General features: G+C 56.2%; 38 protein-coding genes and 3 tRNA genes (2 of these 41 running past the window's edge). 11 read left to right on the top strand and 30 right to left on the bottom strand.

Annotated elements, in window-relative coordinates; genetic code table 11:
- The 4 genes from zipA to AS89_RS0111665 all read right to left on the bottom strand — a co-directional run.
- Positions 1-1,282 carry the 5' portion of a cell division protein ZipA gene (gene zipA, locus AS89_RS18220; RefSeq protein WP_010132825.1) on the bottom strand. The gene continues 188 nt to the left of window position 1, outside the view, so only the first 1,282 of its 1,470 coding nucleotides appear in the window; its start codon is at positions 1,280-1,282; its stop codon lies beyond the left edge, outside the window.
- 135 nt (positions 1,283-1,417) lie between these two features.
- Positions 1,418-4,921, bottom strand: coding sequence for a chromosome segregation protein SMC (smc, locus tag AS89_RS0111675; RefSeq protein ID WP_010132824.1), 3,504 nt, complete (start codon positions 4,919-4,921; stop codon positions 1,418-1,420).
- Between the two features lie 261 nt (positions 4,922-5,182).
- Positions 5,183-6,514: a c-type cytochrome biogenesis protein CcmI gene (gene ccmI, locus AS89_RS0111670; protein WP_237709682.1), complete on the bottom strand. Its 1,332-nt coding sequence runs from the start codon at positions 6,512-6,514 to the stop codon at positions 5,183-5,185.
- Positions 6,477-7,019 carry a cytochrome c-type biogenesis protein gene (locus tag AS89_RS0111665; protein ID WP_010132822.1) on the bottom strand — a complete coding sequence of 181 codons (543 nt, stop codon included), beginning with the start codon at positions 7,017-7,019 and terminating at the stop codon, positions 6,477-6,479. Before AS89_RS0111665 ends, ccmI begins: the two co-directional genes overlap by 38 nt.
- A gap of 197 nt (positions 7,020-7,216) precedes the next feature.
- Here AS89_RS0111665 and AS89_RS0111660 point away from each other — a divergent pair.
- Together AS89_RS0111660 and AS89_RS0111655 are read left to right on the top strand one after the other, a co-directional pair.
- A tRNA-Val gene (locus AS89_RS0111660) sits at positions 7,217-7,292 on the top strand.
- A gap of 50 nt (positions 7,293-7,342) precedes the next feature.
- A tRNA-Asp gene (locus tag AS89_RS0111655) sits at positions 7,343-7,419 on the top strand.
- A 141-nt stretch (positions 7,420-7,560) separates the two neighbouring features.
- On the opposite strand, the gene AS89_RS0111650 is transcribed toward AS89_RS0111655, so the two are convergent.
- From AS89_RS0111650 to AS89_RS18690, 11 genes are all read right to left on the bottom strand, one after another.
- Complete coding sequence (locus AS89_RS0111650) at positions 7,561-8,139, bottom strand: IMPACT family protein (RefSeq protein ID WP_010132821.1); 579 nt, start codon at positions 8,137-8,139, stop codon at positions 7,561-7,563.
- Positions 8,123-8,704 carry a DsbE family thiol:disulfide interchange protein gene (locus tag AS89_RS0111645; protein ID WP_010132819.1) on the bottom strand — a complete coding sequence of 194 codons (582 nt, stop codon included), beginning with the start codon at positions 8,702-8,704 and terminating at the stop codon, positions 8,123-8,125. The genes AS89_RS0111650 and AS89_RS0111645 overlap by 17 nt, the downstream gene beginning before the upstream one ends.
- Before the next feature lie 70 nt (positions 8,705-8,774).
- Positions 8,775-10,775, bottom strand: a complete 2,001-nt coding sequence (locus AS89_RS0111640; RefSeq protein ID WP_010132818.1) for a heme lyase CcmF/NrfE family subunit — start codon at positions 10,773-10,775, stop codon at positions 8,775-8,777.
- Positions 10,772-11,221, bottom strand: a complete 450-nt coding sequence (locus AS89_RS0111635; protein ID WP_010132817.1) for a cytochrome c maturation protein CcmE — start codon at positions 11,219-11,221, stop codon at positions 10,772-10,774. Before AS89_RS0111635 ends, AS89_RS0111640 begins: the two co-directional genes overlap by 4 nt.
- Positions 11,222-11,289: 68 nt before the next feature.
- Positions 11,290-11,526 (bottom strand): heme exporter protein CcmD, encoded by a 237-nt coding sequence (gene ccmD, locus AS89_RS0111630; protein WP_010132816.1) that lies wholly within the window; start codon positions 11,524-11,526, stop codon positions 11,290-11,292.
- A 22-nt stretch (positions 11,527-11,548) separates the two neighbouring features.
- Entirely contained in the window at positions 11,549-12,304 is a 756-nt protein-coding gene (locus tag AS89_RS0111625) for a heme ABC transporter permease (RefSeq protein ID WP_029249972.1), read from the bottom strand.
- A gap of 63 nt (positions 12,305-12,367) precedes the next feature.
- A complete protein-coding gene (gene ccmB / locus AS89_RS0111620; RefSeq protein ID WP_010132814.1) occupies positions 12,368-13,120 on the bottom strand; it encodes a heme exporter protein CcmB in 753 nt (250 codons plus the stop codon).
- On the bottom strand, positions 13,110-13,823 hold the full coding sequence (gene ccmA, locus AS89_RS17445; protein WP_100169362.1) for a cytochrome c biogenesis heme-transporting ATPase CcmA: 714 nt from the start codon (positions 13,821-13,823) through the stop codon (positions 13,110-13,112). Before ccmA ends, ccmB begins: the two co-directional genes overlap by 11 nt.
- Positions 13,824-13,856: 33 nt before the next feature.
- Complete coding sequence (locus AS89_RS17440) at positions 13,857-15,641, bottom strand: SpoIIE family protein phosphatase (RefSeq protein ID WP_010132811.1); 1,785 nt, start codon at positions 15,639-15,641, stop codon at positions 13,857-13,859.
- Positions 15,642-15,655: 14 nt separating this feature from the next.
- On the bottom strand, positions 15,656-16,000 hold the full coding sequence (locus AS89_RS0111605; protein ID WP_010132810.1) for an STAS domain-containing protein: 345 nt from the start codon (positions 15,998-16,000) through the stop codon (positions 15,656-15,658).
- Between the two features lie 362 nt (positions 16,001-16,362).
- Positions 16,363-16,665, bottom strand: a complete 303-nt coding sequence (locus tag AS89_RS18690) for a PA3496 family putative envelope integrity protein (protein WP_138976397.1) — start codon at positions 16,663-16,665, stop codon at positions 16,363-16,365.
- Between the two features lie 366 nt (positions 16,666-17,031).
- Here AS89_RS18690 and AS89_RS0111595 point away from each other — a divergent pair.
- The 5 genes from AS89_RS0111595 to AS89_RS0111575 all read left to right on the top strand — a co-directional run bounded on the left by AS89_RS0111595 (position 17,032) and on the right by AS89_RS0111575 (position 24,369).
- Positions 17,032-17,107: transfer RNA gene (locus tag AS89_RS0111595), tRNA-Arg, on the top strand.
- Positions 17,108-17,160: 53 nt separating this feature from the next.
- Positions 17,161-17,769, top strand: a complete 609-nt coding sequence (gene rrtA, locus AS89_RS17430) for a rhombosortase (RefSeq protein WP_010132807.1) — start codon at positions 17,161-17,163, stop codon at positions 17,767-17,769.
- 285 nt (positions 17,770-18,054) lie between these two features.
- Positions 18,055-19,230 (top strand): efflux RND transporter periplasmic adaptor subunit, encoded by a 1,176-nt coding sequence (locus AS89_RS0111585; protein ID WP_010132806.1) that lies wholly within the window; start codon positions 18,055-18,057, stop codon positions 19,228-19,230.
- 12 nt (positions 19,231-19,242) lie between these two features.
- A complete protein-coding gene (locus AS89_RS0111580; protein ID WP_010132805.1) occupies positions 19,243-22,374 on the top strand; it encodes an efflux RND transporter permease subunit in 3,132 nt (1,043 codons plus the stop codon).
- Positions 22,375-22,644: 270 nt separating this feature from the next.
- The gene (locus AS89_RS0111575) at positions 22,645-24,369 is read left to right on the top strand and encodes a sulfatase-like hydrolase/transferase (RefSeq protein WP_237709681.1); all 1,725 of its coding nucleotides are present in this window, start codon (positions 22,645-22,647) and stop codon (positions 24,367-24,369) included.
- Positions 24,370-24,469: 100 nt separating this feature from the next.
- On the opposite strand, the gene AS89_RS0111570 is transcribed toward AS89_RS0111575, so the two are convergent.
- Together AS89_RS0111570 and AS89_RS0111565 are read right to left on the bottom strand one after the other, a co-directional pair.
- Positions 24,470-25,747: a Xaa-Pro dipeptidase gene (locus AS89_RS0111570; protein WP_010132803.1), complete on the bottom strand. Its 1,278-nt coding sequence runs from the start codon at positions 25,745-25,747 to the stop codon at positions 24,470-24,472.
- A gap of 52 nt (positions 25,748-25,799) precedes the next feature.
- Positions 25,800-26,879: a PQQ-dependent sugar dehydrogenase gene (locus AS89_RS0111565; RefSeq protein ID WP_050901688.1), complete on the bottom strand. Its 1,080-nt coding sequence runs from the start codon at positions 26,877-26,879 to the stop codon at positions 25,800-25,802.
- A 183-nt stretch (positions 26,880-27,062) separates the two neighbouring features.
- Between AS89_RS0111565 and AS89_RS0111560 the strand changes: the two genes are divergently transcribed.
- The 4 genes from AS89_RS0111560 (at position 27,063) to AS89_RS0111545 (ending at position 35,634) form a co-directional block, all read left to right on the top strand.
- Entirely contained in the window at positions 27,063-27,539 is a 477-nt protein-coding gene (locus AS89_RS0111560) for a hypothetical protein (protein ID WP_010132801.1), read from the top strand.
- 100 nt (positions 27,540-27,639) lie between these two features.
- The gene (locus AS89_RS0111555; protein WP_010132799.1) at positions 27,640-28,839 is read left to right on the top strand and encodes a helix-turn-helix domain-containing protein; all 1,200 of its coding nucleotides are present in this window, start codon (positions 27,640-27,642) and stop codon (positions 28,837-28,839) included.
- Between the two features lie 294 nt (positions 28,840-29,133).
- Positions 29,134-34,098, top strand: coding sequence for a fibronectin type III domain-containing protein (locus AS89_RS0111550; RefSeq protein WP_193374573.1), 4,965 nt, complete (start codon positions 29,134-29,136; stop codon positions 34,096-34,098).
- 57 nt (positions 34,099-34,155) lie between these two features.
- On the top strand, positions 34,156-35,634 hold the full coding sequence (locus AS89_RS0111545) for a glycoside hydrolase family 125 protein (protein ID WP_010132797.1): 1,479 nt from the start codon (positions 34,156-34,158) through the stop codon (positions 35,632-35,634).
- A gap of 146 nt (positions 35,635-35,780) precedes the next feature.
- Here the strand turns inward: AS89_RS0111545 and AS89_RS0111540 are convergent, their stop codons facing one another.
- The 13 genes from AS89_RS0111540 to AS89_RS0111480 form a co-directional block, all read right to left on the bottom strand.
- The gene (locus AS89_RS0111540) at positions 35,781-36,875 is read right to left on the bottom strand and encodes an energy transducer TonB (protein ID WP_010132796.1); all 1,095 of its coding nucleotides are present in this window, start codon (positions 36,873-36,875) and stop codon (positions 35,781-35,783) included.
- 21 nt (positions 36,876-36,896) lie between these two features.
- Complete coding sequence (locus tag AS89_RS0111535; protein WP_237709680.1) at positions 36,897-38,537, bottom strand: sulfatase/phosphatase domain-containing protein; 1,641 nt, start codon at positions 38,535-38,537, stop codon at positions 36,897-36,899.
- 151 nt (positions 38,538-38,688) lie between these two features.
- Entirely contained in the window at positions 38,689-40,098 is a 1,410-nt protein-coding gene (locus tag AS89_RS0111530; protein WP_010132794.1) for a sulfatase family protein, read from the bottom strand.
- A gap of 75 nt (positions 40,099-40,173) precedes the next feature.
- On the bottom strand, positions 40,174-41,076 hold the full coding sequence (locus AS89_RS0111525; protein WP_100169361.1) for a nucleoside hydrolase: 903 nt from the start codon (positions 41,074-41,076) through the stop codon (positions 40,174-40,176).
- A 65-nt stretch (positions 41,077-41,141) separates the two neighbouring features.
- Positions 41,142-42,881 (bottom strand): CRTAC1 family protein, encoded by a 1,740-nt coding sequence (locus AS89_RS0111520; protein WP_010132791.1) that lies wholly within the window; start codon positions 42,879-42,881, stop codon positions 41,142-41,144.
- Entirely contained in the window at positions 42,871-46,518 is a 3,648-nt protein-coding gene (locus tag AS89_RS18980; RefSeq protein WP_010132790.1) for an FG-GAP-like repeat-containing protein, read from the bottom strand. The genes AS89_RS0111520 and AS89_RS18980 overlap by 11 nt, the downstream gene beginning before the upstream one ends.
- Before the next feature lie 152 nt (positions 46,519-46,670).
- Positions 46,671-47,699 carry a cupin-like domain-containing protein gene (locus tag AS89_RS0111510; RefSeq protein WP_158217361.1) on the bottom strand — a complete coding sequence of 343 codons (1,029 nt, stop codon included), beginning with the start codon at positions 47,697-47,699 and terminating at the stop codon, positions 46,671-46,673.
- A gap of 11 nt (positions 47,700-47,710) precedes the next feature.
- Entirely contained in the window at positions 47,711-48,481 is a 771-nt protein-coding gene (locus tag AS89_RS0111505; RefSeq protein ID WP_010132788.1) for a SapC family protein, read from the bottom strand.
- Between the two features lie 318 nt (positions 48,482-48,799).
- Positions 48,800-49,642: a sugar phosphate isomerase/epimerase family protein gene (locus AS89_RS0111500; protein ID WP_010132787.1), complete on the bottom strand. Its 843-nt coding sequence runs from the start codon at positions 49,640-49,642 to the stop codon at positions 48,800-48,802.
- On the bottom strand, positions 49,639-51,996 hold the full coding sequence (locus tag AS89_RS0111495; protein ID WP_010132786.1) for a WD40/YVTN/BNR-like repeat-containing protein: 2,358 nt from the start codon (positions 51,994-51,996) through the stop codon (positions 49,639-49,641). The genes AS89_RS0111500 and AS89_RS0111495 overlap by 4 nt, the downstream gene beginning before the upstream one ends.
- Before the next feature lie 256 nt (positions 51,997-52,252).
- Positions 52,253-55,324, bottom strand: a complete 3,072-nt coding sequence (locus AS89_RS0111490; RefSeq protein WP_100169360.1) for a TonB-dependent receptor — start codon at positions 55,322-55,324, stop codon at positions 52,253-52,255.
- 378 nt (positions 55,325-55,702) lie between these two features.
- On the bottom strand, positions 55,703-57,253 hold the full coding sequence (locus tag AS89_RS0111485) for a hypothetical protein (protein WP_010132784.1): 1,551 nt from the start codon (positions 57,251-57,253) through the stop codon (positions 55,703-55,705).
- Positions 57,254-57,394: 141 nt separating this feature from the next.
- Positions 57,395-57,671, bottom strand: partial view of an MFS transporter gene (locus AS89_RS0111480; protein ID WP_010132782.1) — the 3' portion only. Its footprint extends 1,217 nt past the window's final position; 277 of the gene's 1,494 nt are visible here — the last part of the coding sequence; the start codon falls outside the window, past its right edge — the gene reads right to left on this strand; the stop codon is at positions 57,395-57,397.

Below are 57,671 nucleotides of genomic sequence, written 5' to 3'. Positions count from 1 at the left end.
GCAGTGCCAGGAACAGACTGACCCCCGGGGTGGTGAACTCTTCCATATCCGACATATCGAAGGTGCCGGGCACCACGATATTAGCGAGACTAAACAGCGCCGGCCCCTCTCCCGCCTCGCCGCAGTGATAGTGGAAGATATTCATATCGCCAAAGCGCAGGCCACTGGATAGCAGCACACGCAGCAGGTCATTGCCTTCAAAGCAATCCCCGGAAGGTGCCATGATGTTCAGGATCAGCACTTCCTCTACCGCACGCTCGGTACGCGCGCTTGCGCTGCGCTTGCCCGAACGTTTCGAGCGATCGCTCTCTGCCCGGCGGCTAGCCGAGTCACTGGACGAGGGCTCTGAGGAATCGCGACTGGCTGCCGCGGACTTCTTCAGATCCGGGAATTTCAATTCCGGCAGCTTGAGATCAGGCGCAGCCCAGGATTTCTTCGCCGGACTCTCCTCTTCTGATTCTGCAGCGCCTTCCGGCACCGTCTGCAAGGACTCCAGGCTCACCGACTCATCCAGCGACGGCTCGCGACGCTCAGGAAGCAGCGGTTCTTCATCATCGGCCGACAGCGCTGCAAGCGGGTCGGCCGCAGTCACTTGTGCACCGGCTTCTGCGTCTTCTGAAGGATAGGGTACTGCAGGATCGAGAACTGCAGGATCAAGCGGTGACGGGGCCCGCGCGGCCTCACCCTCTGCCATTTCGTTAAACGACACGTCCGGCTCGGTACGCGGCACAACAACCGACTCTACCGAGTCCATCAGGGTGGGCACCTGCTCTTCGAGATTCAGCGATGCCTGTTGCGGCACGTCCGGCACCGGCGCCGTGACGGGGCCCGGCGCCGGCTCGGGAGCAACCGCATCTGCGCCCTCCCCACGGTCGGGCTTGCTGCCCGCGAGGGGTTTGCGCGATGAGTGGAAATTCTTTTGTACCTGCCGGTTCACCTGACTGGCATCCTCCGGCTTGCGCCGCTGTACCACACGCACACTACCGGGGAGCTCCGCAGCGATTTGGCGGCGTTTTTCTGCCTCTTCCGGATCGATGTATTCCAGCTCCGATGCGTCGGGCGCTGCAGGTGCTTCCTGAACAGGCGGCTGCCAATCAGGCTCTTCTTTTCGCTGGCGCGGCGGCGACAACACATCGTCATCTACCATTTCCTGACGCATGGAGCGCGCCAGGTTGCGCGAAACTTTCACCGAGTCTTTGTGCTTCAGATAGGCGCGACGCGCACCATCGAGCACCACACCGAGAATGACCAGTGCGAGCAGGTTAATCAGCCAGTTATCCATTTTCTTGCCCCTCTCCCTGTGCCACTGTGCGAGGACATTCTTGTCCCTGAATCGACCGACACTGAATCTGGCAATTCAGATTCCAAACGTTGTAGTCCATCGGGATCTTCCGACTCAAACAACATGCTTCCTTCATCACGCAGACGCCAGCTCCGCTGCCTCTTCCACATCCACAGATACCAGACGGGATACACCCGGCTCGTGCATGGTTACACCCAACAGCTGGTTGGCCATCTCCATGGCAATCTTGTTATGGGTAATGTAGATGAACTGCACGTGCTCAGACATTTCTTTTACCATCCGCGCGTAACGCCCTACGTTGGCGTCATCCAACGGTGCGTCTACCTCATCCAGCATACAGAAGGGTGCCGGGTTCAGACGGAAGATGGAAAATACCAAAGCAATGGCCGTCAGCGCCTTTTCACCACCGGACAGCAGGTGAATGGTGCTGTTTCGCTTGCCCGGTGGGCGCGCCATGATGGCGATACCGGTATCGAGCAAGTCGTCGCCGGTCAGCTCCAGATAGGCATGGCCACCGCCAAACACCTTCGGGAACAACTCCTGCAGGCCGCCATTCACCTGATCAAACGTCTCTTTAAAGCGCGTACGGGTTTCCTTGTCGATACGACGAATGGCATTTTCCAGGGTTTCCAGCGCGTCGGTCAGGTCATTGTACTGACTGTCCAGATAGAACTTGCGCTCGGATTCCTGCTTGTATTCGTCGATGGCCGCCAGGTTGATCGGCCCCAGGCGCGAGATGCGTGCGGCCACCAGCTCGATATCCTGCTGTACGGCCTCCATGGTTAACTCTTCTGGCAGCTCTTGCAGAAGCGCGTCGAGTTCGTGCCCCGCTTCCTCGAGCTGCTCGACCAGGCCATTGCGCTGGGTTTCAAGGGTTTGCGCGGCCAAACGCTGCTGCTCAAGCTGTGCGCGCACGCCCTGCAATGCCGATTCAACCTTGTGGCGCTCCTGCTCGTGGTTGCGCAGGGTGGACTCCACCTCTTCCATTTTCTTGCGCGCTTCACCGAGCTCGGCCTCAACCTCAATACGCTGGCCGAGCTTGTCTTCGAGTTCGGCCTGGAAATCCTGAGACGGATCCTGCGCATCTTCCATCTGGCGCTGCAGCTGTTCACGACGCTCCTGCAGGCGCTCGACCTGTTCACGCAGAACTTGCAGGGTACGCTCCAGTGACACTTTCTGGGTGCGCACGGACTGCTCACGCATTGCCAGCTCGTGAGCACGGTCTTTATCTTCACGGGCGCGCTGACGCGCAGCGTCCAACGCCTCGCGCAATTCCTCACGCTTGGCCAACAGGGTTTCGCGACGATCGGTGTCGTCACTCATAGCCTCTACCGCTTCCTGCAACACGATACGGGCTTCCGAAATGGATTCGGATTCCAGCTCTTTTTGCTCTTTAACTTCCGCGATTTCTGCTTCAATGCGGCGGCGACGCTCGTCCATCTGCTCCTGGCGCGCGCGTTGCGCAGACAACTGGCTGCGCAGATCGCCGACGCGGCGACTCAGCTGTTCGGCGTTATTACGCCCCTGCTCAATCGCCGACTCCAGCTGCGAAGTGCTCGCGCGCTGCTGCTCGCGCTGTTCGGACAGCGCTTCAATTCGTGCTTCGCAGGCTTCCAGTTCCGCTTCCAGGTTTTCCAATTCCTGCTTGCGCGCCAATACACCGGATTCCGCATCACCACCCCGGCTGACTTTCAGCCAGTTTGGACCAACCCAAAGGCCGTCGCGGGTGACAATGGATTCGCTCGCCTTCAGCTGATCGCGCTGCGCCAGCGCACTGTTCAGGTCTTCTGCGGTGTAGATGCCATCGATGAGGCCGGTAAGCGCAGCGGGCCCATCGATCACGTCCGCCAGTTTCGGCAGTGCACTATTCGCCACCGCCGGAGTGCTGTTGCCGTCGACGAATACCGCCTGACCACCGTCAAAGCTGGACAGGGTTTGTTGCAGAGAGTCAATCTGGTCGACGCATACCGCCTGCAGCTGGGAACCGAGTACGGTTTCTACCGCGGTCTCCCAGCCGGCGCTGGCACTGATTTGCTCGGCCAGGCGTGGGCGGCCCTGCAAGTTGTTCTGCTCCAGCCAACTGGCGACATTCTTACCCTGCCCCATCGCGGCCTGCTGCAGCGCTTCAAGGGACGCCTGGCGGCCGCGGCTGGTTTGCAGCTGCAGGCGCTCTTTATCCAGATCTGCGGCGAGTTCGGTTTCCTTGCGGCGCAGGTCGGACAACTCCTCTACTTGCTGGGCAATCGACTCGCGCAGCTCTTCCAGCTGCATCTCCAGCTCGGCGAGCTCTTCGTTCTGCTCTTCCAGTTCGATCTCATCTTCGGAGACCGATAGGCTCTCGCGCTCCAACTGCAGCTTGGTAATACGGTCCTGCAGGCGCTGCGCCGAGGTTTCCAGGTGCTGGATACGAGACTGCTGAACTTCCGCGCGCTGGCGGGAGCCAGATGCGCCCTGGTTGAACTGGTCCCAGGCGTTCTGCCATTCGCGCATTTCGTCTTCGGCGGTCAGCAAGGTTTGTGCAGATTCTTCTTCTGCGGCCTGCACCATTTCCAGGTCCGGGGTAATCACTTCCAGTTCGACATCGAACTCTTCGGCTTTTTCCTGATCCGCAGCGAGAAGTGCCACCGACTCGCTGTGCTCCTGCTCGGTGCGGGCAAAATCAGACTGCAGGGATGCATTGCGCTCGCGGGCATGGGAAATGCTTTGCTCGAGGCGCGCGATGTCGGCGCCGATCGAATAGAAACGCCCCTGCACTTCATTAAACGCATCGGAAAACTCGTGATAGGCCACGCGCTGCTCTTCGATACCGGTGTCGAAACCCACCTGGCGGGTGACCAGCTCTTCCACCGTCAGCTCAAGTTCGCCAATTTGCTGCTGCTTGCCTTTTGCCTGGTCGTCCAGGTCTTTGTATTTCAGGCCCTGCAGATGGGCCTTGTGCGTGCGCTCTTCTTCTTTGAAGCGGCTGTATTTTTCCGCTGCTGCCGACTGGCGCTCCAGACGCGCCAACTGACGATCCAGCTCATCGCGGATATCGGTCAGGCGCTCAAGGTTTTCCTTGGTGCGACGCATGCGGTTTTCGGTATCGCGGCGACGCTCCTTGTACTTGGAGATACCCGCGGCTTCCTCAATAAATACCCGCAGCTCTTCCGGCTTGGCCTCGATCAGCTTGGAGATCATGCCCTGCTCGATAATGGCGTAGCTGCGCGGGCCGAGACCGGTACCCAGGAACAGGTCAGTCACGTCGCGGCGACGACATTTTTCGCCGTTCAGGTAGTAGTTATTCTGCCCATCGCGGGTAACCTTGCGCTTCACGGAAATTTCGCTGAACGCAGCATATTCCCCGGTGAGTTTGCCGGCGGAGTTGTCGAACACCAGTTCGATGGAGGCCTGGCCCACGGGCTTACGACCACTGGAGCCGTTGAAGATTACGTCGGTCATGGAGTCACCACGGAGGTTCTTCGCAGACGACTCACCCATTACCCAGCGCACCGCATCGATGGTATTGGACTTGCCACAACCGTTAGGGCCGACCACGGCGCTCAGGTTGGAAGGGAAGTAGACGGTGGTCGGGTCGACGAACGACTTGAATCCGGCCAACTTAATGCACTTCAAACGCATGGTCTTTTAACTCGGTAATACTCGGCACCCGTGCAGCAACTTTGCTCTGCCGGGCGCTCTTCGTTGTGCTTTGAATAGGTTCAAACGGGGACCGGAAAGGGCCTGACTAGCCAGTCCACGCGAATCACCCGTTTGTCTTTGCAAACCGACGATTGTACATGGCTACGAGCCGGGTTTCAGCGCTATTTTTGGCCGAAAATTTGGCGGGAACGGTCGCACCGAGCGGCGCGACCGGCAGATGTGATATCGATCAGCAAACAATCAGATCTGCTGATCAATCACAATAGATAGGGGCTTGGACCAGTCTTCCCTGGTCAGGGTCTTGACCTCGCCCTGCCAGTCACCAGGCGCCGGGCGGGCATTGCCGCCGACCGCCAGGCGGGCAACCACCTGCACCCGGTCAACGGTCTTGAGGCTGCGCCCGGGCATCATTGCCCGTGACTCATCCAACACTACCCGTGCTGGCAGGTCCGCGGCAGTGAGCCGCACGATCGCCAGGGGCATTGGGCTTTCCGCGGTGCGCGCGTAGACAAACACTGGCGTGGAGGGGGTGTATTTGACCCCGTCGCCGAGTGATACAGAGACCGCAATACTGTTCTCACCCACCGACTGTGCCTGAGGGGAAGCCTGAGAGCTCGCCTGTTCCGCGGACTTGGATGCGACCGAAGTGGACTCCGCCTGCGCCTCACCAACCTTGGCCAATGCCGCCTCGGCGCGCTGCACGCCGGCGGCCAGGGCCTGGGACGCATTGGAGCCCGGAGCCAGCTGATTGAGTGCGCGCTGCCAGTGCGACTTCGCGCCCGCATAATCCTCTCGCTCGAAGGCAGCAATACCCGCCAAACCGAGGGCGGTGGTGTTATTTGGCTGCGTGGCCAACACCTGATCCACCTCGCGAATCACTTCAGCGGTGATTTTCGAACCATTGGCGAAAAACAGCGCCTGGGCCATTTCCGCACGAATATTCACCGCCTCCGGCTCCTCGGCCACGATGTAACGATACTGCGCCAAGGCCCCCTGAATATCGTTGCTCACCAGCAGGCGCTGGGCCAGCATGTAGCGGCTATTGAGGTCTTGCGGATGACTTTCGACACGCTTACGCAACTGCTGGGTAAGACGCGCCTCGACCACCATATCGGATACGCCAGACTGGCTGGCCACAATATCCCGATACAGCGCGACATCATCGTGCGCCCCCCAGTAGAAATATAACCCGAGTGCCGCCAGTGGCACTGTGAAGGCCAGTGCAAACAACAGCCCACGCCCACCATCCCGGCGCTGTGTCAATTGATAACTGCCACCCTGCTCTTCCGCCAACAGCTTGCGAGCCAGCTCGGTCTTCAGCGATGCATACTGCGCATCATCGATTGCGCCGTCTGCGTGAGATTGCTCAATTTCTGCCAGGTGCTCGCGGTACAGGGCCGCCTGCGATGCACCATCCGCACCCTCACCCGATAATTCCGCACGGCGCAATTTGCGCTTTCTGAGCGTCGCCACCATCGGCCAGGCAATAACCAGTGCCAGCGGCAACAACAGCAGCGCCAGTATCATCCACAAATCAATCATTACGCTTACTACCACCTTGTTGCTCGTCATTCAGCAACTGCGCAAGCCGCTGCGATTCTTCCGCGCTCAACTCGGCGCCCTCGTCTTCCTGTCGACTTCCGCGGCCATTGCGCGAGCGCGCGACAATCAGGATCAGAGACAGTAGACCCAGCGCGGCAAACACGCCCGGCGCAATCCACAGCACCATGGTGTTGCGCTGCATCGGCGGCCGATACAGAACAAAGTCACCGTAACGGGCAACCATGTACTGGTTGATTTCCTCGTCGGTGTAACCCTCCTCGAGCAGGCGGCGAACCTCGCGGCGCAAATCGGTCGCGACCATGGAATCTGAGCCGGCCAGATTCTGGTTCTGGCATTTAGGGCAACGCAGCTCCTCAATCAACACCGCATACCGTGCCTGCAATTGCGCATTCGACAGCCTCTCTACCTCGACGGCGGCATAGCTGGGGGCGAGGGGCGCGACCATTATGACAAGTAGAGTCAAACTGGCGGCGATCGCCCGGGTGAGCGGCGCGCTGATACGTTTTTTCTGCACTGATTCTCTCCGGCGGAAATTGGCCCGATTATAGCAGCGCCTTCGCCCTCAGACACCCATGACAACAGGCCCCGAACGACACTGACTCCGGCGACCATAAAGCCGCTAAACAGGCATAACTCATTGAATTGAAAAAAATTTTTCAAAAAGCGTTGACGCCCCAAAAAATATCATTACTATACGCAGCTCCTGACGCGGGGTGGTTAGCTCAGTTGGTAGAGCGGCGCCCTTACAAGGCGTAGGTCACAGGTTCGACCCCTGTACCACCCACCACTTTCCTTTAGGTCTGCCAGGCAGATTTGACAAAGGGATGTCAGGAATGCGGACCGGTAGTTCAGTTGGTTAGAATGCCGGCCTGTCACGCCGGAGGTCGCGGGTTCGAGTCCCGTCCGGTCCGCCATATACAGAAGAGGCTCACACGAAAGTGTGGGCCTTTTTTGTTTGCGTCTCTTTGTTTATGCCCTACGCACATAAACAAAATCGATTTCCAGCTGGTCAGCCAGACAGCCAGACGTCTAGACTGCCACTTAGCACCGCACCCCTAAACCGACACCTGCACGGCAAAGCCCTCACCGACAAGCTTCTCACGCAACGCCGGCCAGCAATCCTCCGGCAGTGACACCAACATCTGTACCCGATCCGCGTAAATTACCTCACCACAATCACCGCGATATTGAGACACCAAAAAACGCAGCCGCGACTCTCCAGCAAAATCACAAACGACTTTCGCTGTAAACACGGGCACATGACTCTCGAGATCTGCAGCCTGTAACGCAGTACCAACCGCGCCACGATAAGCGCGCATCAAGCCACCGACCCCAAGCTTGGTACCGCCAAAATAGCGCGTAACGATAGCACCAACGTTACCAATACCCTGCTTCAGCAGCAGTTCCAGCATTGGCCGGCCGGCACTTCCGCCGGGTTCCCCATCGTCATCGAATTGCATGACTTCTGGGTTGGCCGGATTGCCGATCACCAACGCAGTACAGTGGTGCGAAGCGTCCGGATAACGGGCGCGTACCGTTTCGAGCTGACACAAAAAAGCCGCTTTATCGGTTACCGGCCCGAGCCAGCAGATAAAGCGGCTTTTCTTTTCTTCGGTCTCAGCGACAACGGGCAAGCAAGGAGTCTGATAGCTCACCAGAAAAATCGTCCCATTCTTGATTCTGCAATCGCTGGTACAAAGGCTGCAGCTTGGTCTGCCACACTTTGTCGTCTACAACACCCACATGCTTGCACCGGATAGTGCCACCAGCGTCAACCAGGAAGGTTTCCGGCGCACCGAACACACCCAGGTCCAGAGACAACCGGCCTTCAATATCCGACACGGAAAATACATACGGGTTCTGGAATTTATCCAGCCACTTCTGCGCGGCCTCGTTATCGTCTTTCAAATTGATACCGACAATCGGCACGCCCTGCTCTGCCAGTTGGTTCAGGTATGGGTGCTCAACACGGCAGGAAACGCACCAGGTAGCCCACACATTCAACAGCAACGGGCGACTGGGGAGGTCGGACTTTTTCAGTTCCCGGTTGGATTCAACATCCAGCAGAGCAAATTCCGGCACTGGCTTGTTAACCAGTGCTGAAGGCATGTCCTGCGGGTTCAGGGACAGTCCTCGCCAAAACAGTACCGCCAGTGCGGCGAATACGATGAGCGGTAGAAAAAGCTTGAGTCTCGCCATCAATGATCCAATCCGTAGTTATCCGTTCGCGCGACCCAAAATTCGGTCAGGGACACGCTGCTTCCGCGCCTCAGGCGCCAGCCAATGAACTGGTACCGCCTTCGGCTTTGATATTCGCTGCACGCGCCGCCCGCACCTTGCGATAGCGTTTGTCGGCCACAGCAATTGCACCACCGAGCGCCATCAATACCGAGCCCAGCCAAATCCACACGACGAACGCCTTGTAGTGAAGGCGCACCGCCCAGTCGCCAGCCAAATGGTTTCTATCCATCGGATCGCCCAGCGCCACATACAAATCCCGGAACAGGCCAGTATCAATCGCGGCCTCGGTCATGATATTGCCACCGGATAGATAGCTGCGCTTCTGCGGAAGTAACTCTGCTACCTGGCGACCATCCTGGCGGACGATAATGACTCCTTCAGAGGCGCGGTAGTTGGGCCCGCGGACCTGGCGCACACCTTCAAAGGTAAACTCATAGCCAGACATTTCTGCGCTCTGGCCCGGCGACATACGCAGGTCTTTCTCCACGCTATACACCGTGGTGAGCGCCACCCCCAAAACAGAAATAGCCAGACCGATGTGCCCCAGGTGCATGCCGTAGTAGCTTGCGCGCTGGCGCTTGAGACCTGCAATAAGACTATCCGCGTTGCGCGACTTTGCCAGAATATCGGCACCACTCGCGGTAATCACCCAGAGCCCCGCAAACAACCCAATAACCACACCCCAATGGAAGTCACCTGCCAGCAGCGCCGCCAGAGGCGCACCCAGCGCGGCGATCAGCGCGGGCATCACCCAGGCTTTGACCAACTTCTTACCCTGGGTGTCTTTCCAATTTGCGTGAATCCCCATGCCCAGCAAGATGCACAGCACGATCATCAGAGGTACAAAGAACAGGTTGAAAAATGGGGGGCCCACACTGATCTTGCCCCAGTTGAGCGCGTCCGCCAACAGCGGGTACAGAGTTCCGGTCAACACCATCGCCATAATCAAGATCAGCACAATGTTGTTGCCCAGCAAAAAGGTTTCCCGAGAACGGAATGAGAATACGCTGCCCGCGCTCACCGTTGGCGCACGCAGGGCAAACAGCAACAGCGAAGCGCCCACGACGATAGCCAGGAATGCCAGAATAAAGCCTCCGCGCAATGGGTCGGTGGCAAACGCGTGAACCGAAGTCAGTACCCCGGAGCGCACCAGGAAGGTCCCGAGCAAGCTCAGGCTAAACGCGAAGATGGATAACAGGATGGTCCAGCTGCGGAACAAGCCGCGCTTCTCAGTGACGGCCAGACAATGCAACAACGCGGTACCTACAAGCCACGGCATAAACGAGGCATTTTCCACCGGGTCCCAGAACCACCAGCCGCCCCAGCCGAGTTCGTAATACGCCCACCAGCTGCCCAGTGCGATACCCAGGGTCAGAAACGCCCACGCCACCGCAGTCCAGGGGCGCGCCCAGCGTGCCCAGGCGCTATCCAAACGCCCTTCCAGCAACGCCGCGATGGCAAACGCAAAGGCCACCGAGAAACCCACGTACCCCATATACAGGAGTGGTGGGTGAATAATCATGCCCGGATCCTGAAGCAGCGGATTCAAATCGTTTCCGTCACTGGGAGGGAAAGGCAGGATCCGGTCGAAGGGGTTGGAGGTCATCAGAATAAACAGGAAAAACCCGATCAACAGCATGCCGAGTACCGACAACACGCGCGCTACCAGCACGTCCGGCAACTGCTTGCTAAACATGGCAACCGCAGCAGTCCAGCCCGCCATCATCAGCAACCACAGCAGAATGGAACCCTCGTGACCACCCCATACTGCGGTCACCTTGTACATCATCGGCAGAATGCTATTGGAGTTCTGCGCAACGTAGGCAACGGTAAAGTCGCTATTGATAAAGGCGACCGTCAGGCAGACATACGATAACGCGGTAAACGCCAGCACCCCGAAAGACAGGGGGCGTGCAGTATCCATCCACAAGACACGGCCAGCATAGGTACCAAGCAGTGGAACGACCGCCAGCGCAATGGACAGCAGCAGGCCGACAATTAGCGAAAAATGCCCAAGTTCAGGACTCATATTTTTGCATCTCCCTGACAGCTCGCATCTCCCACCATGGAATCTGCCACTTCCGGCGGTGTATAGGTTTCGTCGTGCTTGGCCAGCACCTGGTCCGCACGCACGTAGCCGTCCTGCTGAAGTTTGCCGGTTACCACCGCAGCCTCACCTTCTGCAAACAGATCCGGCAGTATTTTGTCGAACACCACTTCCAGTTCCGCCTCACCATCGGTAATCGCGAAGCGTACATCCAGCGAATCGCTATCGCGCACAATACTACCTGGCACCACGCAGCCGCCCGCACGAATACGCTTTTCGAACGGCACTTCACCCGCCGCGAAAGCGCGGGGCGCGTAAAAGTAGTCCATATTTGCGCGCATGGCATAGGTCACAAACCCAACGGCGGCACTCGAAAGTATCACCAGAAGTACGACAAGGATCAGGCGTTGTTTACGAGCTGGATGCATGGTCTTCCTACTAAAAATCGAAAACGCTAAAAATTTGAATCGTTAGACAAGTGAAAGCCTGTGCGCAGTTACTCGACTGTTTCTACTGCTCGCTGCGACGCAGCGCGCGCCGCGGCCGCACGCCTGCGGGCCTCTTCCTGGCGCAACTGCTGCTTAAACTCCCGGCGCAATGTGCGCTGGCGCAACACAGGGGCAACTGCCAACGCAACCAACACCAGTACAGCCACCCCGTATGCGGCCCACACATAGGGCCCGTGACCGTTCATCGCGAAAAAGCTGGCCAGGCTATCAAACTGAAATTCCATCAACCGAATCCTCGCTCGCGCTTCAGGCTTTTGTCGGAGCCGGCGCTCCGAGCAATTCACGTACCCACTGCGTGCGCCCTTCCCGCTGCAGAATCATTGCGCGCGTATGCAAAGTGAGTACCCAGGCATAAAACAGGTAGAAGCCGGCGATCATGGTGATCAGCGGGTAGAACATGCTCGGATCGATGGTGCTCGCTTCGGTCAGCTTCAGAGTAGCCGGCTGGTGCAGGGTGAACCACCAGTCAACGGACTTGTAAATGATCGGGATATTGACGGTGCCGACCAATGCCAGCAACGCACTGGCCTTGTCCCCGGACTGTTCACGACTGAAGGCACCGGATAGGGCCATGACGCCCAGATAAAGGAAGAACAGAATCAGCATGGAGGTGATACGGGCATCCCACACCCAGTAGGTACCCCAGGTGGGCTTGCCCCACACGGCACCGGTAAACAGGGCAATAAAGGTAAGCGCCGCACCAATGGGTGCCGCAGCCCGCATCACTACAAAGGACAGCTTCATCTTCCAGATCAGGCCAATGGCCCCGGAAATCGCCATGATGTAGTAGCCGGCCAGCGCGAGGAAAGCGGCCGGCACATGGATATAGATAATCCGGTAGCTGTTACCCTGCTTGAAGTCTTCCGGCGCAAAACCGAGGCCCCAGACAATACCCACGGCCAGCAGCAACAGCGCCGCGCCGCCAAGCCAGGGAAGCCAGGCGCTGGATTTCTGGTAAAACCAGCGAGGTGAGCCCAATCTGTGAAACCATTGCCAGGACAAAATACATACTCCTACGCCCTTCTCTCGGCCGGTCGCGACAATACGCGGCACGCCGGGAAAGGGTCAGTTTTCGAGACTGATTCGGATAGCTCCCGCAGACGCCAGGGGCGCAAGCGCCGCGGCTACGGCCAGTATCGCGCCGAGCACCGCCAATTGAGGGCCAAAACTATAGCCATCCAGTGCTGCCTGCACCGTTCCGGTGCCGAAGATTAACACGGGCACATACAACGGCATAATGATCAGCGCCAACAGCAGGCCGGGCCGTCGCAGCGCCACGGTCAGCGCGGCACCCACGGCACCGATCAGACTGAGACTGGCGGTGCCCAACACGAGCGAGATAAACAGCGGCCAATAGCCCGCCGCGCCCAGGTTTAACATCATTCCCAGTAGCGGCGATAGCAGGGCCAGGGGCACCCCGGTGACCAACCAGTGCACCAGCACCTTCGCCAGCACCGGGAAGTACAGGGGCTGCGGCTGCAAGGCCAACTGCTCCAGTGAACCGTCTTCGTAGTCACCGCGGAACAATGACTCCTGCGACAACAGGGTGGCGAGCAGCGACATTACCCAGATAAGCCCCGGCGCCATGCGCGACAGCATCTCCGGTTCCGGGCCAATACCCAGGGGCATCATCGCTAGAACGGTGACGAAAAATAGTAGCGGGTTCACGATGTCCGAACGACGACGGGCGGAGAGCACCAACTCGGTGCGGAACAGGGTGTAAAAGCCCGGCACTTGCGCATAGGCATCCTGGGTCGCACCGGCCTCGGCGGAATACGCTTTTTTCGACAAGGGAACCCCCACCGCATCAGGCCCCATATTCGGCCTCCCAATGACGCTCCTGCGGCTGAAAGTCCGCCAGATTTACCTTTACCAGCGGCTGGATATTGACCGGCTGATGGGATGTCAATAACACACTGCCGCCGCGCTGCAGGTGACCACGCATACAGGCTTCGAGACTCTCAACTCCCGCCACATCCAACGCGGCGAGCGGTTCATCCAGAATCCACAACTTCGGGACCGCCGGCAGGTACAGGCGGGCCAACGCGACTCTTCGGTTCTGCCCCGCAGACAACTGCTGGCACAGGGTATCCTCGAAGCCATACAGGCCGACAGCATCCAGCGCCGCCATCGCATCTCCCGCAGCAGCGCCATACCAGGCCAGGTTTTCCAGGGGCGAAAGGCCGCGCCGCACACCGGCGTGGTGGCCGATATACAGCAATTCCGCGCGCATGGCTGCGAGGGATCGCGGGAAGGCCTTGCCACCCCACAAAATGTCACCGTCATAGTCGCTGGTGCTGCCGATCAGGGTGCGAATCAGCGTGCTCTTGCCCGCCCCATTTGCACCTTCGATCTGCAATGCGGTTCCCGCAGGCAGTTGAAAGTCCAGCCCCGCAAACAACACGCGGCCATCGCGCTCACAGGACAAACCATTTGCGCACAGGCCATCGCTGCAGACAGCTGCATTCTGCGCTGGAGATACGGGTGAAGCGGCAGAGGGTGAAAGGCGACTCGAGGACATTACCCACCGGTGTTGATGAAAAACTGAGCGTAATTATACCGGTACTGAGGGGTTTTGTACGGCATTGTGTTGCGCTTGTGCAGCATCCCCCGATTTAGCATCGGCTGCGGTCTGCCAGTGCAAGATCGCTTCCACCCGGCTACTGCCCGCCGCGAAGTGCAATTCAGAGCAAACCGTGCGCAGCAGCGCCAACCCGCGGCCGGCGTAGATAGAGCCTGCATCGCGCTCTGCGGAGAAGCCTTGACCACTGTCTTCCACCACCAGAGTCAGGCTTCCGCCCTCCCCGTCTTCCAGGCAAGACAGGGAAATGCTCACCCAACCCGAGTCCAAATGGCTACGCCGCTCCGCCATCAGATCGTAATATCGAACAAACCCATCATCTGAGCCCTTGATTGAGGAATCGAGTTCCAACACACCATGCTCCAGCGCATTGCGGAACAACTCTCCCAGCGCAATCGCCAGATCTTCCTGAAACCGCGCAGCACCGGGCATCTGCACCACCACGCTCAGCAGTTGCGGCAATGGATCTGCCTGTCGCAGCTCCGTGTGACCAAGACGGAAACGAATCGACCAGTCACCTATCCGCGTGCCCTTGCGATCCCCGGCCACCTCCTGCGGCAGACTGCCACCGCGACACAACCCAGGATCCGTCAAGTCCAGCTCCACCAGGGACAGGTCATCGTGCTGCTCCGCCGCGTGCGCATTCACCGCCATGAGAATCTGTTCAAACACCTGTTCGTCATGTGGCCGCTCACTTTGCAACAGCGACAGCAGGCGTGCCTCACCAAAATGCTCACCGCGACTGTTGCGCGCCTCGTGAATGCCGTCACTCCACAGGAACAGGCGATCGCCCGGTGACACACGCACATTCACGATCGCGGAATCCACGTTATCCGTCGCCAGCACCCCCAAAGGTAAATGCCGGGATTCGATCATTCGCAGGGAACCGTCGGCGCGCTTCAGGCAGGGGCTGGGCATTCCCGCATTCAACATGCGCAGGTGCAGGCGGCGCGGGTCGAATTCCATGATTGCCAGGCAACAAAACATCTGACGCGGCAGGATATCGTGCAACTTGCGGTTAATTTCCCGCGCTACGCGAGCAAAAGAAAAGCCCCGAGGGATCATCGAATAGAATATAGAGGTAAGCGGAACCGCCCCCACTGCCGCAGCCAGCCCGTGCCCGGCAAAATCCCCCAACATCAGAATCAGCTTGCCGTCGGGCGCGTAGGTCGCCGCCAGTAAATCACCGTTGAGTACGGCGCGCGGAGAAAGGTGATAGCGGATCGCCGGTGTGTCATCCAGGCAACTCTCATTGCCCAAATTGCCAAATATTTCCCGCGCGTTCGCCTGTTCCTGAAGGAAGTCTGCATGGTGCCGACGCAGCCGGTCACGCTGCGCCATCAGCGAGCGGCTGAACTCGCCAAAGCGCCAAATGGCCCCCAATTTCAGCGCCACGAGCGAGCGGCTATAGGGCTTGGTCAGAATATCGTCGCAATCTGCCCGATACAGGGGCTCGGCGGGACTTTCCTGTGCGTCCTGCACCGCAAGAATCGGTACCGGTTCCACCCCCATGGACTGGCGCAACTGGCGCACAGGCTCAGATGGCGTTTCCCGCGCGGCAACCGGACCAAAGATGATTAGGTTGGGAGGGAAATGCTCGCAGGAGGCCAGTGCAGCCTCGGCGCTGGGTATGCACAGGGTCGACGCCGGGGGAACATTCTCAGCAGTACTTTTATACTCCCACTGCTGGATGAGTTGTTGCAGCTCCGCGGACTCGGATGGGTCACTTTCGATAATGAGGATGCGGAAGGCTGGCATCGGGGCAAAGCGCTTCAGCAGATGCTGAAAATTTGATCGAAATTGGAAACGTGCAGTATGTGGGACACGTGCGCGTTTGCATTCATCAGCTCTACCCTAGGCGGCTCTCCCTCATGGCCAAGCTCAACACAATAGTCTCGCAATAACAGGAGCATGCCCAAGGCTGCACTATCCAGATGTTCTGTTGCGGACAGGTCCACCAGAAACACCTTCGGTGCTGGACTGACATTGCGGTAGGCGCGCTGGAAGTCGCGGTGGATATTAAAGTCAAAGTTGCCAGCGACACGAATCACCAGCTCTTCACCACCAGCAGACACTTCCGAGCTGACTCGGCTCTCAAACCTCTCCGAAACCACCATTTGCGGATCCTGTCCTGCCTCATCCTTAACTATTGCGAAACCTGATTCCGCCAATATACACCCAGCTGCAGAGGGTGAAAACCGGCAAAGCTGACAAGGCGACAGCAGGTACTTTGCCCAGGATAAATCGCCCCTCAAGGACCAGCTGCAACAGCCCCCTATCTCAATCGGCTACCGGTAAAACGCAAAAAGGGTGCCTATGGCACCCTTTGGCTGCTCCCGGCTATTTTCTATACAGAACAGAAATGCGGGGCGAAAAATTTTGACCGGACTAGACCCGGTAAAGGAAGACTCAGCAGAATGTCTCTTCTTAATGCTGTTGAGTCAAAGGGACTCACACAAATTCGAAGAGAGAATCGTGGTCAGAAGTCGTATTGATAATCCATAAGTTCCCGCCGGAGGCGTTGTTCCTCCAGTCGATCCTCCACCATGCGTCGTGCGTCACGGGGACTCTCCGGGGTATAGAGCAGACTCTCTTCAAGAGAGGAATCAGATCCACCAAAATCCATGTCATTTTCGATTACGTTGCCGCTCATAGAAAACTCCACAATCTCGATCTGCCGGGGCAGAAACTCTTTGTCTGTTTTTGTTGTGCAATCGCAGATTAGCCAGCTCCGGCTTTTCTGGTCAAGCAACTTTTGCGCTACAGGAACAGGTTTTCCCAAGGGGTTACACTCCGGCGCCCTTTGCGTCGCACAGGGCCCAAAAGCCCGGTCCTCTCCGCTCCGCAGCTCGCGCCAAAATAACGACATTTTGTTACCAATTTGCGAAATTTTTTCGCCAAATTGATACAGGAAGAAAACTTTCGGTCGGAGAGAAATTGGGTAACCCCTGTGGCGCAAAACGTTACGCTTGGTGACAAGGGAAAGACCGCCATAAAACGATCCGAGATGACAGGTAGCTGGCGTCAGGCCGAAAGTGAGGGACCGCATTCGATGACAGGGCCTGCGCCAGTGGTTAGAATGCCTGCCTCTTGTACCGCCAGCCTGCCCGGGCGTTAGCCCGAAGTAGTCAGCACTGATCAAGAGTACGCCCTCGTCGGTTAACAGGATAAACCACGGACCTCCTAAGTCCGGACTGGTGGTTCGAGTCCACCCGGGGGCGCCATAAACTGATAAGACATGTCCCGACCATAATCCTTTCCACGGTGGCATTCCGAGATGGCATCCCGAACGCTCAACCCTACGTTCTTGGCCCTGGTTTTTCTGGCAGGCGTTGGGCCACTGATTTCGGAGCATGCCGAGAACCTGTTGCGATTTGACCGCGAGGCGATCATCGCCGGCCAGTACTGGCGACTGCTAAGCGCTCACTTTTTACACACCAACCTGGCACACGCCGTCATCAATGCGGGGGCCTGCACAGTCCTCTGGATTCTCTTCAAGGCGCACTTGCGACCACTACCCTCCTTGGGCCTGCTTTTGCTGATATGCCTGCTGACCGGAATCGCGATCCTTTTCTTTTCACCACACCTGACGCACTACGTGGGTTTGTCCGGCGTTCTCCATGCACTGATCGTTTGGGGCAGCATTAAAGACCTGAGGAATGGTGAGCGATTTGGGCTGGTTCTGCTGGCTGGCGTCTGCGCGAAAATCGCTTGGGAGCAACTGGGTGGAGACACCAGTGCTACCGCTGCACTGATCGATGCCCAGGTCGCCATTGATGCCCACCTTTGGGGGGCACTCGCTGGCTTGATCCTGGCCCTGTATCCGCAGCGCTTTTATCCAACACCTTTCCGCGCACCGCACCGCCCCATACAACCACAGGAATAAGCGGCATCGCGATTTGCCTCACGAAAGAAGCAGCGCATTTGCCGGCGCTCTTTTCAACGCACGGCACACACTTCCAAATTTTTTTCACTACCGCTGCATCCACCTCGGGACATCACCTCGTCAATCTGGCAACCCAAATGGATTTTGGTCGCTGATTCAGCTCACCTCGGCGCCTTGGCGATTCCAAGGCCCGCAGTTTTCGTGCTCATATCGGGTTATTGCACCAGTGGTAACTCGGTCGCATTCGCCAAATTCCACAAAAATTGAAACTACGCGAATAGAACGATGAAGAAAAAAATCTTGAATGTGATGGCCCCGGTTCTCGTCATTGCGGCCTCATTCGGCGCCGTACAATGGATGTCCGCAGCAAAACCGGAGCCTGAAAAGAAGGAAGAGGAACAGCGTTTGATTTCGCTGGTTACTTCAGAGGCCCGTGCCGAACCGGTGCAATTAAGCGTAACCACACAAGGTGAAGTGCGCGCCCATACCGAAATCAACCTGACGCCTCAGGTATCCGGGCGCATTACCGCCATCGCTGAGCGCTTTGCGGAAGGCGCCGGTTTTGAAGCCGGCGAAACCCTGATTCAAATCGACGATGCCGATTATCGGCTGGAGGTTGCCCAAGCCGAGGCGCGTGTAGCGCAGGCAGAGGTGCTGTTACTGCAAGCCCAGGCCGCCGCTGCGATCAAACGCCAGCAGTGGTTGAACCTGAACCCGAATAAAGAACCCACCCCGCTGCAGGTAAACAAACCGCAGGTACTGGAAGCAGAAGCAAATCTGCGTGCCGCCAAAGCTGCGCTGACCGATGCGAAAATGGACCTAGCCCGTACCAAGATTCACCTGCCCTATCGCGGCCGTGTGCTGAGTCGCGAGGTGGGTGTTGGCCAATACGTGACCGCTGGCACATCGCTGGGCCGTGTATTCGCTACCGACCGGGTGGAAATTCGCCTTCCGCTGACCGACAACCAGCTGCAGGAGCTCGGTTTGCCACTAGGCTTCGTCGCTGGCGACAACAACCCAGGTCCGGAAGTAAAACTCTCCGCCCTGGTAGGTAACCATGAGCAGCAGTGGCACGGACGTATTGTGCGCACCCAGGCCACGATTGATCAGCAAACCCGCCTGATTTATGCGGTGGCGGAAGTTGCCGACCCTTATGGCAAGGGCGCCAGTGATGGTGTGCCGCTGGCGGTTGGTTTGTTTGTAAATGCAGAAGCGGCATCCACCGCGGAGCGCAACGCCATCGTGGTTCCCCGCGAAGCGCTGCGCAGCGCCGACAAAGTCTACGTTGTCGACGCGGATAACCGTCTGAATATTCGTACCGTCGAGGTGCTTTCCACTTCCGAAAACCGTGTAGTGATCGCCGCCGGTGTTGCCGATGGCGAGCGCGTTGTGACTTCCACCATTGCCAACCCGGTGGAAGGCATGGAAGTGCAACCAATCACCCAACTGGCTCGTCGATAAGGACTCACACCCATGAATAGTTTGATTGCATGGTGGGCCAGTAACCGGGTTGCCGCCAACCTCGCCATGATTGGCATTCTTGTCGCCGGCGTTATTGGTTTTTTCAGCATGGAACGGGAAATGGACCCACAGGTTCGTTTCCCGGGACTCGAGATTAATGTGTCCTGGCCGGGCGCTGCTCCACAGGAAGTGGAAGAGCAAATCGTCTCGCGTATCGAAGAAGCGGTGAGCGAGCTCGATAATATTGAATGGATTCGCTCCACCTCCTCTGAGGGATATGGCGGCGTGTACATCCTCGCCGAAACCACCGTCGATTTTTCCCGTTTTATGAACGATGTAAAAATCCGCGTGGACGGAATTTCGTCATTTCCCCGCGGTATTGAGCCACCGCAGGTCCACCAGTGGGTTAACCGCCAGGAATTTATCCGCGTGGCGGTACACGGTGACCTGAGCGAGCGCGAGCTGAAGCGCCTGGCGGAACAACTGCGCCGCGAAGTGGCCACCCTACCCGCGATTTCCATCGTGCAGCTGTTCGGCACGCGCATGGAAGAAGTCTCCATCGAGGTCAGCGAGCAGGCCCTGCGCCGCTATGGCATGACCTTCCAGGAACTTGCCGATGCCATCCGCGCCAACTCCATTAACCAGTCCGCCGGCACCGTGCGCACCGAAGTCGGCGCCTATCAGCTGAAAGTGCGCAAGCAGGCAGATACCGAGCAGGAGTTTGCCAACATCATCGTCCGCCAGACCGCCGATGGCGGCACCATCCGCGTGGGCGACGTAGCCACGGTTGTTGACGGCTTTGAAGATAACGAAATCCTGGCCACCCTGAATGGTGAGCCAGCGGTGCTGCTGCAGGTCATGAGCACCGAGACCATGGACATCGTTACCGCCTCCGACTCCATTCGCAAATGGATTGCCGAGCGGAAAAAGACCCTGCCCGCGGGTGCCGAGCTGACGCTGTGGACAGATAACGCAGAAGAATTTAAAGGCCGCATGGAAACCATCAGTAGCTCTGCCTTTATGGGTCTGCTGCTGGTATTGCTGGTGCTGGTATTCAGCCTGCGCCCCAAGGTGGCCTTCTGGGTATCGGTGGGTATTGGTACCGCCTACGCCGGCGCCTTTGTCCTGCTGCCGAGCGTTGGTGTTTCCCTGAACATGCTGTCTACCTTCGCGTTTCTGCTGGTACTCGGCATCGTGGTAGACGACGCAATTGTGGTGGGCGAAAGTATCCATACGGAATCCCACAACCCGGAACACCGCGGTAATAGCCTGAGTGCGGCAACCCTGGGCACCCAGTTGGTGGCGAAGCCGGTTATCTTCGCGGTACTGACCACCATCCTCGCCTTCCTGCCATGGATTTTTATCAGTGGATCTACCAGTGAGTTCACCCGCCATATTACCTGGGTGGTAATCCTGGCCCTGCTGTTCTCCCTGATCGAATCACTGTTTATCTTGCCGGCGCACCTTAACAACCTGAAGCCGCGGGAAAACCCGGGCCGTTTCGGCCGCCTGCAACAAAAGATCGCCAACGGCATTGTGTACGTTGCCCAGAACCACTACCGCCGTATTGGCCAGTGGGCAGTGGGCCGTCGTTACCTCACCTTGAGCATTTTTGTGGGGGCAATGTTTATCGGCTTCGGCGCATTCGGTAGTGGCTGGGTGAAGAAAAGCTTTATGCCGGAAATCGAATCCGACCAGATTATCGTGAACGTGGTCATGCCAGAGGGCGCGCCTTATAGTCGCGCACTGGAAATCCTCGCCCAGCTTCAGGATGCGGAGAAGCGTCTGGAAGAAGAGGTCAACCAGCGCACCAATGGCGAAGGCGCACTGATCGAAAACTGGTACACGCGCTCACGTCGCGACAGTGTGGTGGCCATCGTGCAGCTGGCACCGCCAGAAACCCGTGACATGACTGCCAAGGACGCCGCCCTGCGCCTGCGTGAGCTGCTCGGTGAGATTCCAGACGCCAAAGAGGTATCAGTACAGTACTCGTTCAATAATAACGGGCCGGGTTTTGAACTCTCTATTCGCCATCCGGATCTCGACGTGCTGCGCGATGCAACCGCCGAACTGGAAGCCCAGCTGCGTACCTACGAAAGCCTCTATGACGTGCGCAACAACCTGGAAGGTGCCTCGGAAGAAATCCGTATCGACCTGAAACCAGGCGCCACCAAACTCGGCCTGACCCTGGCCGAAGTCAACCGCCAGGTGCGCCAGGCCTATTTCGGTGAGGAAGTGCAGCGCCTGCCCCGCGGAGGCCAGGACGTAAAAGTGATGGTGCGCTATCCCCTGGAGTCGCGTCGCTCCATTGAAAGTCTGAAGGACTTCCGTGTACGCACCAGCGATGGCCGTGAAGTGCCACTGCTGGCCGTCGCCGACCTGGAATACGCACCGGGCATCAAGCGCATTCAGCGTTGGAACGGCAACCGTGCCGCCCGTGTGATGGCGGACCTGAAAGATGATGTGCGCGGTGACATCATGAAGGACCTGAATGAAAACTTCTTCCCGGACTGGGAAGCCCGCTACCCGGGTATCGTGCGCGGTGCGGTCGGCCAGGCGGAAGGTGAAAAACGCTTTATTCAGGAAGTGCTCGGCCTGTACACCATGGCATTCTTCGCCATGTACAGCCTGCTGGCGGTCGCATTCCGCAGCTACTTCCAGCCCATCCTGATCCTGATCGCGATCCCCTTCGCATTTGTCGGCGCGATCCTGGGCCACGGTGTGATGGGGATGACCATGGCCATCTTCAGTTACTTCGGTATCGCCGCGGCGGCCGGGGTAGTGGTTAACGACAACCTGGTATTGATGGACCACTGTAATCGCCTGCGGGAGAAAGGCATGGAGCCGATCAAGGCCGTGGTCGAAGCGGGCGTGGCGCGTTTCCGCCCGATCCTGCTGACCACCGTCACCACCATTGTTGGCCTGCTGCCGATGATGCTGGAGCGCAGTATTCAGGCCGCCTTCCTGCAGCCCATCGTGGTGGCACTGGCATTCGGTGTATTCGTGGCCTTCTTCGTCACCTTGCTACTGGTCCCGGCCATGTACGGTATTGGTGTCGATATCAGTAACCTGGCTTCTCGCACGACAAACGCGGTGAAGCGAAAACTGACGGGCAGCCCCCAGGCGCCAGCCACCGAAGTCTGACCGGCTCAGTTGCGCTGTTAACCAAGGCCCGCGGAGAGTAATCCGCGGGCCTTTTGCTTTTCTGTCACCCCTACAATTCCGCATTTACAGTGTGCAGGCCACTGACTGGCGCTCGACTCCGCGCACCTGTCCCACAGTTTCCTAAAGTTAGCCTGCCAACGTTGGGTTAACTTCGCCCGTTATCTCCTGCGGTTGGCACCTGATGTTGTGCGCCCTCTCAATGTTGCTGACAATGCTGCTGAGGCCGCTACCAATCATTCACCAGCTGGTATGGGAAGCAACTCCATGATGCGCGCCACCACCCTTTTCCTCATAAGCATGCTCTTGCCGCTCACCGCACTCGCCGACAAGATTGTGCACGACGCCGAGTACTACGTGCTGAAACTCCAACACGGCGATAAATGGAGACAGGAAGATCAGGAACTGGATCAAAAACTCCGCCAGCTGCGCCAAAAATATGGCCGCCCACCCAACATCGTGTACCTGCTGTGGGATGACACCGCATTCGGCGCCGTGGGCTTCCCCGCCCTGCAGAAGAACTTCGGCTACACCACGCCAAATATCAACAAAATGGCTGCTGAGGGTATCAATTTCACCCGTATGTACAGCGAACCTTCCTGTACGCCCACCCGTGCCGCCTTCCTTACCGGGCGGCACCCGGTGCGCCACGGTATGGGAGTTGTCGGTATGCCCCATGAGTTTTCCGGCATGCGCGAGGAGGAAGTTACCATCGCCGAGGTCCTGTCCAAGAGCGGCTATGCCACCGCATTTTTCGGCAAGGGGCACCTTGGGGATATCGAAGAAAGCTACCTACACAACCAGGGGTTTGACGAAGCACTGTTTACCCCAATGAACCAAATCACCTCCCTGTATAACCCGCAGGCCAACGCGGTAAATGCCGTATTGGGGTATGCCAAGGAAATCTATCCGCCGGACCCCTACCGCCTGGATAACCCCGGATTAATTCCCGAAGGCTGGGTAATGAATATCGAGGGCAAAAAGGGAGAGCAAGGCAAAGAATGGTGCGGTACATCCAACGAGTGTTTCGCCAAACTGGACCCGGAAGCAGAGCGCCGCACCATCGATTTTATTCGACGCAATGCAGAAGCAAAAAAGCCATTTTTCGTGGCCTACTGGCCCAACTTTCTCAACTTCCTCGCCGTCTACAATCCAAAAAATTCGGTGGCCGGCCTGATGGTTGCCGACGCCTTCCCCGCGGTAGACGACTTCGTTGGCCAGCTGATGGAAGAACTCAAAACGCTGGGTATTGTGGAGAACACCCTGTTTATCGCCATGGCAGATAACGGCCCCATGGTCCACAGTCCTCCCACCGGCTGGGGCATGCTGCCGATGCTGTATCGCGGCGGCAAGGGGGATTTCACCGAAGGGGGCGTGCGAGTGCCGGCATTTGCCTGGTGGCCCGGAATGATTGAGCAGGGGCAAACCGTCGGCGACATCATCCACGTCACCGACCTCTACACCACCTTCGCCCGCCTCGGCGGCGCCAAGGACAATATCCCAACTGACCGCGTGGTGGATGGTCTCGACCAAACCGCTCTGCTGCTGAAGGGCGACACCCACAGCCGGCGCGACTATGTATTTATCTACGCGGGGCACGAACTCGGTGCCACGGTAAAAGGCCGCTATAAACGCCACTGGATTGGCGCGGGTGATGTGGCCGCATCCGGTATGCCCGAGGCCTATTTCGACCTGTATATGGACCCGCGGGAAGAAAATCCGCAGCTGACCCCACTGATTCATACTCAGGGTCAATTTAACCGCATGGTTGCCCGGCACGAGCTAATGAAAAAGAAATATCCGGATGTGCCCAATGCCAAAGGCATCCCCTACACCGGACTGTCCAATGCGCGCCCGGAGACCAAAGCGATCGCCGAGCGGGTCAAGCAAGTGACGGAAGAGTTACCTTTCTCGGTAGAAAACTATCTCGACTTCTATTTGCCCGGATCAGACAAGGGAGGTGATTGGGGACACTAGCTTTTCCTATCTTTCTCTACACAAGAAGTCGTGCATACAAAAAGGCCGGTGAGCAACTCGCAATTGAGTCGCTCACCGGCCTTTCTTAATTAAAGATGAATTAGAAGCTCTTCAGCGTATTTTTAAAGACCTCGCCATCCTTCATCACGAACTGCACATTTTCCATTACGGAAATATCTTCCAGCGGGTTACCTGGTACCGCGACCAGATCCGCAAGCTTACCCACTCGGATACTGCCCAGGTCTTCCTGTTTACCCAGCAGTTCCGCCGCATTGATGGTAGAAGCCTGCAAGGCCTGCAGCGGTGTCATACCAAAAGTCACCATACGGGAGAACTGGCGCGCATTCTGGCCATGCGGATACACCGCCGCATCGGAACCGAAGACCATTTTCACGCCGGCTTCCACCGCGTAGCGGAAGCTCTCACGTTGCTTGCCACCAACACGACGCTCCTTCTCCAGGCTCTCCGGCAGAATGCCCGCCTTTTCGCCCTCGGACAGAATGTACTCGGTTACGTAAATGTCCATGGACAGCACGGTGCCGTGCTTTTTCGCCAGGCGGATCGCCTCTTTATCCAGGAAGCTGGCGTGCTCCACAGAATCCACACCCGCACGAATGGCAGCTTTGATACCGGCAGTGCCGTGCGCATGTGCCGCCACGGTAGTGCCACGGTTGTGTGCCTCGGTCACCGCCGCCTGCATTTCTTCAAGTGCCAGCTGCTGGGCGCCCGGCTCGGTGCCCTTGGACATAACACCACCGGTGGCGCACAGCTTGATCAGGTCGGCCCCGTACTTCAGGTTTTCACGCACCTTGGCCCGCACCGCCCAGGGGCCATCGGCAACGCCGCCACCGACCGCATCGTATTCCGCCGGCAGCAGGTTGTTATCGCAGTGCCCACCAGTAATGCCGATCGACGGACCGGAAACGAACAGGCGCGGCCCCGGAATATCGCCATCATTAATCGCATCCCGCAGTGCCACATCCGCGTAGCCACCCGCTCCCAGGTTGCGCATGGTGGTAAAACCTTTATCCAGCGAGATGCGGGCATTCTTGGCCCCGGTGAGCGCCGAGCGCACGGAAGATACCGCCAGGCGACGGTAGCCATGGGTATGCGCATCCCCCGTAAGATGTACGTGCATATCCATTAGCCCAGGCACCAAAGTAGTGCCTGGCAGGCGAATCGCATCCTCGGGCACTTCACCATTGGCCGTGACTGCGGTGATCCGGTTGCCATCTACGGTAACCACCGGGGCTTCGATAACCTTGCCGGTTTCCACGTCGATCATGCGGTCGGCGCTAATGTGAGTAATCGCCAGCGCTGGAGCGCTGAATAAGCCGAGCATGATGGCAGAGCGGCGGAGGTAAGTTTTGAGTGACATTTAGGCACCTGGGTGTTTTGTTTAATTATCGTCGGCGGACGTTTTGCAGTGATCAGCGCGGCTGGAGTTTCAGTAATTTGCCCTGGTCGCTATCGGTCAGCAGGTAAATAGCACCATCCGGGCCCACCCGCACATCACGAATGCGCTCTTCAAGATCCGCAAGCAGTTCCTGCTGTGCAATTGGCTTGCCATCTTCCATCTCTACCAGCCGCAAATGACGCGCAGCCAGAGCCGCTACTAGCAGATCGCCATCCCAATGCGGAAACAGCTCGCCTCGGTAAAGGGCAAGGCCTGCCGGAGCAATGGACGGAGTCCAGTGCATGAGAGGCGACTCCATACCCTCGTACTCAGTAAACGGTGAAATAATTGCACCGGAGTAATCCTTACCGTAGGTGGCAACCGGCCAACCGTAGTTTTTGCCCGCCTGCAGGATATTGACCTCATCGCCTCCGGCAGGACCATGCTCATGCATTATTACGCTGTCGCTGGCCGCGTCGTACACCAGCCCCTGCGGGTTGCGATGGCCGTAGGTCCAAACCTTGGCGCCCGCACCCTGGCTACTCGCGTAGGGGTTATCCGCCGGCACGCTGCCGTCGCGATTGATGCGCACGACCTTGCCCAACAGGCCATCCAGCTTTTGCGCATCCTCGCGCATATCGAAGCCGTCACCGGTTGTCAGCAGCAAGGTGCCATCGGGCAGGAAGGTCATACGGCCCCCGAAATGCACCGGGGTATCCTTGAGTGGCTCGACGGTGAATATCGGCTGCAGATCCTGCAGGCGCGCGTCGCGCAGGATAGCCCGGCTAATGCGTGTGCCATTGGCCTTGTCGGTGCCATGCGCATACGAGACAAACACTTCGCCGGTTTGCGCAAAATCGGGAGCGGGCAGTACTTCAAACAGCCCCCCCTGGCCTTTTACGTAGATCTCCGGAAGCCCCGCAATCTCACGCAGGTTGCTGCCATCCGCGTCCAGCATTACCAGGCGCCCACCGCGCTCCGCCACCAGCATGCGGCCGTCGGGCAGGAAGGACAGCCCCCAAGGCAGCTGCAAGTCTGTATTCAACTCGGTAATCGTAAAGGCATCACTGTTGATCGCCTCTCGCACCGGTACATCGTGCGGGGGGGTAGCCATCGCGAGGGCGGAACATAGAGCGAGGGATATTAGGCCCGCCCATACACTGACTCTATTTGGCACTTGCGCACTCCATTTATGGTTGCGAAAACTATAACGCAGAACCAATTGCCACTACAGAGGATGAGACCGGAACCCCCTCCAAACCTTCGCGTGACGTCAAACTTGTGCGATAGTCGCACTATGGATAAAGAAAAACCCGTTGTACGTAAATCGATCGTCTTGCTGTCTTATCTGGTGGCGGTAATCGTGGCCTTTCTGTTAAGCAGCATCATTCATACTCAGGTAGTTCTGTCAGGCCTGACTGATCTCGGCGTACAGATCGGCTGGCAGGATCGACTTGTGGCTACCGGGCGGGATATCGCCGGCTTGCTGCCCGGTTATGGAACGGTTATTGCCGTCGGGCTGGCAATCGGCTTTTTGATGATGGGCTTGCTGCGTCGTTTTACCGGTTTGCCTGCTGCGGTTGTTTACCCGATTGGTGGAGTGCTTGCTTATCTGGCTTTCTTTGCTGCGATGCACCCGATCTTTCATGTGAGCCTGATCGCCAGTACACGGGATGTGTGGGGGCTTATAGGACAATGCCTGGCGGGTTTGATAGCGGGTATTGTGTTTGCTTACGGTTGTCAGCAAGCGGTAGCGAGCAAAAAGCCGGCCTGAAGCGAATCTAATAACATTCATCAGCGCAGCCATGTATAGCCCTTCTCTGCTTCTTTTGTTCACTCCACTCTATCTATGGGCCAGTGTTCAGTCTGTGATCATGAGCCAGCTTATTCTGGTGGTGAATCGCTGTGTGGCAAATATCTTTTTAGCGCTGTTCTTTCTGTTCACCGGTATAAACGCGGTGTTTCAGTACCTACTGGTTTTCACTGATTTTCGTCTGACCCACCCGGAATACGTGTTCGTCTCAGATGCCATCGGCCTTTGCTATGGTCCGGTGCTGTACCTCTACTATCGCTATCTACTGCGTGAGCATTTTTGCCTCCGTGACTTGTTCCACTTTGTTCCAGCAACCCTGTTTCTGGCCTACTTCTTCCTTTACGAGCTGGGCTACGCCGGCCCCTTCCAATACGAGAACTACATCGATCAGCCTCAACATGTGGCCGTGCTCTGCGCGATCATGCTCTCGAATCTGGTCTATCTATCCCTGTGCCTATTTTCAATTCGTGAGCGAAAGAGCGGAAGGCGTAACCATGAGTTTCGCCTGATTACACTACTGGATTTCCTGATCGGCGCACTACTTCTGAAGAGCATATTCAATATCTTCGTGTTCGGATTCCACTCTATCCTCGGCACAGAGATTATGGATATTGTCCGCACCGCCAAAGACACGGTGTTTATTGGCACCAATCTGGTGATTATTACCGGGGCGCAACTTTTCTTTATGCGCTATCCCGAGGTGCTCAATCGGGATTGGTTTGAAAACACCGCAACTACTGCAGAGGCGAGCGCTCAATCTGTGAACGATGACGAGGAATTACGAGCACCAACGACCGTTTTCGCAAGCCCCAAGCAACCAGCTCCCGTGGCCAGCGCACCGGCCCCTGCGCAGTCGTCGCCAACGGAGACAACCACCAGCACACAACGCCCCCAAATCCCCGATGCACAGGCGCAAGCCTGTATCGAGAAACTCAACCGGCTGCTCGATGAAAAGCGCATGTTCCTGAACGCGGAACTGTCAGAAAAGGACCTCGCAGAAGCCCTTGGCGTGCCCTCTTACTATCTGTCGAAAGTCCTTAACCAGCACGTGGGCAAGCGCTTCAACGAGTACATTAACGAACGCCGGGTGGCAGAGGCGCAGCGGCTGCTTACCTCAAAAGACACCGCCAATCGCACCATGTTCGCGATTTCCCTGGACTCCGGATTCAAGTCGGAATCGGTGTTCTACACCAACTTTAAGAAATTTACTGGCTGCACCCCCCGCGCCTACAAACTGCAGCACACCGCCACAAAAGGCTGACGGCAGGAAGCTGCCGTTAGCTTTGTTTGCAAAAGTGCCCCCCGCCCCAGCCAACCATCTCTATCGCCTCAGCGGCCGCCGAAGTTGCCCATTGGCGCACAATAACACCCGTGGTGCGTACTTTTGATTCGATATGAGTTGATTGTGATTGCTTTTGAAATATACTGATCGTCGCAGTACCGGTCTCCCGATGCTGTCTGCTGCCTGCTGTTTCGGTAGCCGTGCCAGAAGTGGATGACCACTCGGGGGCCGAGCGCCGGCCCGCACACTCACAAAAATAATAAGTAGGCGATCATGAGAAAACTTCTATTGGGCAGCATAGCCATGCTATGCCTGCAGCCGAGTTTCGCCCAACAGCACTGGGAACCCCTGAATCCCGGCGCGGGCGGTCAAGTCCAGGATGTGGTAGCCGACCCCAACCAGGCCAACGTGGTGTATATGGCCTCGGATATGGAAGGTGTATATAAAAGTATCGACAACGGCGAGCACTGGCACATCACCGGCCACCTGGTAAATAACCGGGTGTTTTCTGTCACCGTTAAACCCGGCGATTCCGACGAGGTGTTCGTGGGCACACTGTATGGCCTGCACACCTCAAACGATGGTGGTGCAAGCTACCGTCTAGTGCCGGAAACCGAAAACCGCTCCATAGGCGCCGTGTCGTTCAAGCCCGACAACCCCAGTCATGTTATTGCCGCACCCGGCTGGCGCGACGATGACGACTTTATCGGCAAGTTCGGTGAGTCCAGCACCGGCCCCGGCACCATCTTCCTGTCGCAAAACGGCGGGGCCAGCTGGCAGGAGATCACTTTCAGCAGCGACACGGCCCGCGACCGCAACATCTACACCGTCAGTTTCGACTCGAGCAACCCGCAAGTTGTGTACCTGGGATCCAACAAAGGTGTGTTCAAGAGTACCGATGCGGGGTTCAACTGGACTCGCCTGCCCAACCCGGCCAGTGACCGCCCGCGCAACCGCGGCGTGGCAGTGAGCCCAGATGGCAAGGTGCTGTACGCGAGCTACTCCACCGATGTGGCGGACGTGCGCTATAACAGCAACTGGCTGCTGTACGCCACGCGCACCGACAATATCAGCTGGCAGCAGATTACCGGAGGCCTCGAAGGCAACCGTCGTTACTGGTATCCGGAGGTGGACCCACGCTCGACCGGCGACAGCCACAAAGTATTGCTCGGCGCGGTGAAAGACCGCTTCGGTCTTTACGAGGGGACCTTCAACTGGAGTGCGGACGGTACCCTGGATCAGTTTTACTGGCAGAAAATTTGGGACGCCTACGATGGCAGTTACGACATGGGTTGGGATTTTGCCAACCCACCAAACGCGCGATTTGCCCACTACACGCCGGCCACCGGCGGTTGGGAGCGCGGTGTCTGGTCCACCACCAACCAGACCATGTTTTATGCCAGTCACGACGCCAGTAGTGACAACTTTACCTGGTACAACAAGTACTCCACACCGAACAACAATATTCAGGTGTGGTGGTACGACACTCCCTGGCCGACCTACGCCGGCAAGGGCACCGAAAGTACCTACACCTATGATGTCGCGGTGCACGATAACTACGTGATCCAGGGCCAGGCGGACAACGGCCTGGTAGAGAGCTGGGATGGGGGAATTTCCTGGAGCAACATGCAGCACCGTCGTGCGGGTGGGTTGAACCTGTCCGACGTACAGGCGATGGACATTGCCGACGCCTGGGGCACCCCCACGGTGGTTGCCCAGGCCACGTCCGGCTACGGCGGCGGCGCACAAAACGGTCGCTTGTGGGCGAAAAAACTCGTCAATCACGACCCGAGTGACCAATGGGTGGAACTTGCCGGCGGCCCTTCTGCAAAAGCCGGTCTACCCAAAGGTGTGCTGCGTGATGTTGCGGTGTCTCCGGTGAACCCGGCCAAGGTATTCATGTTCTCCTCCAACTACGGCCTGTACATGGTGGAAGACATCGGACGCGCGCTGGACTATCACGCCCGCGGCGAGGAGCTGCCGGTCACCCTGATTTACGAGGGCTTGAGCAATAGCGATGCGCGCAGCGCGCGCACCATTGCACCCCACCCTACCAATGAAGATGTGGTGTTCTTCAGTTCTACGGGTGGTACCCAGGGCGTGTGGCGCGGTGAGAAACAGGCCGATGGTACCTGGGCTTTTGAGCAGAAGGTCGCCACCTCCGGCTGGGATCACGAAGTCCACGCCTGGGAGCACAACGGCACCGTCTACCTGATGAACTTCGCCAAAGGTGGCGGCCCCGGCCTGACCGATGGCAATAACTGGCAGGTGCTACTCTCCACTGATGAAGGCGAAACTTGGAGCAAGGCCTTTACCCCCGCCGACGCCATGAGCATTCGCCCCACCTCCAATCTGGTGTGGTGGGACGCGGTGGGTGATCGCTTCGGTTTCGCGGGTAAAGGCGGCTCCGCGGCCTATGCCGACAAACTGCTGGTGAGTTACTACGACCACTCGCTGCAGGTCGGCTACGGCGTGTTCCTCGGGACTATCCAAAGCAACGGTTCGGTGACCTGGGAAGACATCACTGGCGACATGCACTTTTCTGGCATGACGGGTTCGCGCTTTATCGAAACCGACGGCATGATGCGCATCTACTCCGCCACCCCTGGTGCCGGACTGTGGCGCACCGACATGCCCGCGCTGCCCCTGCCGGCGAAGCCCGCCAGCGCACCTGCTTCGCCCTCGTCCCTGAGCGGCAACCTGGACGCACCGACCAACACCATCAACCTCAGCTGGAACGACGCTGCCGACAACGAGCAAGGCTTCCGCATCGAGCGCAGTACCAGTGGTGGCAGGTACATGACGGTCGGCCAGGTAGGCACAAACACCACCTCCTACACCGACTTCGACCTCGCCGGTTATACCGACTACACCTATCGCGTTTACGCCTTCAACGATGCGGGCGAGTCCGGCTATTCCAATAGCAGCACCACCACCTCCGGTGAACCGGTGATTCCGCCGGTGCCCTGCGAGCCGGTAAACCTGACTCCGGACGGCCACTTTAGCGGCAGCATGGGCGGCTGGAACCTGTACGTCAATAGCGGTGCCGGTGCGGTAGCCGCTGGCACCACAGGTGTGGAATCCGGTTTTGGCGAGGGTGACGCTCTGCACGTGGCCATCAGCCAGGCCAGCAACACCAATGATGTACAGCTGCAGCGCGGGTTCGGCAAGCTTGAACCGGGCAAGAAATACGCACTGATGTTCACCGCGAAATCCGCTGCAGCGCGCAGCATCGAGGTGAAAATCCACCAGGCCAGTAGCCCGTGGTGGAACATCAAGAATGCCGATGTTTTGCAGCTTACCACCAGCCCGCAAACCTTCACCCTGTTCTACGAACCGGATGTGGACTTTGGCAATCTCAACCTGGGTATATTCCTTGGCGGCAACACCGCCGAGGTGTGGATCGATGACGTCAGCCTGCAGCAGTACTGCGAACAAACTGGTGGCTCCAGCAGCAGTTCCAGTAGTTCGAGCAGTTCCAGTAGTTCGAGCAGTTCCAGTAGCTCAAGCAGTAGTTCGAGCAGCTCCAGTAGCTCAAGCAGCAGCTCCAGCGGTTCAAGCAGTTCAAGCAGCAGTGGCGGTGGATCTACTAGCAGCAGCTCTAGTAGTAGTGGCGGCAGTACTTCCAGTAGCAGTAGTGGCGGCAGCGGCAGCTTTGGTCCTCCCGCAGTCATTACCGTCGACGTGCTTTCCGCAACATCCGCACAGATCAGCTGGAGCGAAGTAACCGACGCAGTGACCTATGACGTCCAACGTCAAATCGCTTCAGAAAGCATCTGGCGTAAAGCCGAGTACGACATCGCCGATACTTCGGTGGTAATCAACGGTCTGGAAGAAAGCGGTACTTACCGCTTCCGCGTCAAGTCCCGTAACGCGGCCGGACAGGCAACCACCTGGACCACTTCCGGTCAGTACACTCTGAGCGACGCCATCACACTGGAAACACCACAAAACCTGAATGCCACCGCGCAGTCTTCCAGTACGATCGCGCTGGCTTGGGATGCCGTGGTGAATGCAGAAAGCTACGAGGTCCAACGTCGTATCGCAGGTGGCAGCTGGGCAACGATTGCGACCCCGGCGGGTGCAGCGGCAACCGACTCCGGTCTCTCAGCAGAAACCACCTACGAATACCAGGTGCGCGCCATTAGCGGCAGCATACAGTCGGACTGGTCCGCGCCCGCGTCTGCAACCACCCAGGTGGAAGCCAGTGGCGAGTTCGGGCCACCCACCGGTCTGGTGGTGGAAGTGCTGTCCAGTACTTCGGTGCGTCTGAGCTGGAACACGGTGGTGGACGCCGTCACTTACGACGCGCAAAAACAACTGCAAGGCGACATCTGGCGCAAAGGAGAGTACGACATCACCGGCACCAGTGTGGTGCTCGACGGCCTCACCGCTGGCGAAACCTATACCTTCCGCGTGAAGTCTCGCCGTGCCAGTGGGCAGGCCTCCACCTGGACCACCTCTACCGCCATTGTGGTGGATGGCGGCCAGGCTCAGGTAACCGAGCAGCCCGCAACCAGCAGCGAAGGAGAGCAGCCCGCAAGGGCTGCTATTTCCCTTAGCTTCTCTTCCCATGCCTTCCTCGCGGAAGGCATTTCTCTCGGCGGCACACTGCACAATATTGCCGTAAGCCTGGATCAGGCGAGCTATGGTGCCGGCAGCGGTCACAAGGCCTACATTAAGCCTGAAGACTACAAGCTGCAGGTCACCCCGCAGCTTGCCAGCGGCAAAATCACCTGCCCGGGCATCGACGGTCCAGGTCTCAAGGGCTTTGATGGTGCGGATGCCATCAACGGTGTGCAATGCCAGTGGAAATCGGCACCCGGTGACAATGCGGACATCGTGCCCTTCGCCCTCGCCCTAACCACTTCCGGTGGAGATGCTTCACCCTACTTCAAAGGCATCAACGAGGACGGAAAAACTCTGCGCGGCGCCATCGCGCCTATCGACAGTACCGGCGCGCCCACTGGCGAGAGCTTCGCTCTGAACCTGACACTGGATCAGCTCTCATACCGCAACGGCAGCAGTCACAAAGCCTGGCTGAAGGCCGAATATGCCGGCCACGGGCTCGATACCAGTGCCCTGGACAACGGTGTGCGTATCGTCAGCTGTAACCATGGCATGACCACCCACCAAGTCGATGGTATTTACGGCCAGAAGCCAGTAGTGACCTGTGAGTGGAAGCGCGGCAATGGCGACCAACCCAGCTGGAACCAGGGCAGCGTGGTACTCCAGTGAAAATAGTCCTTCTTCCACAGTGCCCTTAACCGAAAACAAAGAGCATTCTGCATTACCATGAAAGTGCCAACCCAGTACCCAAGACGTACCCTGTTAAAAACCGGAGCGGCCCTACTGGGCCTCTCCCTCGCACCGCTGGCACACGCCGTTGGCGCGCGTGCCGCCCAACAAAAACCGGAGGCCAATAGAGGGACCGCGCTGGTTTCAAACCGCCCTGCCCCGGCTGAGCGAACTTTTCGCAGCAGCGCGGTGGAAAGCACCATCGAACAGATCAGCAGCGCCATCACAGACCCGGAGCTACGCTGGCTATTCGAAAACTGCTATCCCAACACCCTTGATACCACGGTAGATTTCGAGTGGATCGACGGTAAGCCCGACACCTTCATCATCACTGGCGACATCGACGCCATGTGGCTGCGCGACAGCACGGCGCAGGTCTGGCCCTATATGAGCTTGATCAATGAAGATGAAAAGATTCGCAACCTGATTGCCGGGCTGGTCAACCGGCAGATAAAGTGCATTTTGCGCGATCCCTATGCCAACGCCTTCTATAAAGATCTCAGCAAAAAATCCCAGTGGGCCAGTGATGAGCCCACACCCATCGACGGCGTCCATGAACGCAAATGGGAAATCGACTCCCTGTGCTACGTGATTCGACTGTCGGATGGCTACTTCAAAGCCACCGGCGACAGCAGTATCTTCGATACGAACTGGCAGCAAGCGATGCAGGAAGTTCTAAAGGTATTCCGCACCGAGCAGCGCAAGCAGGGAGAAAGCCCCTACCGCTTTGTGCGGGTATCGGGCCGAATGATCGACGCTCCGGTATTCGAAGGCACCGGCCGCCCGGTCAATCCCGTAGGCCTGATCGCCTCCGCCTTCCGCCCCTCCGACGACGCCACCGTATTCCCGTTTCTGGTACCGTCCAATATCTTCGCCATGCTGTCTCTGCGCCAGCTAGCGAGTATTTATTCAGATATTCTCGATCAGCCACAAGAGGCTCAGACCTGCCTGGACTTTGCCGACGAACTGGATGAAGCCATTCAGACCCACTGTATCGCGGAGCATCAGGGCTTCGGTAAAATTTATGCGTATGAAGTCGACGGCTTCGGCAACAAGCTGTTTATGGACGACGCCAACGTGCCATCACTCATGTCCCTGGCCTACCTGGACCCAACCTTTGCCGATGATCCCATCTACCAGAATACCCGCCGTTTCCTGCTCTCCGACAGCAACCCCTATTTTCTGCGCGGCACCGCCGCGGAGGGCCAGGGCAGCCCGCATACGGGCAAGGAAAAAATCTGGCCCATGGGGATTATCCTGCGCGCCATGACCGCGCGCGATGACAAGGAAATCGCCCACTGTCTCAGTATGCTGAAAATCACCCATGCAGGTACCGGCTTTATGCACGAGGCCTTTCACAAGGACGATCCAACAGATTTCAATCGCGCCTGGTTTGCGTGGGCGAATACACTGTTTGGAGAGCTGATCGTAAGATTACACCGGGATCGTCTATCACTTCTTGAGGCCCTGAGCTAGCAATAATCAATCTGCGAGTGATCGTCGCCTGATTCTCAGGCAGTAGACAACAGCCTTTATTGAAACGGCATTTCCTGAAGCAAACATCAGATAACCCACATGAGTTATCTGATAGGCTTCAGGGGCTACTCATTAGACATATTCAGCTATTCGGCAATAGAGAAACCAAAAGTCATTTTTCTATCAGGTGTATCCACCGCTACACCATCTTCAAACCTTGGCGCATAACGAGATTTTTCCAAGTATGTACGCGCCTCCTGTGCGAAGGGCGATGTCTCAGGCTCATCTCGGAACTTGATGTCTGTCGCAAATCCATTCGCATCCACAGTGAAGTTCGCAACAACGCGAGCACTTTTTCCGACTCGTAGCATCGACTCAGGATACTTCAATACCGGTTTGAATATTGGTTTTGGCTCCCCGTCCATATCAAAGGGCGATTTTTTGCCAATTAATTGGCACTGCTCGGTGGAGCGCGCCTGATCTCCAATTTTTTCATAAAGCTCCACCAGGAATGCGCGCGCAGTCAACTCAAACCTATTGGATTTTTCTTGGTCAGAGGTCGCGATATCCAATGCCTCAAGAATATAGGGCTCCGCTTTTTTATTGCTATCTATGGCCATGAGATGCTTACCCATATAAAACGTAGCTAGATAACGATCAAAAACCTGGTCACTGTGTACCTCAGTAAAAATTCGGTAAGCCTCCTTTGCAATTCTTGTCGCGCGAAAATCTTCCGCAATATCAACGCCAATCCGCGCGGCTTCAAGCGTCACTTTTCCGTACAAATACGATTCCTTTCCACGATGCGTTTTGACGAGCTTCTGCGCCCGCTTTACGATTTTTCTGTATCCACGGGAGCCACGGGAATCACGGTATTTATAAGCGCCAGCATAAGCCTGTGCGTACAAAATGAGTGGATCCACTAGCTCAAGGGCCTCCTCACCATAAATATCCTCAAAAAAACCAACCGCATCTACTAGAACATCATGTGCAGCACTGTACTGCCAGTCAAGTAGCAGCGCCTCGCCATAGTTGAGGGCAGATGCTGCCCGGCTTTTGCTAGTCTCAGGATGATTATCTCGCGTATACACATAGACTTTCTTAGCGGAGTCCAGAATCTCACTGCGACCTCCCGATTCAAGCGCCTGCTGATACGCTGCATACAATTCCTTTAGCTCAGTTGCGTAAGCCCCGCCACTGAACATGGCCATCGTAAAAAGAACAATTACTAACCGGTGCATAGTCATCTCTCCCCTGTAATCCTAGCGCTTCCGCTTCGCATCAACACTGTCGTCCACTTTCCGGAACCAGTCCGGCGCATCCGCATCACCGGTCAGCTCGATAAAATGTCGATCCAGTTCTGCAGAATCACCCACTTCTTTCCTGAGGCTCTCAAGACGACCACGCAGGGCTTCCAGCACTCCAGCGTATTCAGGGCTATCAATCACATTGTGCTGTTCTGTCGGGTCCTTGCTCAGGTCATAAAGCTCCCACTCGTCGACGTCGTGGTAAAAGTGAATCAGTTTGTAGTCTTTGGTTGCCATCGCGTAGTGGCGTTTGACCATATGCACCGCGGGATATTCGTAGTAGTGGTAGTAAACTGCATCGCGCCCTAGTTCTGACTCGGGGTTCTGCAGAATCTCCAGCAGGCTCAGCCCCTGCATATCGCCGGGCACTTCGGCACCAGCCGCATTCAGAATGGTGGGCGCAAAGTCCAGGTTTTGTACCAGTTCATCAGACACTTGCCCTGAAGGTACTTTTGCGGGCCAGCGCATCAGCAGGGGCACATGGAAAGATTCCCGGTAGGCGAATCGCTTATCGAACCAGCCGTTTTCGCCAAGATAGAAGCCGTTGTCCGAGGTATAAATCACCAGGGTGTTGTCACTGAGACCTGACTCGTCCAGATACTCCAACAGGCGCCCGACGTTATCGTCTAGAGAGGAGATGGTTCCGAGGTAGTCCTGCATATAACGCTGGTACTTCCAACGAACCTTCTGCTCATCGGACATCCTCGGCCAGTTTTGGCGAAAGTCTTCATTGATCTTTCTCAGCGTTGGCATATAGGCGGCGCGCTGTTCAGGGGTGACACGGCGGTTGAAGGGCTCCTCAAAGCCCCAGCTTGATGGCGGGATCGGCGGCTCCACTGACTCCATCGCCGCATACGTCTCGGGAAAGATCTTGGAATCGTGGGAATAACGCATATCACGCAGCAGAGACATTTCCGCGGTCTGTGCCGCCGTGCCGCGCCCGCTGTTATCACTCAGCAAGGTATCCGGGTAGGGAAATTCTTTGTTGTAAAACTTCGCAAACTTGTCAGCCCGCGGCCACCACGGACGGTGCGGAGCCTTATGCAGGTACGCGAGAAAGAACGGCTTATCCTGATCCCGGTTGTCCAGCCACTTCAGGGTTTCATCGGTAATGATATCGGTAACATACCCTTCCTTACGCACCGTCCCGTTCTGGGTAATAAAATCCGGATTGATGTAATCGCCCTGCCCCGGCAGGATCATGAACTCATCCACGCCCTTCGGATCATTACCAAAATGCAATTTCCCAAACATGGCGGTGGCGTATCCCGCTTTTTTCAATAGCTGCGGAAACGTCATCTGGGAGTCATCGAAGGGGGCACTATTGTCAATCTTACCATTCAGGTGACTGTGCTTTCCTGTGAGAATGGTCGCTCTCGACGGAGCGCAAATGGAATTGGTCACGCTGGCATTGTCGAAACGCACTCCCTCCTTCGCCAGGCGATCAATATGCGGTGTTTCGATAAGTTCGGAGCCGTAGGCACTCACCGCTTGATAGGCGTGATCGTCTGACATGATGAAAATAATATTGGGCTTTTCTCTCCCTTGATCATCAACGGCGGCGGCAATGGCCGTATTCCAACCCAATAACACCACGCCAACTCCGTTGAGCGAAGCACTTAACATTCTTTTGAAATCAAGCATTGCAACCAATCCTTCTCGCTCTCAAAAAAAAGGCCGACTCAACACCATGAGTTGAGTGGCCCAACGAGAGAAGTCAATAAAATTTTTATCTACTAACAGGCGCTTAGTTCGCAGCCTGCGCGATCAATTGATCCGTGAGCGCGCTAAACATGGCCACAGTCTCACGGTGCTCGGCCAGGTTCGCCAAGTTGTTGGCCTCCAGGGGATCCGCTTTTAGATCGTAAAGCTCTTGATAACCCGGGTGTTGCGGATAGCGAAGGTACTTGTATTGCTCGGTGCGCACCCCTTCGGTCTTGGGTATCCAGTCGGTGTTCATAAGGTGCTCGCCTAGGAACTCGGTACGCCACCCGGACAGCTTGCCGTCCATCAGTGGGCGCACGCTTTCTCCCTGCATCAATTCAGGAATATCGATACCGGCCAATTCGAGAATGGTCGGCGCCACATCGATATTCAGCACCATCTTGTCGACTTCCATACCCTTGCGGCGTGGGTCGTAAACAAAGAACGGCACGCGAATACTGTTTTCGTACAGCAACCATTTACCGGCCAGCTGACGCTCGCCGAGGAAGTAGCCGTTGTCGCCCATAAACATAATGATGGTGTTGTCGGCGACGCCGGCTTTCTCCAGTTCGCGCACAATCTTGCCCACTTCTCGATCCAGACCGCTGATCATGCGGTAGTAGCCCTTCACCATTTCCTGATATTTTTGTGGTGTATCAAAGCGCCAGTACCAGCGATCCTTACTAATGCTGTTTCTGACCCACTCGGGCTGTGCATCGAAATAACGATCGTCTGCCAGCGGGGGCTCGGGAATGGTGACGTCCTCGTAGAGGAAGGCCAAATCTCGCGGATAGACAAATTGATTCGGATCGTGATCGTCCGCATGTGGGGCGTGGAAACTCACTGAAAGGTTGAACGGTTGGCCGGATTTCGCGCTTTCCCGAACAAACTGCGCACTCAAGTCCCCAATACGGGCGGTGGTGTGTTCGTGGCGATGAGTTTCCAGGTTGAGCTCGTAGTAACGGCCTGCCTCGGTCTCTTCTCCAGGGCGCTTGTAGAAGTCGAATAGTGTTCTGTCGAGGTCGCCCTCAAACTGCATGCCAAACTTACCCACAAAACCGATGCGATACCCCGCATCTTTGAGCAATTTTGGATAGCTATTATTGACAAACTCCTTCGCCAACGGTGGCTCATTAAATGTGAATCCGTGCTTGCGTTCATAGAGACCGGTCATGATCGATGCACGGCTCGCGGCACAAATAGACGTCGTGACGAAGGCATTACTAAAACGCGTGCCCTGCTCGGCGAGCGCGTCAATATTGGGGGTTTGAATGATATCGTTGCCGGCATAGCCCACCGCGTCCCAACGCTGGTCGTCGGTCAGGATAAAGATAATATTTGGCTTGTCGGCCTGGGCTGCCTCACCGCCAGACTCCGTTGCCTCGGTGGCAAGCGATCCCGCTGCGCCGCCCAGCAGCCCAATCAAAACAGCAAATTTTGCGAATGCTTTCATTATTGCTTTACCTTCCGTCAATTCCGCTATCTGTTACCAAACCCAATTAGGCGCTTTCACACCTCGATCGTTCGGTCAATTCTGTGTAAGCGCCGCGTCTTCCAAGGGCCACAACTTCGCCACCATGTCAAAGAAGTCAGCCCTCATTGCTGTCGCATTAATCTCGCTGTAAAACCACACCTCGCGCTCACCGAGCAGTTGGGGAGTCACGACTTTTTCCGCGCGCGCCAAATCCGGTTTCAATGCCGCCGTCACCAGGGCAAGATCCCAGATAATTCTGCGTTCCTTCAATGGATCAATATGCGTTTGCCATCGATCAACCAGGAAGTCTGCCAATGGATGGCGGCCCGTCATCGCCGCTTCCACAGACGAAAATTCCATTGTCAGGGCCGATGCCACATTCAGCGGCATCACATGGAGCTCAACCGGACTTTCGAACACCTTGAACACCGCCTGGATGTCCATCATGCAATTGAAATCGTCAATTCGGTGCTTGCCGGTCGCCGCATCGTACTGTGAGCCAAGCCAGTAGACGGCAATGCGGTCTGCAACGGCGGGCTCGATCAACAAGGCAGAGGCGACATTGGTCAAAGATCCCAGAGCCAACACCTTTAGCTTCTCACCTGCGGGCAGGGCATTGGCCTGACGGATAATCTGATAGGCCGCCGCAGAATGCTGGGCCTGATCTCCCCAGTCATACAGCCGATTTTTGCCACCGCGAAATGTCGGAATATCAGACTGCAAATGCGCAAGGATCATCTGATTGAGTCGATGACTCTCCTCCATCGATTCCGGAATCGTCCAGTGGCTTGCCTGCCACTGGGCAGCGGTTACGGCGAGCAAATCCCATTCTTCAGCCACCGCTGCTCGTGTGACGGCGAATAAATCATCCACTTCGTTGGCGGTGTCCGCATCCACAATCACGCGTACTGGTGTGGCACTGACGGCGATTGGCGATACCACCCAGGCTGCCAACATGGACGCCACACAATGAATCGCCTTGCGCCGAAATTCCTTTACGATATGCACGATATCAAGCCTCTTTATTCTCGAATAACCAGCCGCTGATTGACTTCATAGATATCAATGGACTGTTCACTTCCGTTCGGCCAACGCACGGTCAGCGCGGTAGTTGCGGTAGCACTACCGAGGCCAAAATGCAAAACCGATGGATTCTGACTGGTAAAGCTGGAGCCTATGTGCAGCTCACGCATTTGTGTAACTCCGTTGGCTGTCACATACACCCTCGCACCGGCGGCTTGCGGATTACCGTTGCCGCCCTGTAGCTCCACCTGCAGATAATTTCCCTCTGCGGCGGCGCCATCGTTTCTGTAGAGCGTTATTGCCTGCGATTCCATGGTATTGCCGACTACAAGCAGGTCTATATCACCGTCCCTGTCAGCGTCAAAACACACCACAGCTCGCCCCTGCTCAACATGGGTCAAACCTAGCTCTACCGCGCGCTCAGAATATCGTCCATCTCCGGTAGCGATAAATGCACGATTCACGGATGAAGTCTGATCAACCGGCGCTTCTTCCGTAGGGTTCTGCTGTCCATTGTCTTGATACCAGCCACTGGTGTGGAAAATATCCTGAAATCCATCATTGTTGAGATCCGCCGCGCAAGCGCCCCAGCCCCAGCCGCCGTTTTCCACGCGGGCATAGAAGGTGCCGTCACTGAAATTGCCGTTGTCATTCAGGTACAGACGATTACCGATATTGGTGACCGCATAATCGTTAAACTCGTATACACTGGTGACAAACCAATCGAGATCACCGTCGTTATCCAGGTCACCGATTGCACTGCCCATACCGAATTCATCGGTCAATTGTCCGTTGGTGGCATCACTGAAGCGGCCTTCGCCATCATTCAGGAAATACTTTGAGGTACCGAAGTCACCAACCATGGAAAGATCTGGCCACCCATCGTTGTTGAAGTCGGCAAAAGTCGGCGTGAAGCTATAATCCCGCTCGCCTTCTACACCGGAGGCGCCTTCGGTGAGTATTTGATCCGCAATTCCACTTTGCCGGCTGACATCGGTGAAGGTGCCGTCGCCATGACCACGAAACAGCGTTTCTGTTTCGCTGGAGAACGGATTGCCCCAGTGACTAAAAGCGACATCCAGATGGCCATCCCGGTCGTAATCGCCGAATGCGGCCGACACCGTATTCAGTGCCTTGGTGCGCAGGCCGGAGACTGCCGACTGATCTGAAAAAGTGCCATCACCGCGGTTAATAAACAGGTAATTGGGGTCACCTTCGAGACCACCGACAAACAAATCCAGCCAGCCGTCCCCGTCCACATCCGCAAATGTAGGGCCACTGCCGCGGTGGTCCAGCAGTTGCACTCCGGCCTGGGCGGCCACATCCTCAAAGCGATTGTTCCCCAGGTTACGGAAGAGCTTTGCAGCCTCTTGGTTGCCTGAATTGATATAGAGGTCAATCCAGCCATCGTTATCAAAATCACCGACGGCTATTCCTCCACCGAAGAATTCCGCCTGAGTCACTTCGGTATTATCGATTGCACCCTCTATACCCCACCGGTGTAACAAGCCACTCTCCGAGCCCAAGCGTGTGAACTTCCAGCGATTATCTTCACCATCATCCTCGGGCTCAGGATCTGGATCCGGTGGTGATACCGGCGGCGCCGGGATTAGGTTTGGCTCCGGTGCCTCATCACTGGAGCCGCCACCGCCACACCCGGTAGCCAGCAGTATCGCGATGCCGAGCGCGTAAAATGTGACGGCGCCCGGTAACGCTTTTTTAGCCAGCTTACTGGACATTGCCAAAGTAGCCAGTGGCTTTTTCGAATGCGCGCTTACCGATTTGCTCACCGATGATGCGCCCCGGAATATCATCCACCGGCGGATGAATGCCGCCCCAAATGCGGGATAGGCTGCATTGATCTGAGGCATCGCGATAGGTGGCCCACTGCAGTACGACGTCGGTTTCGGGCCCCTCTTCAAACACCAGAAATTCATTCGCTGGAGCCCGGTAATCGCTCATTCCACCTGGGAAATATGGGCTACCGGTCAACAGGGTCAACATCTCTGCCGCCGCGCGAGAATAGGTAGAGTGCCCGGAGATGTACCCTGCAAATGGCGGGCTCACAAAGGTTGGACGCTGATAGGGCCACCAGTTCTCTGCCAGAATCCAGTCAACGCCCGCCATGTCGGTTGCCGGATCCGCGATAAAGTCCGGGCCACGCCAAGCCTTGAGCTTTATTTTGCCCAGGTGCTCATTGCTCGACCCAGCAAGTGGGTCGCCCATCTCGACGATTTCGGAGAAGCCGGGGTGTAAGGGGATCCCGTGCGGATGGTAATTGCCCAGGGTGTCGTCACTGCTCTGCCCCAGGTCGGCCATCACCCGGATTGCGGATACCGGTCGCAGATAGTCGTAGTAACCCTTGATACTCCACGCTGAGATGGCCGCGTCGTGCATGGTACCGCCCAGCGCGAAGTAGGCTTTTACATCCCATTCCAGCGGTCCAATCACGTCGCCCTCACCCTGAAAGCGACGCTCGAAATCAGGGTGGTCAAAGATATCGTTCATCAGCACGAACCAGTGTCCCGGCGGTGTCTCGGAGTCTGGTCCGTCGGCCCAGAATTCTGCGAGTACCCGTGCGTAATCGGCACGTTTCACCAGCTGCGGTGTATATGGCTCGCCAGTGGCCGGATTAACATCGTAACCCCGGCTGGCATCGCCGCCGCTCTCGAATTGATAGAACTGCTCGTAGTCTGCAATCGTGGCCGCTGTCGGAAACGCTGGATTATTACCGATACTGCGTGGGGAAATATCGATCAGTACATCGTCTGCAGGATCCAGATGTGCAGACCAGGCGGCGACAAGGGCGAAGTTCCACTGATAAAAGTCGGACGTCGCCGTACCCAACAGGGGCGGCTTGCCCGGGTCAAAGAACACTTTGTAGGTATCACCGGCACGGGTCTGAATGGTGGCGTCGCCATCGGTTAGCGAGAACGGCAAGACATTGCCCCACTCCGGGCTCAGGAAAGGTGGGGTATCGCTCACCAGATTACCGGACTGATCGATGGACTCACTCAATGAGATCGGCTGCCAGCTATTCCAGTCGCCACTCGCGATCGCATTGGGGTTGCCGGGCTTCTCCGGCTCGATAATGCCGTTAATATGCTCGTAGAACAGGTTGGCGTAGCTGCCCTGTTCATTTGCACCATCTTGCAATCCATACCGGATGTAGCAATCCGCCACGTGGTTGCCCAGCGCCGCAGCACCATAGTTGCGGTAGTCTTTGGCAACAAAGTTGACATCTAGCCCAAGTGAAACCATCAGTTCATCGGCCAAGGCCATTGTGTGCACTTTTCCGGGCGAACGGAAAAAGCGGTGTTCGATAATACGATAAGCCGCATAGGACACAGCAGTTTGCTGCGCAGGCAGAGATTGCGGAATATTGTGTGCTTCCAGTTCACAGCTGAACTGGTTCAGAGATTGCCCCAAGAGGTAATGTTGCGCACCGGTGTCACTAAGCTCCGCCCAGGCATCGTACATCGCGGCGGAAATGTGAAACAGGTTGCGCGCATGCACGGTGGGACGTGCAAAGTCGTTGCGCACACCTTCAAGCAGAACTTCGCTCCATTGACGTGCCACGGACGGTGACACGTCCTTCACGTCGACACCGACCCCCGGCGTCGCTAGCGGTGGCTCCGCGGAAGGGTTACCAGGATCGGAGCCACCGCCTTCGACAGGCTGCCAGTCTTCCGCCGGATTCATACAGTGGTCACCGGCCAGGGGAACATCGTCGCCGGAGGGGGAAATACGCAGGCATTGATTGGCCGGGAAGTTTCCGATTTGTTCTTCGGAGCCATCCGGCCAGCGCACACGAAGGACATCGATGGTCTCTGCATCACCCAGCCCGAAATACAGTGGCTGCGGATTTTGGCTGGTGAAGTTGCTGCCAATTTGTACTTCCCGCATCTGTGTTTCGCCACCTGCGGTGACATAGACTCGGGTGCCGGTGGCTGCGGTGTCCCCACCACTCGCCTGCAGAGAAATACTTAAGTGATTTCCGGCTTCGTTGCCATCAATATTCTCATAAAGAATAAAGCTGTTCCCCTGGGGGTCGTTATTGACCACCAGCAGATCGATATCACCATCATTGTCGGCATCAAAGCAGCTAACAGCACGTCCCTGACCGACATCTGTGATACCGCGAAGCTCTGCCTCTTCCGCGAAGACACCACCGCCATCGTTGATAAACAATTTACTGGGGTCTACGTGGTAGTCCTGTTGCTCCGGGTCATATTGAGATGCCTCATACCATCCATTGGTATGGAAGATATCCAGCGCACCATCATTATTGAAATCCGCAAAACAAGCGGCCCAGCCCCAGCCGCCATTTTCAACCCGTGCGGCAAACGTCACATCGTCGAAGTAGCCACCGCCATTCTGGTAAAGGCGGTTTCCTATTTTTGCGACACCGAAGTCCGACGTTTCAAAAATTGACGTAACAAACCAGTCGAGATCACCATCGTTATCATAGTCGGCAATGGCACTGCCCATACCGAACTCGTCTGATAGCTGCCCGGCAGTGGCATCCATCAAGCGACCGGTTCCGTCATTTAAGAAATATTTACTGGTAGCAAAGTCCCCAACCATGGCCAAATCGGCCCAGCCATCATTATTGAAATCGGCAAAGGTCGGGGTAAAGGAGTAGTCTTTTACACCGGCAACGCCAGTTGCATCGGTGGTGTGTAGCTGGGCAGCGATTCCCGTGGCTTCACTCGCATCAGAAAAATAGCCGCTGCCATTGCCCAACCAGATAGTTTCGGTCTCCGGCTTGACCTCATTACCCCAGTGGGCCACCGCGAGGTCGAGGAAACCGTCACCATTGAGATCACCAAAAGCTGCCGATACCGTATTGGGCGCTTCCATGGTTAAACCGGAAGCTGTTGTGGCATCCAAAAACGTACCATCGCCATTATTAATAAACAGCCGATTTCCATCGCCAGCAAGACCGCCGACAAACAAATCTAACCAGCCATCGCCATTGACATCTGCGAACGTTGGGCCGCTACCCCGATGGTTCTCTAGTTTTACCCCAGCACTTGCCGCAACCTCTTCAAACTGATTGCCACCCAGGTTTCGGTAAAGCTTACTCGGCTCTCGATTTCCGGAATCAATGTAGATATCAATCCGGCCATCATTGTCATAGTCGCCTACGGCGATACCGCCCGCAAATAGCTCGGGTTCGCTTTCAGGATTTGACTCGCTGGCCCCTACTATGCCCCACTGATGTGCGAGACCAGAAGACGCCGTGATATCCCGAAACGTCCACGCATTTTGTGAATCATCACTGCCAGTATCCGGCGGGGTGGCAATTGGTGGCGATGTTGTACCCGGATCGGAATCTCCTCCGCCGGCCCCGCCCCCGCATGCAGACAGCATAATAGCCGCAGCAAACAGCGCGCTTGCTGGCCCTGTACCTTTACCTAGCCGCGAAGGCTGTTCAGATGCAGATCTTTGCTTGGTTTGATTTTCTCTCGTTACTGAAGATACTTTTTTCATTTTTATTATCCACGAGTAATTCGGTCGATGTATTAACAGTTCAATTGATTTAGGAGTATCGAGCGTAGCCGCCTCGCCTCGCGCTCAGAAAAAGGCCCCAGCCGGCCAAGTGCCGGCTGGGGAATATGGTCATGACGACCGTCCTGCGAGGTGAAAACATAGTGTTCGAAATGTGCTTTCCAGGCGATACGTTCTGCCTCCGGCAGCTGACGAATACTCAGCATCGCATGGGTCAGAGCGTCCATTGGGTCACCGCAGTATGCGGGGGTATTGCGCCACCAGTAATTAATCATGCCATTAAAAGGCGCGAGCCCTTCAACCTGATGCCACCACATACTCGGAAGGAAAAGGGCATCTCCTGGCTCAAGCTCGACCACTCGTTTGACTGCTTGAGCGTCTGCAAACCTTGGAAAACGATCCAAATCCGGGTGATCAATATCCACCACACTCACCGGCTGCCCAGCTGGTGTGTTGTCCAGAGGACCCACATAGAGATTTGCAACCTGCTCAGGAGGAAAGAGAGTGAAACGGCGTTTTCCCGCAACACAGCAGGCAATGTTTTGCATCGAATCAAAATGACAGGCGATTAATGAGGGACTTCCTAGCCATGCTTGAACCAGCGGTGCCTCGACCCCATCGATTTGCAGCACGTTCTTGTCCATAAGTGATGGCAAAAAGCTCGGTAGATGCATCGATGGAACAAATATAGAGTGCGCACCTGGATCGTTTTTGCGAGCTTCCAAACGCGCAAAGAAACCAGACAGAGAGTCACCCTGCTTTGTGAAATTAAAACTCCGGAAATCATCCCGGTAGAAGTAACGCCCCCGTTCTTGGGCTGGTGCGCTATAGGTCATGACCGTGCGACCGTTGTAGGCCGACAGCAACTCGCCGGCGAATACCGCATCACCTTCGGCTGCCAATGCCACCAGATTCCAGTGCGACACGAGATTCCGCAGTACCACGGGTTCACCACTGGCAATCACTGCAGCACCGACCATTCCGCCAGCAGCAGAGCAGTCAATTTCTTTCACCGCCAAAGGGGGGCTCTGCAGTTCGGCCACGGCCTCGCCGATCATGCGCTGACGACCTCTGCTGCTACCTGGGCTTCCGCAGCCAACAGCGCCTCTTTGCGCTTCACCAATTTTTGCATATTGGCTAGAGAGGCAAGCATTGCGTAAATAGCGGCGAGGTAGCCACCACGGTGCAATTGACCCAAAGTCTCGTCTGGCAGCGCCTCAAGGCGTTCGCGGCTCACAGTGAAATAGCCCTCGAGCTTGTAGGTATTTCCATCACTAAGACCAATATCCAGTGCGACCGCCTGCAATAGCCCCAAATCAGATAGCGCCTGCGTGAAGGCACGGCTCATGCCAATGCCCTCGTCCAACGCCTGAAGTCGCTGCTGAACCTGCTCAAGAAAAGGTGAGCTGCCTCCAAAATCCATAAACAGCGGTTGGCCTTCGGAGGTACTTACGCGGGGATCATCCAGGTCGATATGTACTACCGCTTTTCGTACCGGACCGGATGGCGTGAACTCTTCCTGATTTCCAATCAAAAAGGGCCCTTTGGCAATGATCAGGGGGACTACGCTGGCATCCCAGCTACCGGGGACACTTGGATCTAGAAAGAGGTTTTCGTCTGCGGAAAAGCCAAACAGGGCGATGCATTGATACCGGCCGGGGTCGCTTCCACGAGCGATTAAAAGTGGGTACTCACACTGAAGCTGCTCAAATTCTGCAGGGAACACAACCGTGCGCCCAACGTTGTGACCGAGCGCTTCCCCATAATGCTCGACTACTTTGAGCGACCCGTGGTCGACGTTGTTCAGGAGTACCGTGTTCGCCATTATTCCCACCGCTTTCTCACGCGAGACCTGACTACTTACGCCTCAAAGTTCCTTCATCGAGCTGCCTATTCCAAGAACAGGCAATTTCCGCAACCGAAGAAACCTGAATACCGCTGAGAGCCGAGTCATCGCTTTTATGATCGTTATTGTGTAGCAAAAACTAGCATTTACAATCACAAACAGTCAACACTTGAATGAAAATGATTGACTAAGCACACCCGGGAGTGGTCTGGCGCCATTAGGCCTAGATTGGGCGGCAAAACCGATAACATCAAGCATGTACCCATCGGTTTTGCCGAGAGTGGAAGATGATCGCTATTACGAAATTAGGGAGTGACCGACGCCGCTTTGCGCAAGATGACGGCGCAATGCTTCCATTATCCAAACATTTTGCGCCCATTGATTGGCAATCGGCCCCGCACGCTCAGGGTGAGGCAACATATAGGGAGCTGGGCCAAATTCAGCGGTAAATGTCAGTATCTTTTGCCCTCGCGCCTTGGCAACCGCGGCAATCTCGAGCCACCACAGCAAGTGCCTCTCGAGCGCCCGCGCATAGATCGGCATGGTAGGGTCCATCACCTGAGCCCCCTGAATATGCCCTACCCGGCAATGCACGTGGAAACTACGCTGAATGGCTTTCTGGAGAGCCTCCTGTTGATCCTCCAGTAGAGACTCGGCGACACAACACCAATGACTGAAATCCGCTGTCAGTTTCAAGTCTGGCTTGGCGTCGACGAAAGCAGCGGTGACATGACATGCAAAGTTGAAGCGGCCGCGGTGCGTCTCGTGGTAGATCGGCAGCCCAAGCTCTTCCGAAAGTCGGTCCGCCCCTTCAAGCAACAGCAGATTTTCCTCCAGCGAGAAATGATCGCGACCGCTGTGGGAGTTAATAAACAGAGGACCGGTTTCCGCCAACTGTTCAAGGCGGGGATAGTAAAGGTGTTGGTGAGCAGTAAAATCAGTAGTAAACGTGTCCCAATGCTGTGCGACATAAATCAGCCCGCTCTCTTGCAATGCGGCGACCATTTCACGACAGCGCCCCCGGTCATCCGGGAATGCAACTTCTACACCGTCGTAGCCCGCCGCGCGCGCCTTGGCAAGGAAGGACTCAAACGGCATATCCTCTGAGCCCCAGAAGGGACACAGGTATGCGACTTTCATTGCAACGATTCCAGGCTAGCCGCCACGACACCTGCACCGCGAGTGCTATGTACAATCCATGGCACACCATCTAACCAACGCACTTCGCCCTCATTCACACGGGTATAGCCGTGACGATTTGCCCCCTTGCCGGTGATGTTAAACACAGAAGCCTGTTCCGCGCCCTGCCCCAGGTAAACCGCAAAGATACCCAAATTATTACGGATGGAGCCAACCGGTATGATCAACCAATCCTGGTAGCCTGCGAGCCCACCCATAAATGGCATCAGTGGATCTCCCCGCGGATAAGCAGAGGTCTCGAAGAAGCCGGGAACCCCCGCCTCGCGCAGGCCTGCACGATCTAGCACCGTGTGCCACTGCTCACCGCCATCTGAGCTCACGTAAACATTGTGGCTTGCGTCCTCCGGGTTTACGGCCGCCACGGCAAGATGTAAGACATCACCGTCGACCCAGGCATTCACGTCCTCAACAAGTCCAGTGAAGCGATGCACTTCCCGGCTCTCGCCATCACTGTATAGGTACAAGCTGTTGCCAGTGGGATAGAACAGCGCATTGCCTCTGAGGGGGTGCGCGACGAGACTCGTTTTAGGAAGCTCAACCGGGCCCAGATCCATCTTACGGAAGCCATCCCCCTCACCACTGAGTAGCGCGGGCACGTTGTCGCAAACGTAGATACCTTCGCTTTTAAAGCCGACAAACAAACGCTCAGGCACTTGTGTGTCTGCAGCCATCGCCCAGATGCGATACCCCCAGGCCTCTTCATTCATAGGGACCCGCGCGTGGTCCGGTACCGACGGCAACCCGTTCGCATTTTCAGACTCAGGCCCGGTCCAGTCGGCGATCCCACCTGCCAGATGCTTCCACTGGTCTTCAGGAGAGTGGTGCACCAGAGATTTTGCCCAAAGCCCCATGGGGATATCACCGGCACCGTAACCATAGCCCGTGCCCAGCACTACCACCGGGGGCTCCGTTTGCAGGATTTCCACTGACTTCGATGCAGTGATCTTCGGTGACGGGCGCAGGTCGCGAATCCAGCTACGGCCATGATCCCAACTCTCGTGCAGCCCCTGGTCACTCAGTGCCGCCACAAAGTAATTCTGACTGGTGGCGAAATCACCATTGTAGGTATTAACAAAGCCTCGATTGCGCCAGGTAACATGCCCCTGGGCACCGTTTCCTTCGCGTACCGCGGTCTGATACAACACTGTTTCGCCGCCGGTTTTCGGGAACCCCTCAGCCCCCATATCCAGGAGGCTGATTCCATGGCCATTTTCCAAAATGATGGCGTTGTCACGCTGCCAACTCGGCGGCACAAAATCGAAACTATCTACCTGAATGTAATTGTCAGAGCCTTGCGAGGTTTCCCAGCCCTTGCGACCGCCTTCGTAATAGATTCGCTGCCAGCTCCCACGCTGCGGAACACCGTCACTCACATCGAACTCCGAGTAAAATAAGGAGCTGTTGTGGTGCTTCATGGTTTTACCCATTAGCAACCGCACCTTGGCATCCAAACCGAACTCCGCCTTTCCGCTGCGCGGGTCAATCTTGAGTCGCGCATAGCGCTGGCCCGGGTTTGTGTATGACTCTCCGTCATACTCCTTTCGCGTCTCGCCAGGCTGCGCCAGTCGTTGCTGCGCCAGCTCGGGATCACCTTCCGGGCCCGGGTACAAATGATCGACCCGGTTCCACTGCGGGGTGCCTGCGGCCAGCGCTTGTGCATCGGCGGCAAACACCGACGATATCTGTTTGTCCCGGGCAAATATCGCGAATGCCGTTTCGCCATCTGGCGACACGTCAATGCCAAGGGCAGCAGAGAAACCATCTGGAGCAATGATTGCTTCCCAGCTTTCGCCGCCGTCAGCGGAGGCATACAAGCCACGCTCGGTGGCGATATATAAGCGCCGATTATCGCTATCAAACTCCAACTGCCATGCGTTCTGCGCCTTCTCGTGCTCTCGATCGTAAAAATACTGGGTAAAGCTTTTCCCACCATCCCGAGAGACAAACACCAGCCCGGGGTGCGCATCCCCATGAGGGTACTCCGGTACGCGCTTGGGCATATCATTTAGATCGACAATGTCGGGCGAGCTTAAGGCCATCACCACATGACTACTATCTTGCGGATTAACCTGGATAAGCTGAATCGGATACGTCAGCGTTTCTTCTATCGCCCGCCAGGACTCCCCCGCATCTTCGCTCACCAGCGCCATACGATGGGTGCCAAGGAATAGCTTGTCTGGGTTCTGAGGATCGCTGGTAAGCCCAAATACATTGAGCTGAGGTAGATCTGCTGCAAGAAGACGATAGGACTCACCGCCGTCATCGGAACGGTATAGTCCCTCCATGTCACTCATGACATAGAAACGATCCTTTACTCCAGGTTCCAAATAGATACTTTGGATTTCGCCACCACCACCAGGGGCCCAGTATTCCCATCTCAGATCGGGCGCGCGGACATCATCACTCTTAGAACACCCCAATATCGCAAGGGCTACCACTACCGACATTAGCCAGGCTACTGACTTCATTTGCTTCACTCACTCTGCATACGCCGTATACAAATAACCCCCGCAAGCGGGGGTTATCTGGTCTTCAAACATCCAACATCACTTAGAAGGTATAACGACCGCCCAACATCCAACGAGCGCCAGTTTCCTCGTGACTGATCATCAGGTTCTCACCACGACCGTGCGAATCATTATTTTCATCCAGGATGTTAATCGCCTGCAGGAAAATCTCCGCATTATCGTTCAGCTCGTAGCTTACATTCAGATCAACCGTCTGGAAGTCCTCAACAAAAATAGGCTCGATCAGGCTGAGCTCTTGCGTGTGCGCCTTCAAGAACTTGTCACGCCAGTTGTATGCAACGCGGGCTTGGAAACCATAGTTTTCATAGAATGCCGCCACGTTTGCAGAGTCACTCACACCAAGTAGCGCAGCCGAGCCCTCCAGTGTGTAGGGGCTGTAGCCAATATCAGAGTTAATGATGGTGTAGTTAGCGAATGCACCAAAGCCACTTTCGCCGAACATGTGCTGTACAGAGAACTCCCATCCGTCAACACCGTTCTTGTCATCACCATTGGTCTGCAGGCCAATTTTGAAATCGGTCAGCGGGTCTCGGGAAGCATCGCCAATCACCTGGCCAGTACCCGGGCCAGTGACTGTCACACCAGGAGCACCCTCTTTTTCCTCCATGATCCACTGGAAGATTTCCGTCAGATCAGTAAGACCGGTGGCCATTGCCTCATCCGCGTACTGCCCAAATACCGGGTTGTACAAACCGTCAACATTCAGGACTGTGTCAACGGTTTTTGTGAAGCCTTCAATTTCTTTATCGAACCAAGCAAGGGATACATAGCTACCCTCGCCGTAATACCACTCCAAGGAAAGGTCGAGGTTGGTAGATTCCAGAGGCTTCAGGTTTGGGTTACCGGTGCGCGCCGGTGGCGTAGCCACATTGATGCTGCGCGGGTCAATGGTTACACCACCACGCAAAGCAGGCAGGTTCGCGCGCGCCAGTGATTTGCCGTAACCGATCCGTGCCACGACATCTTCCGTCAAATTGACATTCAGGTTGAAACTTGGCAGATGGTACTCGTACGAACCCTCACGCGTGCCCATGGTCTGTACTTGATTGCCGTTTTCATCCAGTTTTGGAACAAATGCCATTTCATTGTACTTGACCCAAATTACGCCGCTGTAGTCAGAGATGGCGGAACTTGCCGTAATGTCTGTTTTTTCGTAGCGATACCCAAGGTGCATACCGTATGGCATATCGAACATCTCAGACTCCAGATTGTACTGGAGGAAAGCTACGCGGGTATCTTCTTCAACTTCCTGATAGTCGGAGAACTGATATTGGTTCGAAGCACAAAATACCGAGCCACAGGCACCCAGAGTGGTTGCAGGAGAGTCTTTACCATCTACATAGTCGCCATAGTTGGCGGCGAGATAATCCATCATCTCGTTTAAGTCGAAGGTAAGCGCCTGCTGATACAGGTTATCCTCTGTAAAGGTGTAGTTTTCACCTGTCCAGGGGTGCATCAGGAAGGTGCCATTGGGCAACTGCTGTGCGGCGGTAACGAAATCGCCATAATCCGCATCAAAGCCTTGCAGGAAATTGAATGGTTCAAAACCACCGAATGACGCAAAATCGCCTTTAAATTGCTCGTAGTACCCACGTCCACGTTCCACACGGATGGAACCGGTAGACCAGGCAATATCGGTTGCCTGCAAGCCGAAATCTAGAGACTGCTCATCGGTAAATTTCCACTTACCAGAAAATTTCGCCTGATCAATTTCAGCTTCGTTGGTTTCGCTGGTAATACGATGCGTTAGCGGAACCACATCTGATGGCACCACATTTGGGTTGTTCACATACAGAGAAGGAATATCACCGGTAAAGTCCACGCCTACCGCGCGACGAGTAAGCGCAGCCATTTCCACATCGGCTTTCGAGCCGAGTCGGCCGCCGTTCGGGGACACTTCGTTTACTGAGCCATTGACATCAAATTCAAAGTACAGCTCTTCGGAGAAGTCCCAGGCAACATTCAAGCCATAGGTTTGCAATTCATTTCGCACATGCTGCTCTTCAACAGCAAAGGTAGTTTCGCCAGGGTTAGGACCACCCGCCACTTCGCCGTAAACAATTGGAGCTTTGATCGGGTCATCACTCCAGACTGCAGTGGAGGAAGCCGTAACCCAGTCATACCAAAGGGAAGCTTTGTTGGTAACAGTATCGATATCTTTACGGAACAAGTTGTAGTCCGCGGTTGCGGTAATATTTTCTACCGGGCGCCACTGGAATACTGCCTGGGCATTCGCGCGCTCATGCTCTTGATCGACAATGTTGTAAAAGTTCATCCGAGACAGTGCAAACAAGTCCCCGTCGACAGGCTTGTTCACCTGGTTGTCGTTATCGACCGCACCCTGGCTGTTCTGCCAATCGCGCGAAGGCTGCCCCCATTCGTTCGTGAGGATCGCAAGGTCACGCGCTTCATTACGACCATTTTGTCGTTCTTGGTAGTTAACCGCGATCGCCACACCAAACTTGTTGTCGTCAAACGTATTGGAATAAATGCCAGAAATTTCCGGGGTGGACGACGGATCCTGCGCAGACTGATCGTAAATACCTTTACCGCTCAGGATAAAGCGCTCGCCAGGCTCGTTTAGGGGGCGCATGGTTTCCACATTGATCGTGGCACCCATACCACCAGTCTCGCGATGTGCTGCGGAAGTTTTGTGTACCTCAACCGCACGAATCATATCTGGGGAAATGGTGGAGAAATCAAAACTACGACTACCGCTGGCGGAAGCCGTTTGACGGCCATTAATTTGCACCAGGTTAAAACGCGGCCCAAGCCCGCGTACGGTGACACCTTTACCTTCACCATTTTCGCGATCAATAGAGACGCCGGCAATTCGCTGCAAGGATTCCGCGAGGTTGGAGTCCGGGAACTTACCCATGTCTTCCGCGGTAATCGCGTCCGTAAAGCCCATTGAGTCCCGCTTCACATCTGCGGAGCGCATCAAACTGCTACGAATACCTACAACTTCGACTTCTTCCAGTGCGGCCTCGCCAACCGCGGCTTCTTGCGCGAACGCGTAGCCGGTCATGCCTGTCATCGCTGCCGCTACGGCAGAGGAAAGGAGGGTGCGATTGAACGCATTGTTCTTCAGCATATCTCTCACCATTTTTATTGTATTGAAAGTGTGCAGCTGCCCTTGCACTGAGAACTTCACCATCAAAACCAATCACGCAAAAAGCAACATGAGACGATTATGAATCATTTGGAATCATTTGCAATCATTTTTGTTATTTTCCACGCACCCCAAATAAAATGCTCAGAAAAGTCTGTTGTGCCCACTTAGACAGGCGGCCTTCGTGCTGAAAGCCAACCAAACTAGGGGAGACATCTCTTAAAGCGGTGCCGTTCTCCACCCCCCTAGTTTTACCAGATTGAAATTTTAAGCGCCAATCGATCCAATCATGCTGCGATAGAAAGATCAAAATCAATCATCGATGATTGTTTTTTTGTTGCAAGACCTTCCCTTTGACGATTAGCGAGCGCCCGTTTCCGCACGCTCGAGGATCGATAAGCTATAGGGGGGAATCTCGACACGCTGCCCTGACTTGAAGGCACGCGCTTCGAGCTTCAACGGCCCCTGCTGCCAAATAGGTATATCCCCCGGATAACGCACCGTCACACTTGCGGGCGCCTGCTCGATGGCTGGGTAAATCCATTGCTCGATGGGAGCTCCCTGTTTCGCCAATTCAATATTGATGATCTGATCACTGCGGTTGATGACCCACAATGATTGCCCTTTGGCGCCGGACAGCGCTGCTCCATACAAGGCCAGCTGCCCAGTATCCCCTTCTATCTCCACTCCCAGAGGTGGATTATTAGTAAATTGCAGCGGATGCATCTGCTCATATTGCTCGGCCAGGCTCGACAGGTGCGCATACAACTGCCCCATCTTGGTGATGGTCCCTGACTGCTCATCAATGGGATGACCCAACCCCCAGCCATAATCCAGATTGCCGATGCTATGGTGGTTCAAGATTTCGATCGCATTGGGGTTGTTCATACCATTGAGAATAAAGCTCGCCTGGTACAGTGAGTTCCAGCCAGTATCCCGGGTGGATAACATCCACTCTGCGGATTCTCCGGTGCCATGGAATTGCTTGTAATAGGCGATCACGTTGTACTCGGTAATCCACATGGGATAGTCACCGAAGCGCTCCTTGATCAGGCGTGCTGCACGGTCGAGGGTCGCCGTTGGGTAAGCAAGAAAAGCCTTGGAGCGCTCAGTATCGCTGGTATATGGATCCAGCTTTTGCCGCTTCATTACATAGTGATGCAGGATCAGCGCATCGAAATGGGGGCGAAACTCCGGTTGCATGATCTGCCGGTTCCAGTTGACCATCGCCGCAGAATCATCCTGATGATTCGACTCGAACAGATCGTCTTCACGGGTCACCATACCGATACGCGCGTTGGGATAGAGCTTGCGGATCTGCGGGCTTAGCTTTGCGACCCTTTGTGCATAGTTGAGGCCTCGCTCGGCATCGCCAAACTCGTTGCCCCAAAAATAAGTCTCATTATCCATCTCGATATACTGGATATCCGCGCCAAGCGCTTTCAGCCTTTTTAAAGCCACGATTTGATCATTCTCACGGGTAGTAAGATTCAGCATCCACTGAATCTCCGTATCGATGGATTGGCCGAATTCATAAAAACGCTCCGGTCCGAGGGCACCGTCCGGCATGTCACGGGTGTCTTCCACCAGCTCCAGCATCCAGTTGAACGCACCAGGAGGCCAGATCTTGGTAATTTCTTCTTCGGGAATGAAATGGCCACGCTCCCAGTCCCAGAAAGAGGCGGGACTACCAGACGGATAGCGAATCCCCTGCGCATTGAGTGCGCGCAGCATCGCACGGTAGGCCGGGTCTGCAGCCAGGTCTTCACTGGTTTCATGCACCCCATTCACGCCGAACAGCCGTGGATTAATCGGAACACCTTCGCCCAGCTCGGCGGTTACAGTCGCCGCCTGGGTGCATAAGGAGAGACTGAGAGTGATCGCAGATAGGGAAAGACGCCAGAATTTCATTATTTTCCTCCAGTACTCGCGCACGGCTGATGGCCGGAACATCCGGCGCGAAACCATTCAGTAGCGCCGTAACAAAAACGCCACGGCAGAGCGTGGCGTTTTTAAAAGAACGTCAGTTACAAGTTAATCTCGAGAGAGTCTTTAATTCGCTTGCTGAAGGTTTGTCACTTCGCTGCGATCAACGCGATAGCGCGCAAGGAACAGCAGGGACAGTGCCATGATTGCCGGACCTCCCAAGAAGGTAAAGTTTGCAATGGACTGCGCCACCTCTAGCTCCTGCTTGGTCACCCCTTCCACATACCCCATCAAGGTGAGCGCAAAACCACTCACCAACAGGCCAACGGAGGTCGCGGCTTTCAGGATGAAGCTGAACATGGCAGAGTAGGAACCGTCCCGCAGCACCCCGGTTTTGCGGAAG

Origin of the sequence: Microbulbifer agarilyticus S89, from assembly GCF_000220505.1 — a bacterium.
GTDB classification, from domain to species: domain Bacteria; phylum Pseudomonadota; class Gammaproteobacteria; order Pseudomonadales; family Cellvibrionaceae; genus Microbulbifer; species Microbulbifer agarilyticus_B.
This window is presented reverse-complemented; position numbering and strand designations above follow the sequence as displayed.

Bases quoted from the DNA above. Each gene is read 5' to 3' on its own strand.
- smc (WP_010132824.1), bottom strand. From the start codon at position 4,921: ATGCGTTTGAAGTGCATTAAGTTGGCCGGATTCAAGTCGTTCGTCGAC.
- ccmI (WP_237709682.1), bottom strand. From the start codon at position 6,514: ATGACGAGCAACAAGGTGGTAGTAAGCGTAATGATTGATTTGTGGATG.
- AS89_RS0111645 (WP_010132819.1), bottom strand. From the start codon at position 8,704: ATGGCGAGACTCAAGCTTTTTCTACCGCTCATCGTATTCGCCGCACTG.
- AS89_RS0111640 (WP_010132818.1), bottom strand. From the start codon at position 10,775: ATGAGTCCTGAACTTGGGCATTTTTCGCTAATTGTCGGCCTGCTGCTG.
- AS89_RS0111635 (WP_010132817.1), bottom strand. From the start codon at position 11,221: ATGCATCCAGCTCGTAAACAACGCCTGATCCTTGTCGTACTTCTGGTG.
- ccmD (WP_010132816.1), bottom strand. From the start codon at position 11,526: ATGGAATTTCAGTTTGATAGCCTGGCCAGCTTTTTCGCGATGAACGGT.
- ccmB (WP_010132814.1), bottom strand. From the start codon at position 13,120: ATGGGGCCTGATGCGGTGGGGGTTCCCTTGTCGAAAAAAGCGTATTCC.
- ccmA (WP_100169362.1), bottom strand. From the start codon at position 13,823: ATGTCCTCGAGTCGCCTTTCACCCTCTGCCGCTTCACCCGTATCTCCA.
- AS89_RS17440 (WP_010132811.1), bottom strand. From the start codon at position 15,641: ATGCCAGCCTTCCGCATCCTCATTATCGAAAGTGACCCATCCGAGTCC.
- AS89_RS0111605 (WP_010132810.1), bottom strand. From the start codon at position 16,000: ATGGTGGTTTCGGAGAGGTTTGAGAGCCGAGTCAGCTCGGAAGTGTCT.
- rrtA (WP_010132807.1), top strand. From the start codon at position 17,161: ATGGCATCCCGAACGCTCAACCCTACGTTCTTGGCCCTGGTTTTTCTG.
- AS89_RS0111585 (WP_010132806.1), top strand. From the start codon at position 18,055: ATGAAGAAAAAAATCTTGAATGTGATGGCCCCGGTTCTCGTCATTGCG.
- AS89_RS0111580 (WP_010132805.1), top strand. From the start codon at position 19,243: ATGAATAGTTTGATTGCATGGTGGGCCAGTAACCGGGTTGCCGCCAAC.
- AS89_RS0111575 (WP_237709681.1), top strand. From the start codon at position 22,645: ATGGGAAGCAACTCCATGATGCGCGCCACCACCCTTTTCCTCATAAGC.
- AS89_RS0111570 (WP_010132803.1), bottom strand. From the start codon at position 25,747: ATGTCACTCAAAACTTACCTCCGCCGCTCTGCCATCATGCTCGGCTTA.
- AS89_RS0111565 (WP_050901688.1), bottom strand. From the start codon at position 26,879: ATGGCTACCCCCCCGCACGATGTACCGGTGCGAGAGGCGATCAACAGT.
- AS89_RS0111560 (WP_010132801.1), top strand. From the start codon at position 27,063: ATGGATAAAGAAAAACCCGTTGTACGTAAATCGATCGTCTTGCTGTCT.
- AS89_RS0111555 (WP_010132799.1), top strand. From the start codon at position 27,640: ATGAGCCAGCTTATTCTGGTGGTGAATCGCTGTGTGGCAAATATCTTT.
- AS89_RS0111550 (WP_193374573.1), top strand. From the start codon at position 29,134: ATGAGAAAACTTCTATTGGGCAGCATAGCCATGCTATGCCTGCAGCCG.
- AS89_RS0111545 (WP_010132797.1), top strand. From the start codon at position 34,156: ATGAAAGTGCCAACCCAGTACCCAAGACGTACCCTGTTAAAAACCGGA.
- AS89_RS0111540 (WP_010132796.1), bottom strand. From the start codon at position 36,875: ATGCACCGGTTAGTAATTGTTCTTTTTACGATGGCCATGTTCAGTGGC.
- AS89_RS0111530 (WP_010132794.1), bottom strand. From the start codon at position 40,098: ATGAAAGCATTCGCAAAATTTGCTGTTTTGATTGGGCTGCTGGGCGGC.
- AS89_RS0111525 (WP_100169361.1), bottom strand. From the start codon at position 41,076: ATGTTGGCAGCCTGGGTGGTATCGCCAATCGCCGTCAGTGCCACACCA.
- AS89_RS0111520 (WP_010132791.1), bottom strand. From the start codon at position 42,881: ATGTCCAGTAAGCTGGCTAAAAAAGCGTTACCGGGCGCCGTCACATTT.
- AS89_RS18980 (WP_010132790.1), bottom strand. From the start codon at position 46,518: ATGCTGTCTGCATGCGGGGGCGGGGCCGGCGGAGGAGATTCCGATCCG.
- AS89_RS0111505 (WP_010132788.1), bottom strand. From the start codon at position 48,481: ATGGCGAACACGGTACTCCTGAACAACGTCGACCACGGGTCGCTCAAA.
- AS89_RS0111500 (WP_010132787.1), bottom strand. From the start codon at position 49,642: ATGAAAGTCGCATACCTGTGTCCCTTCTGGGGCTCAGAGGATATGCCG.
- AS89_RS0111495 (WP_010132786.1), bottom strand. From the start codon at position 51,996: ATGAGTGACATGGAGGGACTATACCGTTCCGATGACGGCGGTGAGTCC.
- AS89_RS0111490 (WP_100169360.1), bottom strand. From the start codon at position 55,324: ATGCTGAAGAACAATGCGTTCAATCGCACCCTCCTTTCCTCTGCCGTA.
- AS89_RS0111485 (WP_010132784.1), bottom strand. From the start codon at position 57,253: ATGAAATTCTGGCGTCTTTCCCTATCTGCGATCACTCTCAGTCTCTCC.